The 57,247-nt window shown below is 64.4% G+C and carries 50 protein-coding genes and 4 tRNA genes (1 of these 54 running past the window's edge); 26 read left to right on the top strand and 28 right to left on the bottom strand.

The window, feature by feature from the left end:
* Window positions 1-189, top strand: partial view of a response regulator gene (locus tag IGS61_RS16615; protein ID WP_230540681.1) — the 3' end only. Its footprint begins 411 nt before the window's first position; the window shows 189 of its 600 coding nt (coding positions 412-600); the start codon falls outside the window, past its left edge; the stop codon is at window positions 187-189.
* Between the two features lie 416 nt (window positions 190-605).
* Here the strand turns inward: IGS61_RS16615 and IGS61_RS16610 are convergent, their stop codons facing one another.
* Window positions 606-827 carry a hypothetical protein gene (locus IGS61_RS16610; protein ID WP_230540680.1) on the bottom strand — a complete coding sequence of 74 codons (222 nt, stop codon included), beginning with the start codon at window positions 825-827 and terminating at the stop codon, window positions 606-608.
* Between the two features lie 217 nt (window positions 828-1,044).
* Between IGS61_RS16610 and IGS61_RS16605 the strand changes: the two genes are divergently transcribed.
* Both IGS61_RS16605 and IGS61_RS16600 read left to right on the top strand, forming a co-directional pair.
* Window positions 1,045-1,632 (top strand): chromate transporter, encoded by a 588-nt coding sequence (locus tag IGS61_RS16605; RefSeq protein ID WP_230540679.1) that lies wholly within the window; start codon window positions 1,045-1,047, stop codon window positions 1,630-1,632.
* Window positions 1,629-2,213: a chromate transporter gene (locus IGS61_RS16600; protein WP_230540678.1), complete on the top strand. Its 585-nt coding sequence runs from the start codon at window positions 1,629-1,631 to the stop codon at window positions 2,211-2,213. Before IGS61_RS16605 ends, IGS61_RS16600 begins: the two co-directional genes overlap by 4 nt.
* Before the next feature lie 2 nt (window positions 2,214-2,215).
* On the opposite strand, the gene urtE is transcribed toward IGS61_RS16600, so the two are convergent.
* From urtE to IGS61_RS16565, 7 genes are all read right to left on the bottom strand, one after another.
* Window positions 2,216-2,914 carry an urea ABC transporter ATP-binding subunit UrtE gene (gene urtE, locus IGS61_RS16595; RefSeq protein WP_230540677.1) on the bottom strand — a complete coding sequence of 233 codons (699 nt, stop codon included), beginning with the start codon at window positions 2,912-2,914 and terminating at the stop codon, window positions 2,216-2,218.
* A gap of 2 nt (window positions 2,915-2,916) precedes the next feature.
* On the bottom strand, window positions 2,917-3,747 hold the full coding sequence (gene urtD / locus IGS61_RS16590; protein WP_230540676.1) for an urea ABC transporter ATP-binding protein UrtD: 831 nt from the start codon (window positions 3,745-3,747) through the stop codon (window positions 2,917-2,919).
* A complete protein-coding gene (gene urtC, locus IGS61_RS16585) occupies window positions 3,744-4,865 on the bottom strand; it encodes an urea ABC transporter permease subunit UrtC (RefSeq protein ID WP_230540675.1) in 1,122 nt (373 codons plus the stop codon). The genes urtD and urtC overlap by 4 nt, the downstream gene beginning before the upstream one ends.
* A complete protein-coding gene (urtB, locus tag IGS61_RS16580) occupies window positions 4,862-6,448 on the bottom strand; it encodes an urea ABC transporter permease subunit UrtB (RefSeq protein ID WP_230540674.1) in 1,587 nt (528 codons plus the stop codon). The genes urtC and urtB overlap by 4 nt, the downstream gene beginning before the upstream one ends.
* A gap of 67 nt (window positions 6,449-6,515) precedes the next feature.
* Window positions 6,516-7,769 carry an urea ABC transporter substrate-binding protein gene (gene urtA / locus IGS61_RS16575; protein WP_230540673.1) on the bottom strand — a complete coding sequence of 418 codons (1,254 nt, stop codon included), beginning with the start codon at window positions 7,767-7,769 and terminating at the stop codon, window positions 6,516-6,518.
* Between the two features lie 200 nt (window positions 7,770-7,969).
* On the bottom strand, window positions 7,970-8,758 hold the full coding sequence (locus tag IGS61_RS16570) for a DUF4349 domain-containing protein (RefSeq protein ID WP_230540672.1): 789 nt from the start codon (window positions 8,756-8,758) through the stop codon (window positions 7,970-7,972).
* A gap of 16 nt (window positions 8,759-8,774) precedes the next feature.
* Complete coding sequence (locus tag IGS61_RS16565; protein WP_230540671.1) at window positions 8,775-9,374, bottom strand: transglutaminase-like domain-containing protein; 600 nt, start codon at window positions 9,372-9,374, stop codon at window positions 8,775-8,777.
* A 254-nt stretch (window positions 9,375-9,628) separates the two neighbouring features.
* Here IGS61_RS16565 and IGS61_RS16560 point away from each other — a divergent pair, with 254 nt between their 5' ends.
* From IGS61_RS16560 to IGS61_RS16540, 5 genes are read left to right on the top strand one after another with little or no spacing between them, the layout of a single operon-like run.
* Entirely contained in the window at window positions 9,629-10,210 is a 582-nt protein-coding gene (locus IGS61_RS16560; protein ID WP_230540670.1) for a DUF2760 domain-containing protein, read from the top strand.
* The gene (locus tag IGS61_RS16555) at window positions 10,207-12,075 is read left to right on the top strand and encodes an Hsp70 family protein (protein ID WP_230540669.1); all 1,869 of its coding nucleotides are present in this window, start codon (window positions 10,207-10,209) and stop codon (window positions 12,073-12,075) included. Before IGS61_RS16560 ends, IGS61_RS16555 begins: the two co-directional genes overlap by 4 nt.
* A 5-nt stretch (window positions 12,076-12,080) precedes the next feature.
* Complete coding sequence (locus IGS61_RS16550) at window positions 12,081-14,846, top strand: Hsp70 family protein (protein ID WP_230540668.1); 2,766 nt, start codon at window positions 12,081-12,083, stop codon at window positions 14,844-14,846.
* Between the two features lie 58 nt (window positions 14,847-14,904).
* Window positions 14,905-15,156, top strand: a complete 252-nt coding sequence (locus IGS61_RS16545) for an AbrB/MazE/SpoVT family DNA-binding domain-containing protein (RefSeq protein ID WP_230540667.1) — start codon at window positions 14,905-14,907, stop codon at window positions 15,154-15,156.
* Window positions 15,150-15,500: a type II toxin-antitoxin system ChpB family toxin gene (locus IGS61_RS16540; RefSeq protein WP_230540666.1), complete on the top strand. Its 351-nt coding sequence runs from the start codon at window positions 15,150-15,152 to the stop codon at window positions 15,498-15,500. Before IGS61_RS16545 ends, IGS61_RS16540 begins: the two co-directional genes overlap by 7 nt.
* Window positions 15,501-15,579: 79 nt before the next feature.
* On the opposite strand, the gene IGS61_RS16535 is transcribed toward IGS61_RS16540, so the two are convergent.
* The 3 genes from IGS61_RS16535 to IGS61_RS16525 form a co-directional block, all read right to left on the bottom strand.
* Window positions 15,580-17,121 (bottom strand): CHASE2 domain-containing protein, encoded by a 1,542-nt coding sequence (locus IGS61_RS16535; protein WP_230540665.1) that lies wholly within the window; start codon window positions 17,119-17,121, stop codon window positions 15,580-15,582.
* A 106-nt stretch (window positions 17,122-17,227) separates the two neighbouring features.
* Complete coding sequence (locus IGS61_RS16530; RefSeq protein ID WP_442908075.1) at window positions 17,228-18,556, bottom strand: serine hydrolase domain-containing protein; 1,329 nt, start codon at window positions 18,554-18,556, stop codon at window positions 17,228-17,230.
* A gap of 28 nt (window positions 18,557-18,584) precedes the next feature.
* A complete protein-coding gene (locus tag IGS61_RS16525) occupies window positions 18,585-20,081 on the bottom strand; it encodes an alginate export family protein (protein ID WP_230540664.1) in 1,497 nt (498 codons plus the stop codon).
* A gap of 208 nt (window positions 20,082-20,289) precedes the next feature.
* On the opposite strand from IGS61_RS16525, the gene IGS61_RS16520 reads away from it, so the two are divergent.
* Together IGS61_RS16520 and IGS61_RS16515 are read left to right on the top strand one after the other, a co-directional pair.
* Window positions 20,290-21,432: a sigma-54-dependent Fis family transcriptional regulator gene (locus IGS61_RS16520; RefSeq protein WP_230540663.1), complete on the top strand. Its 1,143-nt coding sequence runs from the start codon at window positions 20,290-20,292 to the stop codon at window positions 21,430-21,432.
* Between the two features lie 143 nt (window positions 21,433-21,575).
* A complete protein-coding gene (locus IGS61_RS16515; protein WP_230540662.1) occupies window positions 21,576-23,384 on the top strand; it encodes an NAD(P)/FAD-dependent oxidoreductase in 1,809 nt (602 codons plus the stop codon).
* A gap of 73 nt (window positions 23,385-23,457) precedes the next feature.
* Here the strand turns inward: IGS61_RS16515 and IGS61_RS16510 are convergent, their stop codons facing one another.
* Window positions 23,458-24,024, bottom strand: a complete 567-nt coding sequence (locus tag IGS61_RS16510) for a YceI family protein (RefSeq protein ID WP_152282492.1) — start codon at window positions 24,022-24,024, stop codon at window positions 23,458-23,460.
* A 332-nt stretch (window positions 24,025-24,356) separates the two neighbouring features.
* Between IGS61_RS16510 and IGS61_RS16505 the strand changes: the two genes are divergently transcribed.
* The 8 genes from IGS61_RS16505 to IGS61_RS16465 all read left to right on the top strand — a co-directional run bounded on the left by IGS61_RS16505 (window position 24,357) and on the right by IGS61_RS16465 (window position 33,235).
* A complete protein-coding gene (locus tag IGS61_RS16505) occupies window positions 24,357-24,893 on the top strand; it encodes an RNA polymerase sigma factor (protein WP_230540661.1) in 537 nt (178 codons plus the stop codon).
* An 8-nt stretch (window positions 24,894-24,901) separates the two neighbouring features.
* Complete coding sequence (locus IGS61_RS16500; RefSeq protein WP_230540660.1) at window positions 24,902-25,897, top strand: FecR family protein; 996 nt, start codon at window positions 24,902-24,904, stop codon at window positions 25,895-25,897.
* Between the two features lie 100 nt (window positions 25,898-25,997).
* On the top strand, window positions 25,998-28,919 hold the full coding sequence (locus IGS61_RS16495; protein WP_230540659.1) for a TonB-dependent receptor: 2,922 nt from the start codon (window positions 25,998-26,000) through the stop codon (window positions 28,917-28,919).
* A gap of 35 nt (window positions 28,920-28,954) precedes the next feature.
* Window positions 28,955-29,575, top strand: a complete 621-nt coding sequence (locus IGS61_RS16490; protein ID WP_230540658.1) for a biliverdin-producing heme oxygenase — start codon at window positions 28,955-28,957, stop codon at window positions 29,573-29,575.
* An 11-nt stretch (window positions 29,576-29,586) separates the two neighbouring features.
* Window positions 29,587-30,720: a TonB family protein gene (locus IGS61_RS28020; RefSeq protein WP_442908074.1), complete on the top strand. Its 1,134-nt coding sequence runs from the start codon at window positions 29,587-29,589 to the stop codon at window positions 30,718-30,720.
* 185 nt (window positions 30,721-30,905) lie between these two features.
* Complete coding sequence (locus IGS61_RS16475) at window positions 30,906-31,715, top strand: methionine ABC transporter ATP-binding protein (RefSeq protein WP_230540657.1); 810 nt, start codon at window positions 30,906-30,908, stop codon at window positions 31,713-31,715.
* Entirely contained in the window at window positions 31,708-32,382 is a 675-nt protein-coding gene (locus IGS61_RS16470) for a methionine ABC transporter permease (protein WP_046683994.1), read from the top strand. Before IGS61_RS16475 ends, IGS61_RS16470 begins: the two co-directional genes overlap by 8 nt.
* Window positions 32,383-32,407: 25 nt before the next feature.
* A complete protein-coding gene (locus IGS61_RS16465) occupies window positions 32,408-33,235 on the top strand; it encodes a MetQ/NlpA family ABC transporter substrate-binding protein (protein WP_230540656.1) in 828 nt (275 codons plus the stop codon).
* An 82-nt stretch (window positions 33,236-33,317) separates the two neighbouring features.
* Here IGS61_RS16465 and IGS61_RS16460 read toward each other — a convergent pair whose 3' ends face one another.
* Together IGS61_RS16460 and IGS61_RS16455 are read right to left on the bottom strand one after the other, a co-directional pair.
* Window positions 33,318-33,932 (bottom strand): OmpW/AlkL family protein, encoded by a 615-nt coding sequence (locus tag IGS61_RS16460; protein ID WP_230540655.1) that lies wholly within the window; start codon window positions 33,930-33,932, stop codon window positions 33,318-33,320.
* Window positions 33,933-34,081: 149 nt separating this feature from the next.
* On the bottom strand, window positions 34,082-34,978 hold the full coding sequence (locus IGS61_RS16455; protein ID WP_230540654.1) for a LysR family transcriptional regulator: 897 nt from the start codon (window positions 34,976-34,978) through the stop codon (window positions 34,082-34,084).
* A 251-nt stretch (window positions 34,979-35,229) separates the two neighbouring features.
* On the opposite strand from IGS61_RS16455, the gene fur reads away from it, so the two are divergent.
* The 7 genes from fur (at window position 35,230) to IGS61_RS16420 (ending at window position 39,934) form a co-directional block, all read left to right on the top strand.
* Window positions 35,230-35,667 (top strand): ferric iron uptake transcriptional regulator, encoded by a 438-nt coding sequence (fur, locus tag IGS61_RS16450; protein WP_076566678.1) that lies wholly within the window; start codon window positions 35,230-35,232, stop codon window positions 35,665-35,667.
* 69 nt (window positions 35,668-35,736) lie between these two features.
* Window positions 35,737-36,102, top strand: a complete 366-nt coding sequence (locus IGS61_RS16445) for a MerR family transcriptional regulator (protein WP_230540653.1) — start codon at window positions 35,737-35,739, stop codon at window positions 36,100-36,102.
* 59 nt (window positions 36,103-36,161) lie between these two features.
* Entirely contained in the window at window positions 36,162-36,752 is a 591-nt protein-coding gene (locus IGS61_RS16440) for an NAD(P)H-dependent oxidoreductase (RefSeq protein WP_230540652.1), read from the top strand.
* A 240-nt stretch (window positions 36,753-36,992) separates the two neighbouring features.
* Window positions 36,993-38,147 (top strand): SpoIIE family protein phosphatase, encoded by a 1,155-nt coding sequence (locus IGS61_RS16435; RefSeq protein WP_230540743.1) that lies wholly within the window; start codon window positions 36,993-36,995, stop codon window positions 38,145-38,147.
* Window positions 38,148-38,211: 64 nt separating this feature from the next.
* Window positions 38,212-38,769 (top strand): SiaB family protein kinase, encoded by a 558-nt coding sequence (locus tag IGS61_RS16430; protein ID WP_230540651.1) that lies wholly within the window; start codon window positions 38,212-38,214, stop codon window positions 38,767-38,769.
* 22 nt (window positions 38,770-38,791) lie between these two features.
* Window positions 38,792-39,190 (top strand): DUF1987 domain-containing protein, encoded by a 399-nt coding sequence (locus tag IGS61_RS16425; protein WP_230540650.1) that lies wholly within the window; start codon window positions 38,792-38,794, stop codon window positions 39,188-39,190.
* Between the two features lie 3 nt (window positions 39,191-39,193).
* On the top strand, window positions 39,194-39,934 hold the full coding sequence (locus IGS61_RS16420; RefSeq protein WP_230540649.1) for a GGDEF domain-containing protein: 741 nt from the start codon (window positions 39,194-39,196) through the stop codon (window positions 39,932-39,934).
* Between the two features lie 14 nt (window positions 39,935-39,948).
* Here IGS61_RS16420 and IGS61_RS16415 read toward each other — a convergent pair whose 3' ends face one another.
* The 9 genes from IGS61_RS16415 to IGS61_RS16375 form a co-directional block, all read right to left on the bottom strand.
* Window positions 39,949-40,662 carry a substrate-binding periplasmic protein gene (locus IGS61_RS16415; RefSeq protein ID WP_230540648.1) on the bottom strand — a complete coding sequence of 238 codons (714 nt, stop codon included), beginning with the start codon at window positions 40,660-40,662 and terminating at the stop codon, window positions 39,949-39,951.
* A gap of 173 nt (window positions 40,663-40,835) precedes the next feature.
* Window positions 40,836-40,931, bottom strand: a tRNA-Sec gene (locus IGS61_RS16410).
* Between the two features lie 12 nt (window positions 40,932-40,943).
* The gene (selB, locus tag IGS61_RS16405; protein ID WP_230540647.1) at window positions 40,944-42,899 is read right to left on the bottom strand and encodes a selenocysteine-specific translation elongation factor; all 1,956 of its coding nucleotides are present in this window, start codon (window positions 42,897-42,899) and stop codon (window positions 40,944-40,946) included.
* Window positions 42,896-44,317: an L-seryl-tRNA(Sec) selenium transferase gene (gene selA, locus IGS61_RS16400; protein WP_230540646.1), complete on the bottom strand. Its 1,422-nt coding sequence runs from the start codon at window positions 44,315-44,317 to the stop codon at window positions 42,896-42,898. Before selA ends, selB begins: the two co-directional genes overlap by 4 nt.
* Window positions 44,317-45,378 (bottom strand): formate dehydrogenase accessory protein FdhE, encoded by a 1,062-nt coding sequence (gene fdhE, locus IGS61_RS16395; RefSeq protein ID WP_230540645.1) that lies wholly within the window; start codon window positions 45,376-45,378, stop codon window positions 44,317-44,319. Before fdhE ends, selA begins: the two co-directional genes overlap by 1 nt.
* Before the next feature lie 100 nt (window positions 45,379-45,478).
* Window positions 45,479-46,150 (bottom strand): formate dehydrogenase subunit gamma, encoded by a 672-nt coding sequence (locus tag IGS61_RS16390; protein ID WP_230540644.1) that lies wholly within the window; start codon window positions 46,148-46,150, stop codon window positions 45,479-45,481.
* Complete coding sequence (fdxH, locus tag IGS61_RS16385; RefSeq protein ID WP_035820208.1) at window positions 46,140-47,060, bottom strand: formate dehydrogenase subunit beta; 921 nt, start codon at window positions 47,058-47,060, stop codon at window positions 46,140-46,142. Before fdxH ends, IGS61_RS16390 begins: the two co-directional genes overlap by 11 nt.
* A gap of 13 nt (window positions 47,061-47,073) precedes the next feature.
* A complete protein-coding gene (gene fdnG / locus IGS61_RS16380; protein ID WP_230540643.1) occupies window positions 47,074-50,145 on the bottom strand; it encodes a formate dehydrogenase-N subunit alpha in 3,072 nt (1,023 codons plus the stop codon).
* Between the two features lie 248 nt (window positions 50,146-50,393).
* Window positions 50,394-52,544 carry a TonB-dependent receptor gene (locus IGS61_RS16375; RefSeq protein ID WP_230540642.1) on the bottom strand — a complete coding sequence of 717 codons (2,151 nt, stop codon included), beginning with the start codon at window positions 52,542-52,544 and terminating at the stop codon, window positions 50,394-50,396.
* Between the two features lie 382 nt (window positions 52,545-52,926).
* On the opposite strand from IGS61_RS16375, the gene IGS61_RS16370 reads away from it, so the two are divergent.
* Window positions 52,927-54,627, top strand: coding sequence for a methyl-accepting chemotaxis protein (locus tag IGS61_RS16370; protein WP_230540641.1), 1,701 nt, complete (start codon window positions 52,927-52,929; stop codon window positions 54,625-54,627).
* Window positions 54,628-54,637: 10 nt separating this feature from the next.
* On the opposite strand, the gene IGS61_RS16365 is transcribed toward IGS61_RS16370, so the two are convergent.
* The 5 genes from IGS61_RS16365 to IGS61_RS16345 all read right to left on the bottom strand — a co-directional run bounded on the left by IGS61_RS16365 (window position 54,638) and on the right by IGS61_RS16345 (window position 57,246).
* Window positions 54,638-55,090 carry a hypothetical protein gene (locus IGS61_RS16365; RefSeq protein WP_230540640.1) on the bottom strand — a complete coding sequence of 151 codons (453 nt, stop codon included), beginning with the start codon at window positions 55,088-55,090 and terminating at the stop codon, window positions 54,638-54,640.
* Between the two features lie 33 nt (window positions 55,091-55,123).
* A complete protein-coding gene (locus tag IGS61_RS16360; protein ID WP_230540639.1) occupies window positions 55,124-56,611 on the bottom strand; it encodes a SulP family inorganic anion transporter in 1,488 nt (495 codons plus the stop codon).
* A 278-nt stretch (window positions 56,612-56,889) separates the two neighbouring features.
* Window positions 56,890-56,963, bottom strand: a tRNA-Cys gene (locus IGS61_RS16355).
* Window positions 56,964-57,005: 42 nt separating this feature from the next.
* Window positions 57,006-57,081: transfer RNA gene (locus tag IGS61_RS16350), tRNA-Gly, on the bottom strand.
* A gap of 89 nt (window positions 57,082-57,170) precedes the next feature.
* A tRNA-Gly gene (locus IGS61_RS16345) sits at window positions 57,171-57,246 on the bottom strand.
* Window position 57,247 lies beyond the last annotated feature (1 nt).

The following is a 57,247-nucleotide window of genomic DNA, read 5'->3' as shown; positions in this document are numbered from 1 at the left end:
ATCGACTACGACATCAACGATTTCTGGTGCAAGACCGACCTCACCACGCGCAAGTTGTTTACTACCGTGATCGCCTCGCTGCGCACCTACGCCACCTTGCGCGAAGCGCAGCAACAGCTTGCCGAACTGGCCGCCGCCCTGGCCCAGTGCGGCGATGCGCCACCGGCGCCAGCCGGCGGCACGCCCTGATCGGGCGCAGCTACTTTCAGTCATAAATCAAGAGTACTGGATGGGCATACAGGCTTGTACCCTGCCCCATTTTGGCCCATCTTGCCAACCCTTTGCATGGACTGAACGGCCCCAATTTCCTAAGTGGCGGATTGTTAAGCGCTTTTTCAGATATCCACACGGACTGTGGATATCTTTGTGGATAAGCGCCTATTGACAGCCTTCAAAGCCACAGCCCGTGCGGCTTTCAATAAACTGCTCAATCAAACAGCAAAAATAAAATCCATTAAAATCAAACACTTAGAAACTCACACATAATCACAAGAAAATTATTTCGCCAATTTCGCTAACTCATCATTTGTGCATAACTGAGCCATAGTGATCAATTCGACAATATCGGACTGCGGCCACCGGCAACACAGTTGCCGTGCGGATACTCAATGCACGGTCTGGCGGCGCTGCTCCGGGTGCAGCAGTACGCGCTCGATCAGTTCGGGGGCGATATTGTATGACTTCAGGTATTCCAGCGCGCACAAGGTACTGAAGGCCGCCTGCACGGCAATGCCCAGATCGACGATGTCGGACATCTTCTGGTCGACGCGGGCGTGCAGCACCGCGGGGTTGACGGGCATATGCAGCGTTTCTGTGGAATGAGGCATGATAAGCAACTCCTGCGTAGGGGACGGAGGGATGAAATGGCGTAGCGGTGCGAACCGCGCCAGCGGACAGGGACAGCGGTCATGTTGCCGCTCAAAGTATTGCCGATAAACTCACGATGTCAATGGCAGGGAAACATGAGCCACGGTTTTTTTCTTGCAGGCACAAGCAAAGCCGAAAGCGGTGGACAAGCGCGCTCGGCCACGGCGATAATCAGCCATGCCCTCGCCTTCGCCCCTTCCGCCCGACCCGTCCCGCCCGCAGCCCGCCTCGCTTGCCGACCTGTTCTTCTCGTTCACCTGGCTGGCCCTGCAGGGGTTCGGCGGCGTGCTGGCCGTGATCCAGCGCGAAATGGTCGAGCGCAAACGCTGGCTGACGCAAGAGGAATTCCTGGAAGACTGGGCCGTGGCGCAAATCATGCCGGGGCCGAATGTCGTCAACCTGTCGCTGATGGTGGGCGGACGCTATTTCGGTTTGAAAGGCGCGCTGACGGCGCTGGCCGGCATGCTGGCCGTGCCCCTCGTCATCGTCTTGCTGCTGGGCGTGCTGTACACGCGCTTTGGCGACAACCCGCAGATGGCGGGCGCCCTGCGCGGCATGGCGGCCGTGTCGGCCGGCATGATCGCCGCCACGGGCGTGAAACTGGCGACCGCGCTGGCCAGGCATCCGCTGCCCCTGTGGCTGACCTTGCCCATCGCCGTGCTGGGCGTGCTGATGGTGGCGATCTTCCGCTGGCCCCTGCTGTACATCCTGCTGGGCCTGGGCGGCATCGGCTGCCTGCTCACGTATCGAAAGCTGTCCGCATGAATCCGCCCTTGCAACTGGTGTTGAGCGCGGGCGACTGGCTGAACCTGTTCGGCCATTACCTGATGCTGTCGCTGATGTCGATCGGCGGCGCCATTTCCACCACGTCCGAAATGCACCGTTTCCTCGTCGAGCAGCACGGCTGGCTGACCCAGGCGCAATTCAATGAATCGATCGCCATCGCCCAGGCCGCACCCGGCCCGAACGTGCTGTTCGTCGCCCTGATGGGCTGGAACGTGGGCATGAACGCGGGCAGCTACACGGCCGCCTGGCTTGGCGTGTTCATCACGATGGTGGGCATCATGCTGCCCAGCACCACCCTCACCTACGTGGCGGCCCAGTGGGGCTACCGCAACCGCGACCTGCGCCCCGTGCGCGCCTTCAAGCAAGGCATGGCGCCCATCGTCGTCGCCCTCCTGATTTCCACGGGCATGATCCTGGGCGGCGCCAACCACGACATCCGCACGGACTGGCCCCTGTGGAGCCTGTCCATCGTGGCCGGCCTGATCATCTGGCGCACGAAGATCCATTTATTGTGGCTGCTGGCGGGCGGTGCGATCCTGGGCTGGCTGCAGCTCGTCTGACCTTACACGGCCAGGTGGCGCTTCACGTCCTCGCCATCCATCTGCGCCGCCTTGCCACTGGCCACCACCTGCCCCCGCGACAGCACAATGAAGTCGTCGGCCAGCTCGCGGGCGAAATCGAAATATTGCTCGCACAGCACGATGGCCATGTCGCCCCGCTGTTTCAATAGCGCAATAACACGGCCGATATCCTTGATGACGGAGGGCTGGATGCCCTCCGTCGGCTCGTCGAAGATGATCAGCTGCGGCTCGGCCAGCAGGGCGCGGGCGATAGCCAGTTGCTGCTGTTGCCCGCCAGACAAATCTCCGCCGCGCCGCTGCAGCATCTCCTTGAGCACTGGAAACAGCTCGTACACGTGGGGATCGATGCGCGCCGCCTGCCTGCCCCGTTTCACCGCCATGCCCATCAGCAAGTTTTCCTCGACCGTCAGGCGCGCAAAGATGTCGCGTCCCTGCGGCACGTAGGCGATGCCCAGCTTGGCCCGCGCATGCGGCGCCAGCTTCGTGATGTCGCGCCCCTGGAACAGCACCTTGCCCTGCGCCACGGGCAGCACGCCCATCAGGCATTTCAGCAAGGTCGTCTTGCCCACGCCATTACGCCCCAGCAAGGCCAGGCATTCGCCCTTGCGCGCCGACAAGTTGATGCCGCGCAAGGTGTGCGAGGAGCCATAGTATTGATTCAATTCTTGCACTTCCAGCATGGTTACCTTCCCAGATAGACTTCGATGACCCGCTCGTCGGCTTGCACCTCGTCCATGCGCCCCTGCGCCAGCACGGCACCTTCATGCAGCACGGTGACGATGCCTTGCCGGGCGATTTCCGTGACGAAACCCATGTCGTGCTCGACCACCATGATCGAATGTTTGCCGCGCAATTCATTGAGGAGTTCCGCCGTGCGCGCCGTTTCCGCGTCCGACATGCCGGCCACGGGCTCGTCCAGCAAAATCAGCTGCGGCTCCTGCATCAGCAGCATGCCGATTTCCAGCCACTGCTTTTGCCCGTGCGACAGCAAACCGGCCGGCCGCGCCTCGTGGCCATGGAGGCGGATCAAACGCAAGACCGCTTCGATCCTGCCCGCCTGTTCGGAAGACAGGCGCGCAAACAGGGTGGGCGCCACGCGCTTGTCCATCTTCATCGCCAGTTCCAGGTTGTCGAACACCGTGTGCTGCTCGAACACAGTGGGCCGCTGGAACTTGCGGCCGATGCCGGCGTGGGCGATCTGCGCTTCCGTCATCGTCGCCAGGTTCATGGTCTGGCCGAACCAGGCCGTGCCGGAGGTGGGACGCGTCTTGCCCGTGATGACATCCATCATCGTCGTCTTGCCCGCGCCGTTAGGGCCGATGATGCAGCGCAACTCACCCACGGAAATATCGAGGCTCAGCTTGTTGATGGCCATGAAGCCGTCAAACGACACGCTGATGTCTTCCAGATACAAAATGGCGCCATGCGTCGTATCGACGCCCTCGCCTTTTACGCGCGAGTAAGTGGGGCCAGCCTCGGTGCTGGCCATGCCGGGCAACATGCGGATGCTCATGCGGCCTCCTCTGCCACGGCGGCGACTTTTTTGCGTTTGATCTTGCGCAACACGCCCAGCATGCCTTGCTGCATGAACAGGGTGACGCCGATGAACAGCAAGCCCAGCGCGAACAGCCACAGTTCCGGCATGGCTGCCGTGAACCAGCTTTTCAGACCGTTCACGGTGAAGGCGCCCAGGATGGGACCGATTAAAGTCCCCCGCCCGCCTACCGCCACCCACACGACCATCTCGATGGAGTTCGCCGGCGACATCTCCGACGGATTGATGATGCCCACCTGCGGCACGTACAAGGCGCCGGCGATGCCGCACAGCACGGCCGACAAGGTCCACACAAACAGCTTGAACCACAACGGGTTGTAGCCGAGAAACATCAAGCGCGCCTCGCTGTCGCGCACGCCCTGCAGCACCCGTCCCAGTTTCGAGCGGACAATGGCGCGCGCCCCGATCAAGGCCGCCAGCAGGAAGGCCAGGGTCAGCAGGAACAGCACGGCCCGGGTGGCGGGCGCCGTGATGCTGTGGCCCAGTATCGTCTTGAAATCCGTGAAACCGTTGTTGCCGCCAAAGCCGGTGTCATTGCGGAAGAACAAGAGCATGAACGCATACGTCATCGCTTGCGTGATGATGGAAAAATACACGCCCTTGATGCGCGAGCGAAACGCGAAATAACCGAAGACGAAGGCCAGCACGCCCGGCACCAGCACGACGAGCGCCATGCAGTACCAGAAGTATTCCGTGAAGGCCCAGTACCACGGGTAGGTTTTCCAGTCGAGAAAGACCATGAAATCGGGCAAGCTGCTGTGGTACTGGCCCTGGTCGCCGATGGCGCGCATCAGGTACATGCCGTGCGCATACGCGCCCAGCGCAAAGAACACGCCGTGGCCCAGGGACAATATGCCCGTGTAGCCCCAGACAAGGTCCAGCGCCAGTGCGGCCAGCGCGTAGCACATGAACTTGCCCACCAGCGCCACCGTGTAGGCGGATACGTGCAAGGCATGCCCTTCGGCAAACGCCAGGTTAAAAATCGGCAACAACGCGGTCAGCACCGTGCAGGCGGCAATCGCCAGCCAGACAGGCCGCGTGAACAGGCCAGGCTTGGATTGATATGAGGTAATCATTCGACGCTGCGTCCCTTCATGGCAAACAGGCCCTGCGGCCGGCGCTGGATGAAAATGATGATGAATATCAAAATGGCGATCTTCGCCAGCACGGCGCCTGCCACCGGTTCGAGGAATTTGTTGACTTCGCCCAGTCCCAGCGCGGCGATCACGGTGCCGGCCAGCTGGCCCACGCCACCGAGCACCACCACCATGAAGGAATCGACGATATAGCTTTGGCCCAGGTCCGGCCCCACATTGCCCAGCTGCGACAGGGCCACGCCACCGAGCCCGGCGATGCCGGACCCGAGGCCGAACGTGAGCATGTCGACCTTGCCCGTGGCCACGCCCACGCAATCGGCCATGCGGCGGTTTTGCGTAACGGCCCGCACGAACAGTCCCAGCCGCGTCTTGTTCAGGATCAACCACACGGCCACGACGACGATGACGGCAAAGCCGATGATGGCCAGCCGGTTGTACGGCAGCACGAGGCCGCCCAGTACCGTCACGCCGCCCGACATCCAGGCCGGGTTGGCCACTTCCACGTTTTGCGCGCCGAAGATCGTGCGGACCAGCTGCATGAGGATCAGGCTGATGCCCCAGGTAGCCAGCAGGGTTTCCAACGGCCGCCCGTACAGCCAGCGGATCACCGTGCGTTCCAGCATCACGCCCACCAGGCCGGCAACAAAAAAGGCGGCCGGCAAGGCGGCCAGCAGATACGCATCCTGCAGGCCGGGCAAGTAATTGCGGAAGAACAGCTGGCACAGGTAGGTCGTGTAAGCGCCTATCATCAGCAATTCGCCGTGCGCCATATTGATGATGCCCATCAAGCCGAACGTGATGGCCAGCCCCAGCGCGGCCAGCAGCAGCACGCTGCCCAGGGAAATGCCGTAGAACACATTGCCGGCCAATTCCATGCGCGCCACTCTGCCCTTGATCTGGCGCATGGTCTCGATGGCGGCCAGCTGCACGGCTTCGTCCGGTTCACCGCCCTGCTCCAGCATGGCTTGCAGCACGGGCAGCAGGCGCGCATCGCTGCTGCCGGCCAGGTCCTGCACGGCGGCCTTGCGCGTGGCGGCGTCGGGCGCATGCAGGTTGGCGCTGGCGATCAGCACTTGCAATAGTTGTTGAATGTCAGCATCGCTTTCCCGTGCCAGCGCCGCGCGGATCAGGGGCAGCTGCGCGGGGTCGACGGCCTTTTGCAAGGCTTGCGCGGCCGCCAGGCGGGCGCTGCGCTCCGGCGCCAGCAGCTGCAAGCCCGACAAGGCGCCTGCCACAGCCGAGCGCAAGCGGTTGTTGACCATCACGCCGTCGATGCCTTCCGGCAGCGGCACGTTCCGGCCGCTTGCCGGGTCATATGCCTGCTCGCCCTCGACGATGTACACCTTGCCGTCGGGTGCGGCATACAAGGCGTCGTCCTGCAGCGCCTGCAGCACTTTGGCGGCCTCGGGCGTGGCCAGGGCGGCGATCTGCGTCACGGTGGCGACCCTGGCATCGGAATCGTCGCCGGCCAGCGGCTTGAGCAATTCTGGTGGGATGGCGGCCTGCGCCATGGACGACAGGCACAGGCAGGCGAAGACCAGCAGCGATGTGAATAGCCTCATTGATATCCCGGGAAAGCGTTGATGGTCGGCGCCACCGGACACCTGCCCGATGGCGCTGGCGTGGCTTTTACAGCTTCTGCTTACCCTCATTACCCTTGATAAACGGGCTCCACGGCTGGGCGCGTATCGGTTCCTTGGTTTTCCACACGACATTAAATTGCCCATCGGCCTTGATCTCGCCGATCATCACGGGCTTGTGCAGGTGGTGGTTCGTCGCATCCATGGTCAGGGTGAAGCCCGATGGCGCCTTGACGCTCTGGCCCGCCATGGCGGCGATCACCTTGTCCGTGTCCGTCGATTTGGCTTTTTCCACGGCTTGCGCCCACATGTGGATGCCGACATAGGTCGCTTCCATCGGGTCGTTCGTCACCACCGAAGCCGCGTTCGGCAACTTCTGCGCCACCGCATACGCTTTCCACTGCTTGATGAAGGCCGTATTCACGGGATTCTTGACGGATTCAAAATAATTCCAGGCCGCCAGATGGCCGAGCAGGGGCTTGGTATCGATGCCGCGCAGCTCTTCCTCGCCCACGGAAAACGCGACGACGGGCACGTCCGTGGCTTTCAAGCCCGCATTGCCCAGTTCCTTGTAGAACGGCACGTTCGAATCGCCATTGATGGTGGAAATGACGGCCGTCTTGCCGCCAGTGGAAAACTTCTTGATGTTGGCGACGATGGTTTGATAGTCGGCATGGCCGAACGGCGTGTAGACCTCGCTGATATCGCTATCCTTGACTCCCTTGCTTTTCAGAAAGGCGCGCAAGATCTTGTTGGTGGTGCGCGGATACACGTAATCCGTGCCCAGCAGCACGAAGCGCCTGGCCCCGCCCCCATCCTTGCTCATCAGGTATTCCACGGCGGGAATCGCCTGCTGGTTCGGTGCGGCGCCCGTATAAAACACATTCTTTTCCAGCTCCTCGCCCTCGTATTGCACCGGGTAAAACAGCAGGCTGTTGAGTTCCTTGAACACCGGCAACACCGACTTGCGCGACACGGACGTCCAGCAGCCGAACACGACGGCCACTTTATCCTGCGCCACCAGCTGTCTCGCTTTTTCCGCAAACAGAGGCCAGTTCGAGGCGGGATCGACGACGACGGCTTCCAGCTTCTTGCCCAGCACGCCGCCCTTGGCATTGATCTCGGCGATCGTCATCAGGGCCACGTCCTTCAGCGACGTTTCGGAAATGGCCATGGTGCCCGACAGCGAGTGCAAGATGCCCACCTTGATGGTATCGGCGGCCAGGGCTGCCTGCATGTAAGTGGACGTGGCCAGGGCCAGTGCGCCGGCGGCGGCCGCTTTCAGGATGATGCGTCGTGACATGGGGACTCCTGTGATGGGTTCGTGGGGGTCTAGCTGGGCTTGCGATGTTGTTAAAGCAGAATGCATGCCAGCGCCAAGAGGTGTCCGCCATGGTGCACGCGGCCCCCGCCGCACGAAAAAAAACCTGGCTGCACAAGGACTGTGCAGTCAGGTTTCAAATTGCCGTAAAACGGTGCGCCGGAGGTTTTAATGTTTGCGCATCAATCCTTGCGCGGCAAGCCTCGCAAGCGGCGCCAGCCCTTGCGGCCCAGCGGGAACAGCAGCACGAACGCGATCAGCCACGGCAGGATGTAGGCCATGGCCGTGATGGCGTTGGCCACGCCTTCCGACAGGTTTTCCGTGAAATTGCCCAGCGCGCGCTTGACGGGGCGCCAGAACGATTGCTTGCCTTCGGCGCTGATGGCCACGTTCAGCAAGTCCGTATCGATGCGCTGCATCAACAGGGCATTGGCCGCCGTCGCCTGCTCCAGCTCCACTTGCACGGTAGCCAGTTCCTTGCTCACCTTGATCAGGGCGTCGACGTTCGTGCCCGAGCGCTTTTCCAGGTCCTGCAGCTGCGCCTGGTATTGCCTGAGCATCTCCAGGCGCTTCTTGCTGTCGAGCACAGGGCGGCCCAGGTCTTCCACCTTGGTGCCCTGGCTGGTGACGTCGCCTTCGGCCGCGACCAGCGCGACGAGCTTCCTGATGCCGGCCGGCTTGGCCCGCATGCTGATGCGCGCATGCACGTAGCGGCCGCTGTCGACGCTGGAATCGAGCAGCAGACAGCCGTTTCCCGTATCGGCCTTGCAGGCGGCGACGACTTTTTCATACAGGGGCCGCACTTGCGCCTCGCTCGTATCGACGCTGACATTGTGTTCATAGGCAAGAAACTCGCTGCCCTTTTCCTTGCCGTCGAGACGCGCGGCGCTCGATTGCCCGCCGCTCTCGCCCTTGCCGCCGCAACCGGCCAGCAACATCAGGCCTAGCAGGCCAACATACACTTTTTTCATGATTTCTTTCTTGAGATTATTTTTTCAGCGGCAACAATTCGATATCGGGCAAGTGCGCGGCCACGTCCTGCACGGTCGCATGGCCGGTCAGGGATGCGATCACCTGGGGCAGCGGTGCCGGCCAGATTTCCGGCAGATCGCGCTCTTCCGGCGCCAGCACGGGAAACGCCAGTTGCTCCTGCGGCGGCGTAAAGGCGGCATTGACCCCGGACTTGTTGCCGCGCGCATCGATGCGGTACCAGCCAAATTCTTGCAGGTACACGGCATTCAAGCCGTGCAGGCAAAACGGCGGCCCGATTTCGCCGACGGCCAGGCGCTGGTAGCACAGGCCGGCGGGAATGCCGTTGGCGCGCAGCAGCGCGGCCAGCAGATGGCTCTTCGCATAACAGTAGCCCGTGCCATGCTGCAACACGTCGGAAGCGCGGCAGGTGACGGGATTGCGCTGGTAATCCCAGCTGTGGGCAATCTCGTCGCGCACGAAGCTAAAGCAGCGGGCCGCGATGGCGGCGTCGCCCACGGCACCTGCCGCCAGTTCGGCCGCCTTGGCGCGCACGGCCGGATGGTCGCTGTCGATGTAAGTGCTGCTGGCTAAATACAGGGAAAAGTCGGTAGACATGGCATCCAGGTCATGCAAAAAGATAATGCGCGATTCTAGTCGAAGCGGCACGAAATCGAACGTTTCCTTGCGCAGGAACAAAGAAAATCCACGCCACAGGCAGGCGGGAACGGGGGCGGCGGCTTTGGCGCCGGCCCCGTAGCTGGTATCATGCGGGCAAACGCAGCCGGCCCTGTTGGCCCCGCACATGGCACTACCTTGCGAAGCGGCCCCCGCCGCCGACGCCACCCTACAGATCAGAGAAACGAGTTCCTATGAGCACACCATCGTCCCACCCATCGTTCTGGCGCCGCGTCCCGCTGGCCTTCGGCGCCTTCTTCAGCACCCTGTCGGACGCCGCCTATGCGGCCCGGGTGGAAAAATTGTCCCTGCCCGAGGCCGCCCCCGTGGCACCCGTGGCCCCGGCTCCGGCGCCAGCCCCCGTGCCGGCCGCCGCGCCCGTCATATTGAAGGAAGCCACGCCCGACGCGGCCCTGCAATTGCTGGCCCTGCTGCAACGCGAAGCGCGCCTGATCGACTTCACCCAGGAAAACCTGGGCAGCCATGCCGATGCCGACATCGGCGCGGCCGCCCGCGTCGTGCATGAAGGCTGCGCCAAGGTTATGCGCGAATACTTCACCATCGAGGCCGTGCGCCAGGAAGCCGAGGGCAGCCGCATCGTGCTGCAGGAAGGCTTTGATTCCGCGCAAGTACGCCTGACGGGCAACGTCGTCGGTTCCGCGCCATTCACGGGCACCCTGAGCCACCGCGGCTGGCGCGCTTCGAGCGTGCGCCTGCCGAAACTGAGCGGGCAGCACGACGCGTCCATCCTCGCACCGGCCGAGGTGGAACTGTGAGCGATACCATCAACCCTACTCCGCGCTACGCCATCGGCATCGACCTGGGCACCACCCACAGCGCCCTGTCATATGTGAACCTGGTCGAAAGCGACGGCGAGCAATCCAGCCACGGCGTGCTGAAAGTGCCGCAACTGTCGGCACCGGGCACCGTCGAGGAATTGCCGCTGCTGCCCTCGTTCGTCTACCTGCCGCACGCCGATGAAGTGGCGGCGGGCGACCTGGCCCTGCCCTGGGTCACGGAGGAAGCCGAAGCGCCATTCGTCGTCGGCGAAATGGCCCGCAGCCGCGGCGCCACCACGCCGATCCGTTTAGTGTCCAGCGCGAAAAGCTGGCTGTGCCACCCGGGCGTGGACCGCCGCGCGGCCATCCTGCCGAACGACGCGCCGGCGGAAGTGCCGCGCATCTCGCCGATCACGGCCGCCACGCGCTACCTGACGCATTTGCGCCAGGCCTGGGACAACGCCCACCCGCAAGCGCCGTTCGCCGAGCAGGAAATCACGGTGACGATTCCCGCCTCGTTCGACCCTGCCGCGCGCGAGCTGACGATGGAAGCGGCGCAGGCGGCCGGCTACGCGTCACTGACCCTGCTGGAAGAGCCGCAAGCGGCCTTGTACAGCTGGATCCAGACCAGCGAAGGACGCTGGCGCAAGGAAGTCAAGCCGGGCGACATCATTTTAGTGGTCGACGTGGGCGGCGGCACCAGCGACTTTTCGCTGATCGCCGTACTGGAACGCGACGGCGTGCTGGAACCGCACCGCGTGGCGGTCGGAGAACACATCCTGCTTGGCGGCGACAATATGGACCTGGCCCTGGCCCACCTGGTGGCGCGCAAGCTGGCCGCCAACGGCACCCAGCTGGACGCCTGGCAGATGCGCGCACTCACTTACGGCTGCCGCAGCGCCAAGGAAAGCCTGCTGGCCGACAGCGGCCTCGATGTGGCACCGATCGTCGTGCCGAGCCGCGGCTCGAAGCTGATCGGCGGCTCCATCCGCACGGAGCTGACGCGCGCGGAAGTGTCCACTTTCATTCTCGACGGTTTCTTCCCGCAGGTGGAAGCGTCGAGCCGCCCCGCCGTGCGCACGCGCGCCGGCCTGACGCAACTGGGCTTGCCGTATGCGCAGGACGCGGCCATCACGCGCCACCTGGCCGCCTTCCTGGGCCGGCAAGTGGCGGCCACCAGCGAACTGGAAGGCTTCGCGGGCCGCCAGGCGGAAGGCGCCAGCTTTTTGCACCCGACGGCCGTGCTGTTCAACGGCGGCGTCTTCAAGTCCGACTTGCTGGTGCAGCGCATCATGGCCACCGTCAACGACTGGCTGTACATGGAAGGCGCGGAGCCGGCGCGCATGCTGGCCGGGGCCGACCTGGATCTGGCCGTGGCCCGTGGCGCCGCCTACTACAGCTACGTGCGGCGCGGCCATGGCGTGCGCATCCGCGGCGGCACGGCCAGTTCCTTTTATGTCGCCATCGAATCGGCCATGCCCGCCATCCCCGGCATGGAACCGCCGATCCAGGCCCTGTGCGTGGCACCGTTCGGCATGGAAGAAGGCAGCGAGCTGGAACTGCCGGGCCAGCAATTCGGCCTCGTCGTGGGCGAGCCCGTGCACTTCCGCTTCTTCGCCTCGTCCACGCGCCGCAACGACCAGATCGGCGACTTGCTCGACTTCTGGGGTCCCGATGAATTGCAGGAACTGAGCGAAATCCAGGCGACGCTGTCCGCCGAAGGCCGCTCGGCCGGCGACGTCGTGCAGGTGAAATTGCACGCACGCGTGACGGAAGCGGGCACCCTGGAGCTGCTGGCCGTTTCCCCTGACGGCGCCGAGCGCTGGAAAGTGGAATTCGACGTGCGCGGCACGCCGCAATAAGCGCCATGGGCAGCACTGCGGGCAAGCCGGCCTTCCTGGTCGGCATCGACCTGGGCACCACCAATACGGTGGTGGCGTATGCGGCGGCTGGCGATGCGCAGGCAGGAATAAACCTGTTCGCCATCGAGCAGCTGGTCGCTCCCGGCGAAGTGGGCGCACGCCCCCTGCTGCCGTCCTTGCGCTACCACCCCGCCGCCGGCGAACTGGCGGCGGGCGACTTGCAGCTGCCATGGCAGCAGCAGGACGCTGAGCATGCCGTGCTGGGCGCCTTCGCGCGCCAGCTCGGCGCGCAGGTGCCGGGCCGGCTCGTGTCCAGCGCGAAGAGCTGGCTGTCGCACGCGAACGTGGACCGCCAGGCGCCGATTTTGCCGTGGGGCGCCGATGCCGACGTGACCAAGGTCTCGCCCGTGGCGGCCAGCGCCAGCTATCTGGCCTACGTGCGCGCCGCGTGGAATCACCGCTTCCCCGACGCGCCCCTGGAAGAGCAGGAACTGGTGCTGACCATCCCCGCCTCGTTCGACGAGGGTGCGCGCGCACTCACCCTGGCAGCGGCGCGCATGGCGGGCTTGCCCACCTTGCGGCTGGTGGAAGAACCGCAAGCGGCCTTTTATGACTACCTGCACCGGCGGCGCGACACCTTGCGGCTTGACCTGGCGCAAACGCGCCGCATTTTGGTCTGCGACGTGGGCGGCGGTACCACCGATTTCAGCCTGATCGACGTCGCCTTCGACGACGATGGCGCACCCCAGCTCACGCGCAGCAGCGTGGGCAATCACCTGATCCTCGGCGGCGACAATATGGACCTGGCGCTGGCCCACCTGGTGGAAACGCGCATGGCCGCAGGCGTCGAGGGTGGCATGAAGCTGTCCGCCGCGCGCCTGTCGCAGCTGATGGAGCGCTGCCGCGCCGCCAAGGAATTGCTGCTGTCGCAGGACGCGCCAGAGAGCGCCACCGTCACCCTGCTGGGCGGGGGCTCGCGCCTGATAGGCGGCAGCCGTTCCGCCGACGTCACGCGCGAGGAAGTGGCGGCCATGGTGGTCGACGGCTTCTTCCCGAAGGTGGAACTGGCTGACACGGCGAAAAAGGGCCGCGCCGGCATCGTCGAATTCGGCCTGCCGTATGCGCAGGACGCGGCCATCACGCGCCACCTGGCCAGCTTCCTGCAGCAGCATCAAGGGACACTGCCCGATACCCTGCTGCTGAATGGCGGCGTGTTCCGCGCCGACGCGCTGGCGCGCCGCCTGGCCGCCACGCTGGAACACTGGCGCGGTCAGCCCCTCACCATCCTGCACAACGATAACCCCGACGTGGCCGTGGCGCGTGGCGCCGTCGCCTACGCGCTGGCCCGGCGCGGCCAGGCGCCGCGCATCGGCGGCGGTTCGCCGCGCAGCTATTTCCTCGTGCTGGGCGAGGCGGGCAAGGACGACCGCGCCGTCTGCATCCTGCCCCGCGGCAGCGCCAGCGGCGAGGAAATCCGCCTGACGGAGCGCCTGTTCGCGCTGCGCCTGGGCCGGCCCGTGCGCTTCCACCTGGCCTCGTCCATCGCGGAAACGGGCACGCCGCCGCAGCTGGGCGACATCGTCGACCTGGCCGCGGGCGAGTACCTGCGCCTGCCGCCGCTGGCCAGCGTGCTGCACGCCAGCGACGGCAATGACAGGCGCGAAATCACCGTGCAGCTGGCCACCGTGATGACGGAAGTGGGCACCCTGGAAGTGCACTGCGTGGCCGCAGCCGATGCAAGCCAGCGCTGGCTGCTGGAATTCCAGTTGCGGGGCGAAGAGGAAACGCAGGCCGAAACGTCCAGCGTGCCGCCACGCGTGAAGGAAGCGGTCGAGAAGATCGAGCGCATCTTCGGCGGCAAGGCGCAAAAGGTCGAAACCAAGGAAGTGCGCCAGTTGCGCCAGCACCTGGAACGGGGCCTGGGCGGGCGCGAGAGCTGGGAGACGCCGCTGCTGCGCCAGCTGTTCGATGCCCTCATGCTGCGTGCGCGCGGCCGGCGCCGTTCCGCCGAACATGAGCGGGTGTGGCTGAACCTGGCCGGCTACTGTTTGCGGCCCGGCTATGGCGATGCGCTCGACCCGTGGCGCATCGAGCAGCTGTGGGCCTTGTTCGACGTGGGTATCCAGCATCACAAGGATAACCAGGTGTGCGCCGAATGGTGGACGCTGTGGCGCCGCGTGGCCGGCGGTTTGAGCACGCAGCAGCAATTGCGCCTGCTCGACGATTTCGCCTTCAACCTGCAAGCCGACGCGTCCCAGCGCGGCAGCCGCCCCGTCACCCTCGTGAACGGCAGCGACGACGACATGCTGCGCCTGGGCGCCTCGCTCGAGCGCATCCCCGGCGCCTACAAGGCGGAAGTGGGCGCCTGGCTGATCAAGCGCCTGCAAAAGGCGGATAAAAAGGGCGAAGCGGCGGACACGAATACCCTGTGGGCGCTGGCCAGGGTCGGCGCCCGCCAGCCCTTTCACGGCAGCGCGCACGAAGTGGTCGACAGCGCCACCGTGGCCGAGTGGCTGCGCGTGCTACTGGCGCTGGACTGGAAAAAGACGGAACCGGCCGCGTTTGCCGCCGCCCACCTGACGCGCATGACGGGTGACCGCTCGCGCGACATCGCCGACGACCTGCGGGCCACCATCCTCGCCCGCCTGAAAGCCGTGGGCGCACCGCCCCTGTGGCAAACGATGGTCAGCGAAGTGACGCAGCTGGACGAAGCGGCTACCAAGCGCATGCTGGGCGAGGCGCTGCCGCCGGGCTTGAAGCTGATCGGGTGAACACCGTCCTTGATTATGCGATTACATGAATCTACAATGTAGATACATAGGAGGCCACATGGAACTATCCATCCAAAAATGGGGCAATAGCGCCGCGGTGCGCTTGCCGACAGAACTGCTGGGCATGCTGAAGGTGTCGCTGGGCGACAAACTGGCCGTGGACGTGCGTCCGGACGGCATATTCCTGAAAGCCAAGCGCCCCGCCTTTACGCTCGATGATCTGGTGGCGCAATGCGATGTCACGGCGCCAGAACCGGCCGACATGGCGGCATGGAGCCAGATCAAGCCGGCAGGCCGCGAAGCATGGTAAAGCGCGTCCAGTTCGGCCGTGGCGACATCGTGATGGTCAATCTGGAGCCAACGGAAGGCCGTGAGCAACGCGGTGCGGCCCGGCCAGCGCTGGTGCTGTCCACCAGCGTCTTCAACGCGCTTGGTGTCGTTCTGGTCGCTCCCATCACGCAAGGCGGCGATTTTGCCCGCCACGCGGGCTTTGCCGCGTCCTTGAGCGGCAGCGGCACGACGACGCAGGGCGTGGCGCTGGTCAACCAGATCCGCATGCTCGACCTTGAAGCGCGCGGCGCAAAGCGCATCGAAACCGCGCCCGAATTCGTGGTGGAAGACGCGCTGGCACGCCTGCGCGCCATTACCGATTAATCAGCGGTCACCGGGGCCAGATCACCCTCGCTGCGCGAGCCCCGATAGCGCGGCAAGCCATCGGCCCATTTCACCTGTTTCAGATCACGGCGACGATCAACAACAGCGCCGCCAGCGGCGCCTGCACCAGCACGATGCCGGGATGCGTGCGGCGCAGCCGGGCCCACACGGACAGGCCCGGCACTTCCGCGTGCGGGTGGTGGGCTTCGTCGCGCAGCGACATCGCGTGCAGGAACATGCCGGCGATCAGCGGGCCGGGATTGACCCACCAGCCCTGCTCCAGCAAGCCGCGCGACAGGTAGATGGCCAGCGCGCCGATGGCGACGGGCGATGCCCACACCAGCACCAGCATCAGGCGGATGCCATAGAATTCCGCCACGGTGCCCATGCGGTGCAGGCGGCTGAAATCATGGTCTTCCATGCGCTTGTCGATGGCCAGCTCGGCGCGGCCGTACAGGGTCCACAGGCCGCCGAACAGGCAGCCCAGCAGCACGCCGATGACGATGTCGGCCGCGAACACCACGTATTTATTCACGTCGGCCGTGCCGATGCCCAGCGAGGTGTGGGCGGCCGCGTGCAGGTGCAGGCCGGCCTGCTCGCCTTCGGCCGTCGTGTAGCGGTCGCGCACGTCATAGGTGCTGCCGATGTACACGACGTGCTTGCGCGGTGCCCCGGCAGCCACGCCGGCCTGCCCGTCGGTCAGCTGGACGCGCGTGCGCGTGGGGTTCACAAATTGCGGCGCCACGGCGGCCGGATGAAATGGCGCGGTGACGGCGTTCTGCTCGGCCGCCGCCTTGGCGTCGCCGCGGATGACGGGTTCGAACGCCCAGCGCGCCAGCTCCTTTTCGCTGTCCGTGCGCCGCGCCAGCTGGCACACGCGTCCGGCCAGCGCCAGCCCTTCCTTTTGCTGGGACAAGGCGGCCGGCATCGGTTGCTGCTGCTCCTGCTCATCGGCGCCATGCGCCAGCTCGAAGGCCACGGCCGCCAGCACGGGGCTTTTCAGTTCGATGCGCGTGACGGCGCCCATGCGCTCGCGGATCCGCGGGCTGGCGAAGTGGATGCCGGCCGCGCAGCGCGCGCGTATCCACGCCAGGTTCGCGTTGCGGTCCGATTGTTCGGGCAGGATCAGCACCAGTTGCCGGCCATCGGCGGCCAGCCGGTCGAGCAGGCTGTCCAGCGGCCGCTCGCCCGCCTTGTGCTGCTCATACACGGCCGGCGCCAGGTCCAGGTCGATGGCCAGCACCTGGCTGCCGCGCGCGGCGGCGCTGGCGATCACTTGCTCCAGGCGCGTGCGCTCCAGCGGTTCGCGCTCGTCGAACACCTGTTCGAACGCGGGCTGGTCGATTTCGATGATGCCGGGCCGGTAGGCGGCGCCCGGGTCCTTGCCCCGCTCCAGCAGCTGCCCCTGTGCCGCGCTGGCGCGCAGCATGGCCGCATCGAGCCATTCGAGCACGTGAAAACCTTCCAGCACCAGCATCAGCGCGGCGATCAGGCTCGCGCCGATCACGTGGTGCAGCAAGTGCGTGCCCGTCAGCTTGAAGGCCGAGCCCAGCTGGGCGACCGGCCACAGCAGGCGCCGCCAGAGCGGGGGACGCGGTTGTTCTGGCTGGCGGTTTTCCACGGTGTATGCTCCTTGCGTGCGGCGAATAAATTATCACCCGAGCAACAAGTGATGACGAAAGGACAGTGTATTGCAGTTGTGCCCGTTCCGCCGCACGGCTGACGCCCTACTTCGCCCTGGCCAGCAGCAGCTTGCCCAGCGCTTCGAAAGCCGGCGTGGTGGTGGGATCGTTGGCCGCATTGGCCGCCGTCGGCGTCGAGGCGAAGCGCACGATCACCATTTCCGCCTTCGGATCGATGTAGATGCGCTGTCCGTACACGCCGCGCGCCATGTAGGCGCCATGGTCGTTATGCGTGACCCACCACATGTCGCGGTAGCTCCAGCCCTTGAGCAAATCGTAGCCGCCTTTGGCGAACAGCTGCTTGTCTCCGCCACGGCGGATATCGTCGACGGCCGCCTTCGGTAGTATCTGCTGGCCGTTGTAGCGGCCATCATTGCGCAGCATCTCGCCGAAGCGGGCCAGGTCGCGCAAGCCCGCATTCAGGCCGCCGCCGGCAAACGGCGTGCCTGTCGAATCGACCGTCATGTAGGCGTCCTGCTCGGCGCCCAGCTTTTGCCAGACATGCTCGGACAGGTAGTCGTTGACGTTCTGCCCCGTGACGCGGGCGATGATCCAGCCCAGCACGTCGGAGTTGACCGTGCGGTAGCCGAACGCCTCGCCATGCCGGCCCTCGTGCCGCACCGTTTGCAGGTACTCGAAATAGCTGCGCGGGCCCGTGTAATCCTTGGGCTTGGGCAGCGGGCTGCCGGCCGCCGCGTGCTGCCACACTTCCGCTTTCGGGTCCGCGTAATCTTCGCTGAATTTCAGGCCCGTGGTCATGTCGAGCACCTGGCGCACGGTGGCGTCGCCAAACGCGGACTTGGCCAGTTCCGGCACATACTCAGCCACTTTCTTGTCCGCATCGAGCTTGCCTTCGGCCACCAGCGCCGCGCCGATGGTGCCCATGACGGACTTCGTCACGGACATGGCGCCGTGCTGGCCGCTTTCCTTGAGCACGCCGAGGTAACGTTCGTACACGATGCGGCCCCGGTGCAGCACCACGATGCCGTCCGTGTAGTTGGCACCCAGCGACTGCTCCCAGGTCATCGTTTCCTTCGCGCCCAGAGGCGTGAAGCGCAGGCCGTCGATATCGTTGCGCAGCGCGCGCTTCAAGGGCACGGGCGCTTTCAAGCCGCGCGCCACTGCCACCGTCGGCATCAGCTGGCGAAAGTGCGACACGCTCCAGCGCAGCTGCGGGAAATTGAAATAGCTGCCATCGTCGAAACGGATGATTTTATCGGCCGGCGGCGGCGCGCCCACCATCCATTGCAAGGCGGCCGGATCGCTGGCGGCGGCCGACAGCGGCGCCGTCGCCTCGGCCGCGTGGGCGCCGGCGGCCAGCGCCAGGCAGGCGGCGGCCAGGGCCAGGCGTTTCATGCTTGGGAAATCGTTCATGCGGTGCTCTCCTTGATAATCAGAATACTTAATAAACCCATACGACGTTCGCCAGCCAGCCCGTCCACGTTTTGGCCTGGCCATTCACCAGCTGGTTCACGCCCGACTGCGCGAACGAGGCGCTGAAACCCAGGGTCAGGTAGGTATTCGGGTTCACCACACGCACGTATTTGACGAAGACATCGTTGGCCAGCATCGGGCGCAGCACGCCGGCGATTACTACAGGCGCGTCGCCCGGCACGTCGAGGCGCGTGGCCTGGCCGAACTGCAGCGGGCTGCCCATCCGGTTGGCCCGCACCTGGGCCAGGTAGGCGGTCACGGTGTCCTTCGGCGTCGGGTGCAGCTCGATGGTGGCCTGCAGCGCATTCACGTTGGCATTGACGAAAACCCAGGTCGCCTTGCTGCCCGAAGCCCAGGCGCCCGGCGTGCCTTCGAAGAACAGCGGGTCGAAGCGCTCGTTGCGCGCCGTGCGCGGATCGTCGCCGGAAAAGCTCTGGTAACCAAGCGTGAACTTCGGCGTCCACGCCACGCCGGGCAGCGAAAAGCCCCCTTCCGTGCGCCAGCCCCAGGCCCGCATCGGCTCGCGCGCATTCCACTCGCGCGCGGCATCGACGCCGAACCAGCCTTTCGACAGCACGGTGGGCAGCACGGGAACGCGCGCGTAGCCATACACGAACTGCAAGTCCTTGCGGCCATCGGGCACGGCCAGCGGCGCGCCGATGCCGCCCGGCGCCGCCTGCGGATACGCGGCATGCGAACGGGGCACCTTGCCATACGCGATGCCGGCCTTGCGGTCGTTCGCTGGCGCGTAGCTGACATCGACGCCGACGACGCGCGTGCCGCTATCGTTGTCGGGGTTTTCATTCGGGTCGAGGTAAAAAGCCTGGGCGCTGAACGCGTCCTGGCTTATTTTGGCCACCACGGAATTCTGGAAGGCCTTGCGCGGCCCCAGTTTCAGCGCGCCACGGTCAAAGCCGTTCGAGCCGCCATTGGCGATCAGCATGCCCGTGCCGAGCGTGAAATTCTGCGCGCCGGCCGACAGGTCAAGGCGCGCATTCGTGCCGCCGAGCGGCATGCGGATGCCGGCGACGAATTCCTCGACCGAGATGCGGCCCGTGTCGCCCGCGCCGAAAGGATCGTGGCGCAAGGTGCCCGAGCCGACGGCCGACGCGCGCGCATACAGCTGCCTGCCGTCGCCCAGATTGCGCTTGAAGCCGAGCGCCGGCTTGACATAGAACTCGTACCAGTAGGGGTTGAATTCGAAGCCGGGGTTGCGCGCCGGCGTATTCGACAGCTTCCAGAACAGATTGCTCTCGCCGGCCACCTGCACGCCCGCTTCCACGGAACGCGTCATGTGCCAGCCGGCGCCGATGGCCGGTTCGACGGCAGCGCGCCGGGCCACCTCTTTTTCCATGCTGCTCTGGCCATCGGGATCGAGCTGACCGGCGGCGCCGCAGGCGGCGCTCCAGCCCAGCAGGGCCAGGACGAGTGAGCTGCGCACCGGGAACATCGCTTGCGTTGCCATAGGTATCCCTTGCGATAGCTGTCTTTAGATTTGAACGAATGTTATCAGAGATGCTCTTTTTTATTGTTGTAAAGCATCCTACTGTGCGGCGCCAGGCGCTGAGACGAACGTCTCACGCGCACGCCATGCTGCAGCGCAGGATGCGCCATCCCCGCCTTCATGCTACAAACAGTCAACCATACAAAATACCGAGACACCGGAGAGCGCCATGCCCTACGTCCGCCAGACCAGCCATATCGACCGCGTGCGCGACCTGATCGCCGGCCGCATCGTCCATCCGGGGGCCGACACGGCCCGGCTGGCGTCGTCGTACCGGCGTTCGCTGGACGATTACCGGCTCGATCCCGCCTCCACCACGGGGCCGCGCATCCTGACGGGCGCCGAGCTGCGCGCCATCCAGCAATCCGAGGAAAATTTTCTGCGCTCCACGGGCCAGTGCCTGCCGCGCCTGCACGCCATGGTGCGCGAAGCGGGCTACTGCGTCATCCTCGCCAACGCGCGCGGCGTGACCATCGACTACGCGGCCGACACGGACCAGCGCAAGGATTTCAAGAAGGCGGGCCTGTACCCCGGTTCGTGCTGGTCGGAAGAGGAAGAAGGCACGTGCGGCATCGCCTCCGTGCTGCTCGACCAGGAAGCCATCACCGTGCACAAGACCGACCATTTCCGCGCCGCCTTCACGGGCCTGACCTGCAGCGCCGCACCGATCTTTTCGCCGCACGGCGACTTGATCGGCGTGCTCGATGCCTCGGCATTGCGTTCGCCCGACGCGCGCGACAGTCAGCGCCTGGTGAAACAGCTGGTGCGCCAGGGCGCAACGCTGATCGAGGACGGCTTTTTCCTCACGTCCTACAGCCACTGCTGCATCCTGCTGGCGCACCGCAACCGCCATTTCGTCGAAGTGCAGCCGGAAATGCTGCTCGCCATCGATGAACATGGCGACATCGTCGCCGCCAACCGCTGCGCGTGCGAGGTCATCCCCGGGCTGGGCGCCCTGCCGCGCCCCGTCGCCGAGGTGCTGGAAGTGCGCGCCGAACGGCTGTTCGATGCGCGCGCGGGACACAATCTGCTGTCCCTGCGTCTGGCGGGCGGAAGCACCTGGCTGCACGCGCGCATACGCGCGCCGCTGCGCCAGGCCAGCGTGCGTGCGCACATCAAGAGCGCCGTCCCCGTGACGCAAGACGCGCCGGCCTGCACGCCGCAGGAGCTGGCCGAGCGCACGCGCATCGTCAACGCCATGAACGCCGCCAAATGGCGCCCGCTGCAGGCGGCGGCCATGCTGGGCGTCTCGCGCGCCACCCTGTACCGGCGCCTCAAGCAGCTGCACATCGTGCCGCCGCACCGCCAGTAGCCCATCCGAAAAGCTGAGATTTCCGTCTCATTCGCCACCATGCTGCACTGCGGGATGCGGCGCCAGAACGCCAGTGTTACAACATCGTCAGCGGCAACACAGCCGCATCCCATCATAAAGTCAGCAGACTTGGAGGAGACACGATGCAAACCGAAATCAACCCGCACGACCTGGCCGTGGCCGGCATCCTGGAGCAGCTCGAAGGTGCCCTGCGCGCCGGCGACGGCACGGCCGCCGCGCAGCTGTTCGAACAGGATGGCTACTGGCGCGACCTGGTGCTGTTTACCTGGAACCTGAAAACCCTGGAGGGCCGCGAACAGATCGCCGCCATGCTGGCCGCCCAGCTGGGCGCCGTGCAGCCCGTCTCCATCCGCATCGCCGGCGGCGAACATGCGGTGGAAGCGGGCGGCGTGCTGCAATGCTGGATCACGGTGGAAACGGGCGTGGGACGCGGCACGGGCTTCATCCGCATCCGCGACGGCAGGATCTGGACCCTGCTCACCACCATGAGCGAATTGAAGGGCTTTGAGGAAGCCAGGGGTGGCCGCCGTCCCATGGGCGCCGAACATGGCGCGCGCACGAACCGCAGCAGCTGGCTGGAACACCGCGAGCAGGAAGCAAAGGAGCTCGGTTACGCACGCCAGCCCTACTGCGTCATCATCGGCGGCGGCCAGGGCGGCATCGCGCTCGGCGCGCGGCTGCGCCAGCTCAATGTCCCCACCATCATCATCGAAAAAAATGCGCGCCCCGGCGACAGCTGGCGCAAGCGCTACAAGTCGCTGTGCCTGCACGACCCCGTCTGGTACGACCACATGCCGTATATCCCCTTTCCCGACAACTGGCCCGTCTTCACGCCGAAGGACAAGGTCGGCGACTGGCTGGAAATGTACACCAAGGTGATGGAACTGAACTACTGGGGTTCGACGTCGTGCGAATCGGCCAGCTTCGACGAGGCCACGGGCGAGTGGACGGTGCAGGTGCTGCGCGACGGCCAGCCCGTCACCCTGAAGCCGCAGCAGCTGGTGCTGGCCACGGGCATGTCGGGCAAGGCGAACATGCCGAAGTTCAAAGGCATGGACGTGTTCCAGGGCGAGCAGCAGCACTCGTCGCAGCATCCGGGGCCGGACGCGTATGCCGGCAAGAAGGTGGTGGTCATCGGCGCGAACAATTCCGCGCACGATATCTGCGCCGCCCTGTGGGAAGCGGGCGTGGACGTGACCATGGTGCAGCGCTCGTCGACGCACATCGTCAAGTCCGATTCCTTGATGGACCTGGCCTTGGGCGACCTGTATTCGGAACGGGCGCTGGCGGCCGGCATGACCACAAACAAGGCCGACCTGACGTTCGCCTCGATCCCCTATAAAATCCTGGCCGACTTCCAGAAACCCGTCTTCCAGGCCATCCGCGAGCGCGATGCGGATTTTTATGCGCGCCTGGAAGAACGGGGCTTCATGCTCGATTTCGGCGACGACGATTCCGGCCTGTTCATGAAATACCTGCGCCGCGGCTCCGGCTACTACATCGACGTGGGTGCCTCCGAGCTGGTCGCCGACGGCAAGATCAAGCTGAAAAGCGGCGTCGGCGTGCAGGAGCTGAAAAGCCATTCCATCGTGCTGTCCGACGGCACGGAACTGCCGGCCGACCTGGTGGTGTACGCCACCGGCTACGGCTCCATGAATGGCTGGGCGGCTGACCTGATCTCGCCCGAAGTGGCAAATAAAGTGGGCAAGGTGTGGGGACTCGGCTCCGCCACGACGAAGGACCCGGGCCCGTGGGAGGGCGAACAGCGCAATATGTGGAAACCCACGCAGCAGCAAGCGCTGTGGTTCCACGGCGGTAACCTGCACCAGTCGCGCCACTATTCGCAATACCTGTCGCTGCAGCTGAAGGCGCGCATGGAAGGCTTGAACACGCCCGTGTACGGGCAGCAGGAGGTGCATCACCTGGCGTGATGGCAGAGGCAAGCAGATAAAAAAATGGCGGCGGACCGAAGTCCGCCGCCATTTTGCATCCTGCAGCCAACGATTACTGTTTGATCGCTTCGATGGCAAACGTCAAAGTGACATCATCGCTGACGGCTGGCGCATATTTGCCGGCGTTGAATTCCGAGCGCTTGATCTTGGCCGTGGCGTTGGCGCCGCAAGCGTCTTTTTTCAGCATCGGGTGCGGTGCGCAGGTAAACGAGGTGACGGTCAGGGTCACTGGCTTGGTCACGCCTTTCAGGGTCAGGTTACCTTCCACGGAGGCCAGCTTGTCACCGTCGAAATTGAACTTGGTCGACTTGTAGGTGGCGACCGGGTACTTGGCCGTGTCGAGGAAGTCTTCACCCTGGATGTGCGAGTTGAACAGGGTCGAACCCGTATCGACGGATTTGGTGTCGATCAACACTTCGACGGCGCCCGTCTTGGCGGCGCGGTCCAGCGTGACCTTGCCGGTGGTGTTATTGAAACGGCTTTGCTGCGTCGAGAAGCCCATGTGGGTGTACTCGAAACGGGGGAAAGTGTGGCTGCCATCGATGACATAGACTTCAGGAGCGGCAACGGCGGACAGCGAGAAGCCGGCGGCGGCGATAAAAGCGAGCAGTTTTTTCATTGTAGGTTCCTGGCAGAAAGTGGAGGATGTCAAAACCGCAAGCAGCTGCAGGCGAATGACGGCTGCGGCTGATTGTCTGGCTTCAGTTGCAACAGATTATGCATGGCATGAAGATCGATGTAAAACGGAAAATATACCTAGTTAGCATCGATAAAATCGATAATACAGGGTAATCATGTCCGCGACAGCGCCTTCTGCTGCCGATTATTGTCTGCATTGCCAAAAATATCCAGCGTTATCCGGCACCTCAAAAAACACCAGATGAGAATGATTCTTGTTATTATTTGATGAGCTTGCTATCATGGCGCGCTTTGATCACGGGGACATGCGCGGTGCTTGAACGCTATTACCAGGAATTGCTGCGCCTGATTTCGCGCTCCACCGGATGCCGCGACAAGGCACAGGACGTGGTGCAGGAAGCCTACGCCCGCCTCCTGGCACGCAAGCCGCTCGGCGACGCGCCTACCCTGCAAGGAGGCGCCCGCGCCCTGCATGGCGATACGCCGCCCGACAGCGGCCAGCGCGCCCTGCTGTACGTCACGGCGAAAAACATCGCCATCGATGAACAGCGCTTGCGCCAGAGACGGCCCCATGACGCGCTCGACGAGCCGCACCTGCAACTGCGCGCGCCGCGTGCCGATGAACCCGAGCAACGGCTGCACGACCGGCAAACCATGGAACGCCTGCTGGCCATCATCGAGGCCTTGCCGCCGCGCTGCCGCCAGGCTTTCGCGCTGTACAAGTTCGATGGCCTGAGCCAGATCGAGATCGCCGCCCAGATGGGTATCTCCGTCAACATGGTGGAAAAACACATCATCAACGGCATGCTCGCCTGTAAAAAAGGCTTGCCCGAGCGGGATACGCTATGAAACAGCACATGACATCACAAGACACGACGGCCGACGACATCGACTTCCTGGCGGCGCAATGGCTGCTGCGCCACGACGCAGGCCTGGCCGCGCACGAACTGGCGGCATGGCGGCAATGGCTGGCAGCGGACACGCGCCACCAGCAGGCCTGGGAGGCGCTGGCCCGCACCGATGCGCTGCTGGCCAGTCTGCCGGCGCAGCGCGTGGCGGCCTTCAGCCAGCCCGCCCCGGCGGCGGGCACGCCGTCATCGCTGCTGCAGCGGCTGCGCCAGGCGGCCTCCTTCCCGCCGCGCGGCGCGCTGGCCGGCGGCTGCCTGCTGCTGTGCGGTCTGCTGGCCTGGCCGCTGGCCAGCCATCTGCAGCGCCCCGGCTTCCAGCACGACTACAGCACGGCGCGCGGCCAGTTCGCCACGCAAGTCCTGCCCGACGGCAGCCGCATCGAACTCGATAGCGGCAGCGCCGTCGACGTGGCCCTGTACCGCGACCGGCGCAGCGTGCGCCTGCTGCGCGGCCAGGCCATGTTCCATGTCCACGCCGACCCTGCGCGTCCGTTCCAGGTCATCGCGGGAGCGGCCACGGCGACGGTACTGGGCACGCATTTTTCAGTGCGCCACGTGGGCGCCACGACACAGGTCAGCGTGGCGCAAGGCACGGTGCGCGTGGAAAGCGAAGCCGGCGCGCATGCCGAAGTGCTGCGGGCGGGCGACACGGTCACCGTCACGCCGCAGGGCATGCAAGCGCTGGCCAGGGTCAGCGCGCAAGCGGTGGGCAACTGGCGTGCCGGGCGCCTCGATTTCGAGGACGCCACCCTGGCCGAGGCGCTGGCCGAATTCGAGCGCTATGGCGATTCGGGCCTCGTGCTAGACGACCCGGCCCTGGCCGGCCTGCGCCTGAACGGCAGCTTCGACGCCAAGCTGCCGGCGCAATTTGCCGCCGCCCTGCCGCTGGCCTTGCCCGTGCGCCTGCTGCGCCAGGACGGCAAGCTGCATATCGTCGCCCGCTGATGCGTCCCCATGTCGCGAAATAAAATGCATCCGCACGTCAGGGTAAATGATACTCATTCGTTTTAACTATGAAGGATCACCACACCACCATAGGAAAAACATGCATATGACTCCACCGCGCCCTCCCTTGCACGCCCGCCTGTCCCCCCTCTTCCTCGCCATCGGCCTGGCCTTCGCCACGCCCGCCGTGCATGCTGCCGCCGCGCCGGCGGCGCAGGTGGAATGGCACATCCCCGCACAGCCACTGAACCGCGCGCTGAACGAACTGGCGCGCCAGGCCGGCATGGTGCTGCTGGCCGACGCGCGCCTGACGCAGGGACGGCAAAGCGCGCCGCTGCAAGGCCGGCATTCGCTGCCCGAGGCGCTGCGCCAGCTGCTGGCCGGCAGCGGCCTGCAGGCGCAGCTGCAAGGCAGCACGACCATCATCATCAGCGCGCCTGCGCCTGTCTCTGCCGGCGCGGTGCAGATCGGCACCCTGCGCGTGACTGGCCAGGGCGGCAGCGGCACGTTCGAGGCGGACGACACGGATCCGGCCGACCTGCCCTACGTCACGTCCGCATCGTCCGCCTACATCGGGCGCGAGCAGATCGAACGCTTCCGCGGCACGTCGCCGGCCGATATCTTCAAGGGCGTGGCCGGCGTGCAGGTGGGCGACAGCCGCAACAGCGGCGCCGTCGACGTCAACGTGCGCGGCATGCAGGGCCAGGGCCGCGTGCCCGTGCTGATCGACGGCAGCCTGCAATCGTCCACCGTCTACCGCGGTTACGCGGGCATCGCCGACCGCAGCTACATCGACCCTGACCTGATCAGCGCCATCCGCATCGACAAGGGCCCGAACCTGTCGGCGCAAGGCGCGGGCGCCATCGGCGGCATGGTCAGCATGCAGACCCTGCGACCGGAAGACATCCTGCGACCGGGCCAGCGCACGGGCGTGCGCCTGCGCGGCGGCATCCAGGACAACAGCGTCTCGGCGCCCGCCGATTTCGGCAGTACGCCGCGCACGCGGCGCAACAAGCTGGGCGACCCGCGCAGCGGTTTTGGCAGCATCGCCGTGGCCACGCGCCAGGACGACTACGACCTGGTGGCCGCCATCAGCCAGCGCAGCATCGGCAATTATTTTGCCGGCACGCGCGGCTTCGAACGCTATCAAATGCTCAACGAATGGGGCGACGACAATGGCGTGACGCAGTTCTTCAAGAAAGGCGACGAAGTGCTGAACACGGCCAACCGCACCACTTCGGCCCTGCTGAAGGCCAACCTGCGCCTGCCGCACGCCCAGAAACTGGAGCTGGGCTACCGCTATTTCGACAGCAGCTATGGCGAAATCATGCCCTCGCAAATCTACCGCAACAGCACCGGCAGCATCCCGCAATGGGACCCCAGCCAGGTGCGCACCAACGCGCTGACGGCGCGCTACGAGTGGAAGCCGGAAGGCCAGAACCTGATCGACCTGAAGGCCAACCTGTGGCTGACGGACATGCAGAGCAAGTCGCGCAACGGCGACATCTTCAGCAATCCGCTGGAAGGCAAGACCAATCCAGGCGACCACGAATGCAAGGAATGCGTGGAAGTACTGTACCTGGCGAAGAACCAGGCGCGCAGGGTCGGCGCCGACCTGACGAATACCTCGCGCTTCGCCACCGGCATGGGCCCACTCAAGCTCGATTACGGCCTGTCCTTGCAAAATGAAGATATCGGCCCGGCCGACAGCGTGCGCATCCTCGACGACGACCTGAACGCCAATCACACCCTGCGCAACGGCAAACGCCACGAGCAAAGCGCATTCGCCTCGCTGCAGTGGCAGGCACGCGACTGGCTGAGTGTCGAGGCCGGCGGGCGCTTCCAGCGCTTCGATACGCGCGACCGCAACCGCCGCGCGGAACAGCAATACCAGCCACAAGGCTGGCAATGGGTCACCATGTGGGACAAGGACGGCGATCAGCTCGGCGCAGCGAAGTGGTACCAGGATGCGCAGGGCCGGTTCACGCCCGCCACCAATCCCGCGCTGGTGGGCGGCATGGTGGAAAACTACGGCGCCGAGCCGGCGCCGCTGGACGTCTCGCAGGTCGCCGACTGGAGCGGCAATGATTATGTCTTCCGCGACGCCATCCCCGGCCTGTTCAGCTACAGCAAGCCGATCCGCCGCAAGGACCACGGTTTTGCGCCCACGTTTGCGCTGACGGCGCGCCTGTCCGACAGCGTCAGCCTGTTCCTGCGCGATGCGCGCGGCCTGCGCATGCCCAGCCTGTATGAGTCGACAATGGGCTTCTCGGCCACGTATTCGTCGCCCTTGAATGCCGAGCGCAGCCACAACCGCGAGATCGGCGTGAGCCTGGTCAAGGATGGCGTATGGAGCGCCGCCGACAAGCTGCGCCTGCGCGTGGCGTATTTCGACAACGTCACCCACGGCTACATCACGCGCCGTCCGATTCCCGACTTGCCGGCCTACGCGCAGAATTTCTCGATGGCGAATACGGACAAATACAGCGTCTCGGGCATCGAACTGCAGTCGTCCTATGACCGGGGGAGCGTGTTTGCCGACTTTTCCGGCACCTGGAACCGCAAGACCCTGATCTGCGACGCGGCCACGGCGGCCTATTTGCGCAAGGCCAGCAAGTGGCCATCGGATATCTGGAACACGCCCGACTGCTCGCCCATCGGCTTTAGCAGCTCCTACGTGAGCAACCATATCCAGCCCAAGCTGAGCGCCAACCTGACCCTGGGCACGCGCTGGCTGCAGGAAAAACTCACTGTCGGCACGCGCCTGACGCACGTCGGCCATCCGCTGGCGCGCCAGGACGACAAGGCCGTGTGGCAGTCGTGGACGGGCACCTCGCCGCAGGTGCTGACGCAGGCGTACACCCTGGCCGACCTGTTCGCCAGCTACAAGATCACGCCCAACGCCACCGTCGACGTGGCAGTGGACAACCTGACGGACCGCTACTACCTCGATCCGCTGACCCTGAGCCTGATGCCGGGACCGGGCCGCACGGCGCGCGTCACGCTGGGCCTTCGTTTCTGATTTGATTCATCCTTATAATAGAGAGCAGATATTCCATGCATGCAGCAAGCGACACCACCAGCACCTTGAACGCCGTTCCGATTAACGCGGCCCCGACCCGCAGCCAGCGCCTGAAAGCCGACACCATGGCCACCCACGAATTGCTGGACCAGCGCATCATGGCCAGCGCGCCGTTTTCCAGCCGCGACAATTACGCGCGCTTCCTGCAGGCGCAGTACGCGTTCCTGCGCGACGTCGACGCGCTGTACGACAACGCGCAGCTGGCCGCCCTGCTGCCGGACCTGGAACAGCGCCGCCGCTACGCCAGCATCGCGGCCGACCTGCGCGACCTGGGCACCGCCCTGCCGGCCGATGCGGCCACGCCGCCGTTCGACGCGCAGCTGGACCTGGCCACGGCGCTGGGCTGGCTGTACGTGAGCGAAGGCTCGAAGCTGGGCGCGGCCATCCTGTATAAACTGGCCGGCAAGATCGGCCTCGATGAACACCACGGCGCGCGCCACCTGGCCGGCCACCCGGACGGGCGCGCGCGCCACTGGCGCGAGTTTACGTCGGTGCTCGATACGGCCGCCCTCGATGACGCCGGCGAAGCGCGCGTGATCGACGGCGCGCGCGCCGCCTTTTTGCGCATGCACGGCCATGTAGAGGCTTGCGCCTGATGGAGGAACCAGTGACCCGGGCAAGCGCGGAAGCGCACACGGCACGGCTGCGCCGCTGGGCCTGGACGGCGGCCGGCATGCTGATGGTGGCACTGGGCGTGATCGGCGCCCTGCTGCCCGTCATGCCGACGACGATCTTCCTGATCCTGGCGCTGGCCTGCTTCAGCCGCGCCTCGCCGCGCCTGGAACACTGGCTGCTGCACCATCCGCGCTTTGGCGCGCCGCTGCGCCAGTGGCGCGAACACCGCGCCGTGTCGCGCCGCGGCAAGATCCTCGCTTGCCTGGGCATGGCCATCGGCTTTGTCGCCATGTGCCTCGGCCATCCGCCGTGGTGGGTCATCGTCCTCGTGGCAACGCTGGAAATTGCCGTCATCATTTACCTGCTGCGCCGCCCGGAGGGGCCGGCGCCGGCGCCAGAAAAGACGCCGCCGCCGGACTGGCACAAGCCGCTGACCATCGCCACGGTCTTCGCCATGCATGGCGCCCTGCTGGGATGGGCCGTGTACCACCGCGCGCCAGCGGCGCCCGTGCTGGCCATCGCGCCCGACTCCACCCAGCCGGCCATGCTGCTGTTCCTGCCTGCCGCCGCCCCGCCCCGCCCTTTGGAGCAGAATCTTGCTGAACAGGTCAGCGCGGCCGCCGCGCCATCGCGCGCCATTGCCAAAAAGGCAGTGCCGGCAATCAAACAATTCGTGCTGCCGCAGCCGGATGCCGCGCCCATGCCGCCGCAAGCCGAGGCCATCGCGGCCGTCGCCGACGTGCGTCCTGCCCCCGTGACACCGGCGCCGGTGGCCACGGCGTCCGTCGCGGCGGCGCCGCCCTCGCCTGCCCTGCCGCCCGCGCCACAGGAGCTGCGCAGCGGCGTATCGAGCTGGGAAGGCAAGGTTTTGGCGCGCATGGAGCGCTTCCGCCGCTATCCGACGGCGTCGCGCGCGAAGCAGGAACAGGGCGTAGTGTATCTGCGCTGCCGCATCGACCGCGATGGCCAGGTGCTGGCGGCCGCCATCGAGCGCAGTTCCGGTTCCCCGGCGCTGGATCAGGCCGCGCTCGACACTTTGCAACGGGCGGCGCCACTGCCGCGCATTCCCAAGGAACGGCCGGACCCGCTGGAATTATCGATTCCCGTCGAATTTTCCATCGGCTGAACACGAAAAAACCGCGTTTACTCTCGCCAAACACCCATATAGACATTATTTGCATATTCAAAGCAAGATTCTGTCGTAGGAGTAATAACACGATCGGAGGTATACTACGCAACCGACGTAGCAGGCTGGGCGATTTGGCCCCTGCAAACAAGCCTGTCACGGTCCAATAAAAAAGGAAACACTGCATGACCACACCACACCGTACGCCGGTGATTCGCATCGATGGCGCGAACAAGACCTTCGCGCTGCCCAAGGGCGAACAATTCCACGCGGTCAAATCGGTCACGCTGGAAGTCTATCCCGGTGATATTTTCGGCCTGATCGGCAAGAGCGGCGCCGGCAAATCGACCTTGCTGCGCCTGATTAACCTGCTCGAGCGCCCCGACAGCGGCACCATTACCGTGGCCGGACGCGAACTGACGCGCCTGGGCAAGAGCGAACTGCGCGACGCGCGCCAGAACATCGGCATGATTTTCCAGCAATTCAATCTGCTGCAAAACGCCAGCGTGTTCGACAACGTCGCCTTCCCCCTGAAAATCCATGGCACGACCAAGGGCGAGCAGATCGCCGCCCGCGTCGAGGAATGCCTGGCGCTCGTCGGCCTGTCCGACAAGCTGCACAGCTATCCGGCGCAATTGTCCGGCGGGCAGAAGCAGCGCGTGGCGATTGCCCGCGCCCTGGCCAGCCACCCGGACGTGCTGCTGTGCGACGAGCCGACGTCCGCGCTGGACGCGGAAACGACGCGCGCCCTGCTCGACACCTTGCGCGACATCAATGCGCGCCTCGGCGTGACCATCGTCATCGTCAGCCATGAGCTGTCGGTGCTCGGTGCCATCTGCAACCGGGTCGCCGTCGTGGAAAACGGCGCCATCGCCGAACAATTTGACCTGAGCGACACAGCCACCCCGCGCAAGACGGCGCTGGGACGCGAGCTGGCTTACTACGGCACCGAGGCGTTTGAAGCCACCGCATGGAAGGATGCATCACATGTTTGAAGAATCGATCAATAACGTCATCAACCTGCTGCCGGAAATCTGGGTGGCGCTGGGCCAGACCATGACCATGCTGGGCATCGGCTTGACGGCCGCCATCCTGATCGGCGGCCCGCTGGGCATTTTGCTGTTCCTCGTCTCGGAAGGCCAGTCGCTGGAAAACCGTCCGCTGTCGACGATCCTCGGCTGGCTGGTGAATACCGTGCGCAGCTTCCCCTTCATCATCCTGCTGGTCGCCCTGACGCCGTTTACGCGCATCATCGCCGGCACCTCGATCGGCCCGCTGGCCGCCAGCGTGCCGCTGTCGTTCGCCGCCATTCCCTACCTGGCGCGCCTGGTGGAACAGAACCTGCGCGAAGTGCCGCGCGGCGTGATCGAGGCGGCGCACGCCATGGGCGCCTCGGAAATGCAGATCATCTTCCGCGTGCTGCTGGTGGAAGCGCGCTCCGGCCTGGTGCTGGCCCTGACCGTGCTGTCGATCAGCTTCCTGTCGTATTCGGCCGTGGCCGGCGTGGTGGGCGGCGGCGGCATCGGCGACCTGGCCATCCGCTACGGCTACTACCGCTTCGAGACGGACATCATGGTCGCCACCGTCGCCATCCTGATCGTGCTGGTGCAAACCATCCAGTTCGCCGGCACGCGCATCGCCAAGCGCCTCGACAAACGTTAATTTATATTCAGAAACAAGGACCTACATGAACCACATTCGCCGCACCCTGCTGCTGGCCGCCGCCAGCCTGACCCTCGCCACCGCCGCCCACGCCAGGGACCCGAAGGAAATCGTCATCGGCACCAGCTCCGGCCCGTATTCGGACCAGCTGAAGCTGGGCATCAAGCCCATCCTGGAAAAACAGGGCTACAAGGTCAAGATCGTCGAATTCAACGACTACGTGCAGCCGAACTACGCGCTGGCCGAAGGCTCGCTGGACGCCAACGTGTTCCAGCACATCGTGTATCTGACCAAGTTCGCCACCGATAACAAGCTGCCATTGAGCGCATTGATCACCGTGCCGACCATGCCGATCGGCCTGTACGGCGGCAAGCAGAAAACCCTGGCGGAAGTCAAGAACGGCGCCACCATCACCATGCCGAACGACCCGACCAACCAGGCGCGCGCGCTGGTGATGCTGGCCAAGATGGGCTGGATCAAGCTGAAACCGAACGTCGATCCGCTGCGCGCGTCCGAGCGCGACGTGCTGGAAAATCCAAAAAAACTGAAACTGGTGCCGCTGGAAGCGGCGCAGCTGCCACGTTCGCTGGCGGACGCCGACTACGCCTTTGTGAACGGTAACTTCGCGCTGGCCGCCGGCATGAAGCTGACGTCGGCCCTTAGCGTGGAAAAGATCTCGGACAGCTACATCAACCTGGTCGCCATCCGCACGGCCGACAAGGCCAAGCCATGGGTGAAGGACCTGGAAGCGGCCTACCGCTCGCGCGCCTTCCTCGACGCGACGAACAAATACCTGGCCGGCTACGAAAAGACGGACTACCAGCTGGCGCTGGAAAAGACGCTGAAAAAATAAACGGCGTGCACCAAACGTAAAAAGGACGGCCAAGGCCGTCCTTTTTTATTGTCCGCGCCGTGCGGACGCTGTCATGCCATGCTTAGAAGCGGTAGCCGACGCCGACGCCGATCAGGATAGGATCGATCTTGACTTCGCTGATCTTGGCGCCAGCAGCAGTCAGCACGTCGCTGCGGATCTGCACTTTCTTGATGTCGAAGTTCAAGGACCAGTTTTTGTCCAGCTTGTAGTCGACACCGGCTTGCAGCGCGAAGCCCCAGCTGTCGTGTTCCAGACGCAGGCCAGGAATTTTGACATCCGAGATATTCGTGTAGTTCACGCCAGCACCCACGTAAGGGCTGAACTGTTTTTCAGGCATGAAGTGGTATTGCAGCGACAGGGTCGGCGGCAGGTGCTTGAAGGTACCGGCCTTGCCGCCATCGAGCTTGACGTCATGCTTTTGCGGGTAGGTCAGGATCAGCTCGGCAGCGATGTTGGGGGTAAAGAAATACGAAATATCGATTTCAGGAATCGTCTTGCTGCTGACCGTCAAGCGGTCGGATGCGCCGGTACCACCAACAGGGGTAGACTTATCGGCCGGATCGATATGCACGGCACGCGCACGCACCAGCCATGGGCTTTCCTGCGCCATTGCATTGCCGGCGAATGCGCCGATGGCGGCCAAAACGATTGCTGCTGCAGTTGCGGACTTCTTCATTCTAGTTCCCTCTTTTTGTCGTTAAGTAACGCTGCGAAGTCTAAGAGTGCAGTGCAACAAAAACTTTGATCCACATCAAATAGTGCTAGATGGCATCAAAAGAGGGATTTTTTTCTTTGCCCAGGTCAAGAAAATGCGGCATTGCAAAATCAAGCCGCCTCGGCAAACAGGCCGGCGACCCAGTCGGCAAACACGCGCACGCGCGGCGACAATTGCCGGTGATGGGGATACAGCACGGACACGGGCAAGGGGTCGGGCCGCAGGTGCGCCAGTACTTCCACCAGTTCGCCGGCCGCCAGCGCCCGTTCCAGGTGGTAGCGGGGCGCCTGGATCAAGCCCAGGCCCGCGCGGCAGCAGGCGTGATACGCGTCCGCATTATTGACGGACACGGTGCCCGGCAAGGCCACGCTGTGGCGCTGGCCGTCCACCTTGAAATCGAAGGGCCAGACCTTGCCCGTCCGGGCGGAAAAGAAATTCACGGCGCGGTGGCCCGCCAGCTGCGCCAGATTCTCGGGCGTGCCGTGCGCGGCCAGGTAGGCGGGGCTGGCGCACGTCATTTGCTCCAGCAGCGCGACCCGGCGCGCCACCATGGACGAGTCGCCGGGCTCTCCCACGCGCAGCACGCAATCGACGCCTTCGCGCACCAGGTCGACGAGGCGGTCGCCCATGCCGATTTCCAGTTCGATCAGCGGGTAGCGGGCGCAGAACCGGTCCAGCACGGGCATGACGAAATGCATGGCCAGGGTCGCGTGCAGGTCGATGCGCAGCTTGCCGGCCGGCTGCTGCGCCGCCGAACTGAACACGGCTTCCGTTTCTTCCAGGTCGGCCAGCAGGCGCGCGCAGCGCTGGTAATACGCCTCGCCATCGGGCGTGGGCGTCACTTGCCGCGTGGTCCGCTGCAGCAGGCGCACGCGCAACCGCGCTTCGAGCTGCTTGATCGCATGCGTGACGGTCGCCTTCGGATAGCCAAGGTCATGCGCCGCCTGCGTGAAACTGCGCAGCTCGACGATGCGCGTAAAGATGCGCATCGCATCGAATCGGTCCATGGCCCCTCCATTGTTATTGCCTGCTGGACAGTGTATCGATCCCGGCGCCATTTTTCCATCGTTAACGACAACGCAGGCAGAAGTTGTCCGCCACGCAATCGCCACTTGCGCCGATGTCACTGGATTGCCGCCGGCCCGCGCAGCATACTAACTCCTGCACGCACATGAGAATGGTAATGATTATCATTTGCGATATAATGCAGGTTCACGCTTAAGCGCTCGCTCAGGCGATAATAAAAGGAATGGGAGACATGGATATATTGAGGGAACTGCGTGAATCGGGCTTGAAAGTGACCATCCCCCGCTTACGGATTCTGCAGCTGTTTCAAGAAGGCGGCATCAAGCACCTGAGTGCGGACGACGTGTATAAACTCTTGCTGGCTGAAAAGATCGACGTGGGCCTGGCCACCATCTACCGCGTGCTGATGCAGTTTGCCGAAGCGGGCATTCTGTTTCGCCGGCACTTCGAATCGGGCCATGCCGTCTTCGAGCTGAACGAAGGCCAGCACCACGACCACCTGGTCTGCACGGGCTGCGGCAAGGTCGATGAATTCGTCGACGAAGGCATCGAGCTGCGCCAGAACGAGATCGCCGCCGAGCGGGGTTTCGTGCTGCACGAGCACGCGCTGTCGCTGTACGGCACCTGCGCCGAGTGCACGGCGAAGAAAATCCCGCCGCGCCGGGCCTGAAGGTGCCTGGGCCGCCTGGGCGCTGCTGCCTTGCGGTAAGATTCGCTCACGCTTGAGAAAGGATCACCCATGTACATCGGAGAAATCGCCCGCCTGGCGGGCACCTCGCCCAAGGCCCTGCGCCACTATGAGGCGCTGGGCTTGCTGGGCGACGTGCGCCGCTCCGGCGCCTACCGCGTCTACACGCAGCAGGACCTGGCGCAAGTCAAACTGATACGCCAGGCGCAGGCGCTGGGCTTCCGCCTGGCCGAACTGCTGCCCCTGCTGGCCGGCGACGAGACCGACTGGGCCGCCCTGTCGCAGCACATCAGCGCCAAGCGCGCGCAAGTGCGGCAGGATATCGCCCGCCTGCGCCAGCTCGATGCGCAATTGGCCGACATCGACGCGGAAATCCGCGACTGCCTGGCGCGCCAGCACCTTCAAGCGGCCGCTTGACTCTGCCACTAAGGGCAGGCTTTAGCATGCAAGCTCTTCTTTAACGGAAAGCCTGCAGCATGAGCAAAATTACACCGAAGCGCATTTTAATTCTCCTCGGCCATCCGTCCAGCGACAGCTTTTGCGCCGCCCTGGCCGAGGCCTACGCCGCCACCGCCCGCAGCGCAGGCCACAGCGTGCGCGAGCTGCGCCTGGGCCAGCTGGACTTCGACCAGAACCTGCATGAAGGCTACCGCCAGGTGCAGCCGCTGGAGCCGGACTTGCTGGCCGCGCAGGAAGCCATCAGCTGGGCAGAACACCTGGTGTTCGCCTACCCGATCTGGTGGGGCGGCGCGCCGGCCCTGCTGAAAGGTTTCGTCGACCGCATCTTCCTGCCCGGCTTTGCCTTCAAATATCGCCCCGGCAAGGCTTTCCCGGCGCAGCTGCTGAAGGGCCGCACGGCGCAGCTGCTGGTGGCGATGGATACGCCGCCCTGGTACTTCCGCTGGGTCTACCACATGCCCGGCATCCACCAGCTGCGCAAGACGACCCTGGAATTTTGCGGCGTCAAGCCCGTCAAGGTGGCCAGTTTCGGCCCCATGATCGATTCCACCGAAGCGCAGCGCACGCGCTGGCTGGAACAGGCGCAGGCGCTGGCGCGGCGCCTGTAGGTCCGGCAATGGATTGCCTTGCAGCCATCTTGCATACGGTTTTGACAAGCCGGTAATCAAGCCGTCATATTCAGCGGCTACCATGATGGTATTGCCTGTTTGTCAGTCGCCTTGCTCTCGCGACAACAAGGGTCCGATCGTCATGTAAAGGTAGCCGCTGTGGAGTTCAACGCTTCTCGATTGCATCTTCCCCGTTATCGCACGTCCGTGGCGTCTGACCTGTGCATTCCCACGGAATCCGTGCAGGCCGACGCCAGCAATTTCGCCGTGCTGGAACTGTTCACGGAGCGGCGCGACATGATGAGCTTGCCCGTCACGGAACAGCAAAAGCCCATCGGCTTGATCAGCCGCAATATCTTCATGTCGCAGATGTCCAAGCCCTTCTATCACGAGGTGTACGGCAAGAAGAGCTGCATTGCCTTCATGGACAAGGAACCGCTGATCGTCGACGGCGCCATGAGCATCGAAGACCTCACCTTCCGCGCCGTGGAAGCGGGCGAGAAGGCGCTGGCCGACGGCTTCATCATCACCGAGGATGGCGCGCTGGCCGGCGTGGGCTTCGGCTTGCAGCTGATGAACGTGGTCGCCACCATGCAGGCGGAAAAGAACCGGCAGATCATGCACAGCATCGATTACGCCAGCGTGATCCAGCGCGCCCGGCTGCGCACCTCCGATGCGGAATTGCGCGCCACCCTGCCCGACGCGTACCTGGAATGGCAGCCGCGCGACGTCGTCGGCGGCGATTTTTACTTCTTCGAGCGCCACGCGGGCGGCTGGTTTGCCGCCATCGCCGACTGCACCGGCCACGGCGTGCCGGGCGCCTTCATGACCCTGATCGCCTCGTCGGCCCTGAGCCAGGCACTGCGCGAACTGGGGCCGCGCGATCCGGCCGCCCTGATCGGCGCCGTCAGCCGCGCCATCAAGACCTTGCTGGGGCAGGATGGCGCCAGCAGCGGCCACGCCGGCCATGCCGGCTCGAACGACGGCATGGATTGCGCCTTCCTCGCCTACGACACGGCCAGCGCCAGCCTGCGTTTCGCGGGGGCGAAACTGGCGCTGTACGTGGTGGCGCCCGGCGAAGAGGCCGTGCGCGCCATCGATGGCGCGCGCATGGGCGTGGGCTACGTCGACACGCCGGCCGGCTACTGCTGGCACAACGAGACGCTGGCCATCCCCGCCGGCAGCCTGCTGTTCCTCACCACCGACGGCTTGCTCGACCAGATCGGCGGCGCACGCGACATCGCCTACGGCAAGCGGCGCATGCGCGAGCAGCTGCTGGCGCGGCGCGACGCTCCCGCCGGCGACGTGGCGGCCGCGCTGCTGCGGGACAGCGCGGCATGGCAGGGAAAACAGCCGCGCCGCGACGACCTGACCTTTTTCTGTTTTCGCCTGTAGTCGGGCGCCATCGAGCCACCTTATCAACAAGAAACCGGGTCACCGGCTAGCCAGGAGCACGCACGTGCTGTACGAAGAATTCAACGAGTTTTGGGACGTGGCGCGCAAGCGCAACATCATCTTTTTTTACGTGGGCTATTTCTCGCAGCACGTGGTCAGCGCCATTTCCGAGACCATCAAGGCGCGCCTCGATACGGCCGGCGCGGCCGGGCCCACGCGGCGGCGCATTTTTTCCTCGTTCATTGAGATGTCGCAAAACATCATGCATTATTCGGCCGACAGCCTGACGCCCGATGCGCAGCTGGACCAGCAGATGCGGCGCGGCTCGTTCTGCATCGGCACGCGCGGCGACAGCTTTTTTCTGCTGTGCGCCAACCCCGTCTCGACGGACAACGTGGCGCAGATCCGCGCCCGCCTGGAACCGCTGCACACCATGACGATGGACGAAATCCGCCTCGCCTACAAGAAGGCCCTGCGCGAGGAAGCGCCGTCCGACAGCAAGGGCGCGGGCCTGGGGTTCCTCACCATGGCACGCGACGCCAGCGAACCGCTGGAATTCGAATTCGTCCAGGATCCACAGGAGCCTGGCCACACCATCTTCTGCATCAAAGCCATCATTTGAAAGAGCCGACTCAGGAAAGCATATGCAATTACCGTCACCACTGTTCATCGCCGCGACCCCGAGTTCGCCCGAAATCGACTTCCGTTTCGAGCAGCACACCCTGTCGATCAAGGGCGAGTCGTACCCGGAAAACGCGGCCGCCTTCTATGGCCCGCTGATCGCCGCGGTGCGCGCCTACCTGGCTGGCTGCAACGAAGCGGCCATCACCGTCAACGTCTCGCTGGCCTACTTCAACAGCTCCAGCACGAAGATGCTGTTTACCCTGTTCGACACCCTGAACCAGGCGGCCGCGGACGGCAACCAGGTGCGCCTGAACTGGTATCACGACGAGGATGACGACACCATCCTGGAATTCGGCCAGGAGCTGCAGCAGGACTTCACGGCGCTCGACTTCCACGACCATCCCGTGCAGGGCAGCTAGGACATGCACGCCGCCCTCTCCGAGTCCGGACTGGAACCCGACCTGTTCACCGTGGAAGCGGCCGCGCTGGCTGCCGCGCGCCGCATGCACGCCGACCTTCACGCCAGCGGCGAGGCGCAGCGCCGCGTGCTCGGTGAGCTGATCGTTCACTACGAGCGGCTGATGCGCGAAACGCGCCGGCTGATCGGCCGCAGCGACCGCGCCGAACGCGACATGCATCTGCTGAACCGGCAGTTGCAGACGCTGGCCGGCCAGCTCGAATACCGCGCCACGCACGATCCGCTGACGGGCGCCCTGAACCGCGGCGCCGTGATCGACCACGCGTCGCGCTGCCTGGCGCAGGGCGACATGGCCCTGATCGTGCTCGACATCGACCTGTTCAAGCAGGTCAACGACGACTTCGGCCACCCGGCCGGCGACGGCGTGATCCAGGCCGTGGTGGACTGTTTAAAAGGGTTGTTGGGACAGGAAACGGCCATCGGCCGGGTCGGCGGCGAAGAGTTTTCCGTGGTCTGGCCCACCTCCTCGCGCGACGACGCGGCGCAAGTGGCGCAGCGCATCTGCGAGACGGTCGGCCGCCAGCGCCATGCGGCGCCCATCACGCGCGCCATCACCGTCAGCGTGGGCCTGAGCTGGAACCGCGCCGGCACGGCCTTCGAGACGGCCTACAGCCATGCCGACCAGGCCCTGTACCAGGCCAAGCGCGAAGGACGCAACTGCGTGCGCCAGTGGCTGGAGAGCTGAATCAGCGCAATGAATCAGCGAATATGCTCGCGCGCCATGCTGCCATCGCGGCGCATGGCGGCTGCCGCGCGCTGCATGGCCGCCACCTGCGCCTCGGGCACCTTGAGGTTGCAGGCCAGGTAAGTCTGCACGCGGTTAAAAGTCAGCAGCGGCACCACCTTGCCCTCCCACTCCTTGCCGACGAAAGGCTTGCTGCCCACCGCCAGGCCGACAGCCCACAGGTCGATGCGCCCCAGCAGCAGCTTTTGCGGATTGAGCCACTCCTGCGTGACGGGCGCCACGTTCATGCCGTGCTGGCGCAGGTAGTCGTCGCGCGCGTCGCCCAGCACCGTGCCGATCACCAGGCCGCGCGCATCGGCCAGGGTGCGCAGCGCCAGATGCCGCTCGGCCAGGCCATACAGTATCCATTCCGCTTCATTCAAGGGGCCGATCCAGCGAAACTGCGCTTCGCGCTCTTGCGTGCGCGTGGTGGAAAAGATGCAGGTATCAGGCTCGCGCAACGCCTGCGCATACGCGCGTTTCCACGGCAGCAGTTCCATCGTATAGCCGATGCCGGCGCGCGCCATGATCTCGCGCACCTTCAGCGTTTCACGTCCCACGACGACATTGCCTTCCATCATGCTCGATGGCGGCAAATGCTCGCCGACGATGCGCAGGCCGGCCGCCACGGCCAGCACCGGCATCAGCAGCGCCACTGCCAGCAGCCATGCCATGCTTGCTTGTTTCATGCTTGCCTTCTTCTACCACAGGGAATACGCGCCCCTGCCACCTGCAGGATGGTAACATCGGCCCCCACCGGCCATCGCCAAAGGTTGCCAAATAAACCATTATTTTTCCGTAACGTGGCTCAGGGCCAACGCTGGGAACGAACATGCGAGGGGAAAATGGCGAGAAAAATAACTGGCGGAAAACAGTAGGAGTCGAACCTACGGGAGAACGTCTGACGCCCTCCACCGGGTTTGAAGCCCGGCCACATCACCGGATGAGTGTGCTTTCCGCGGTGCCAGAGCTAACTGTTGGGCAAGGCGGCGCTGTAGGACCACAATGCTTGCGGGCGCAACAAATGCCCATTGCCAACACGGCGAGTATAACCGACGCGGTCGAAGAACTCCAGAACCTGGATCGCCCGCTTGCGCCCCAGGCCGCTCGCATCGCGGAACACGGCCGCGCTGACGGCGCCGGAACCGGGCGCAAGGCTTGCTTCCTCTTCGGCTTTTTGCGCCAGGTCCCGCACCAGCTGCGCCAGCCCGGCCAGCGCGGCCGGGTGATAAAACAGGTCGTGCACCACCTGGCTGATCTGGCCCGCTTTCGCCAGTTTACGCAACAGCCTGCGCGTCTCGTCCTCGGCCAGGCCGAAGTCGCGTGCCAGGTCGCGCGTCCAGGGCGGATCGAAGCGCCCCTGTTCCAGCGCCGCCAGCAGCGGCTCGGCCACCGCCTGTTCCTGCGGCGTCAGTTCCACGCTGTGCGTCGGCAGATGCAGGCTGGCGCCGCGCGCCTGCACGCTGCCCTGCGCCAGCAAGCCATCGACCAGATGGCTCCACAGCGCGTCTTCCATCTCCGCGTCGACGATGCGCTTCAGGCGCCACAGCTCGGGGCCCGCCTCGTCCGGCGCACGGGCGTGGAACGCTGCCAGGGCCGCCAGCAATCGCTCTTCCAGCGCCAGCAAGGCCGCCGGCGCCAGCAGCAGGGCGTCGTCGCCGCGCAGGGCGATGCGCCGCGTCTCGGGCGGCAAGGTGATGGCTGCCGCCGGCAGCAGCGACAGGCGCACCAGCAGCGACTCGCGCAAGCCCAGCGGGCTTTGCGCCAGCAGGGCGCCGATGTCGCCGTGCGCGACAAACGCCGCCAGCGCATCGAGCCACGCCAGCCTGGCCGGGCTGCGCCGCTTGCGCGCGGGGCCAAAGGGATCGAGCACCATGCCGCCGCCCACCGTCTGCGTCGCTTGCGCATTGCGCACGACGAAGCGGTCGCCCGGCACGCCGTGCATGGGCGCCTCGAACACCAGCTGTACCCTGCCCGTCTGCCCCGGCGACAGGGTCTCGCCATCGAGCATGACGGCGCGCGCCAGCTGGTGCGCCGCGCCCAGGTGCACGTGCAGCGGCGACCAGGCTTTCAGCTGCACGCCCGCGTCGGGCAGCAGGGTCAGTTCCACGTCGAGGCGCTCGGAGCACTGCGCCAGCGCGGGCGCGACGATCCAGTTGCCCCGCTCGATGCCTTCGCGGTCGATGCCGGCCAGGTTCAGCGCCAGGCGCTGGCCCGCCATGCCCGTCTCGGCCGCGCGGTTTTGCGCATGGATGCTGCGCACGCGCGCCGGCGCGCCGCCGGGCGCCAGTTGCAGGCTGTCCCCCACCGTGGCCATGCCGGCCAACGCCGTGCCGGTGACGATGGTGCCCTGCCCCGGCAAGGTGAACACGCGGTCCACGCCCAGGCGGAACAAGCGCCGCTCGTCGCGTTGCGGCAGGCTGCGCGCCACCTGCGTCAGGTGCGCCAGCAGGGCGGCCACACCGGGATCGCTGTCGCGATTGGCGGCCGTCGGAAAGATCGGGCTGCCCGCCAGCGGCGTGCCGGCCAGCAGCGCCTCGATGTCCGCTTCCACCTGCGCCACGCGGGCGCTATCGGCGCGGTCGACCTTGGTCAGCGCCACGGCGCCCCGCGTCACGCCCAGCAGCTGCAGAATCGCCAGGTGCTCGTGCGTCTGCGGCATGACGCCGTCGTCGGCCGCCACCACGAGCAGGGCGAAGTCGATGCCCGTCACGCCGGACGCCATGGTGCGGATGAATTTTTCGTGTCCCGGCACGTCGATCACGCCCAGCACCGTGCCGTCCGCCAGCGGCAGATAGGCGTAGCCGAGTTCTATCGAGATGCCGCGCGCCTGCTCTTCCTTCAGGCGGTCCGTGTGCACGCCCGTCAGCGCGCGCGTGAGTGTCGTCTTGCCATGGTCGATATGGCCTGCCGTGCCGACGATCATGCCGTCAACCCGGCCAGCTGCGCGATGAAGGCCGTTTCGTGCGCCGCTTCCAGGCAGCGCAGGTCCAGCCACAGCGTATCCTGGCCGATACGGCCGATCACGGGCCGCGGCAAGGCGCGCAGGCGCTGTTCCAGCGCTCCCAATGGATTGCTCAGGCGCGCGCCAGGGGCGCTGCGGATGGCCAGGCCAAAGCTGGGCAGCTGGTCGACGGGCAAGGCGCCGCTGCCGATCTGGCTTTTCATGGCTTCAGCCGTGACGGCGTACGATTTTCCCAGCACCTGCTGCAACTGCGGCAGCAGTTGCTCGGCCTGCGCGCGCATGGCGGCGGCCGGGCGCGTCAACAGGCGCAAGGTGGTCAAACGGTCGGCCAGCAAGTCGGGCGCGCGGTACAGCTGCAGCACGGGAGCCAATGCGGCCAATGTCAGCTTGCCGACCCTCAGCGCGCGTTTCAATGGGTTGCGCTTGATCCTGGCGATCAGGTCGGCGCGGCCGACGATGACGCCGCACTGCGGACCACCGAGCAATTTGTCGCCGCTGAAGGTCACCAGGTCGGCGCCGGCCGCGATGGTTTCGCGCACCGTCGTTTCATGCGGCAGCCCGTATTGCGCCAGATCAACGAGGGTGCCGCTGCCCAGGTCCACGGCCGTCGGCACGCCATGCTGTGCCGCCAGCGGCACCAGTTCGTCCAGCTCCACGCTTTTCGTGAAACCCGTAATCGCGTAATTGCTGCAATGGACCTTCATCAGCAGGCTTGTGTGCTCGTTGATCCCGTTCGCGTAATCGGCCAGGTGCGTGCGGTTGGTGCTGCCCACTTCGCGCAGCACGGCGCCCGCGCGCGTCATCACGTCGGGGATGCGGAAGGCGCCGCCGATTTCCACCAGCTCGCCGCGCGAGACGACGACCTCTTTATTCTGTGCCAGAGTGTTCAGCATCAGCAGCACGGCGGCCGCGTTGTTGTTGACGATGGTGGCCGCTTCGGCCCCCGTCAGTTCGCGCAGCAGTTCCTCGACCAGGTCGTCGCGGTCGCCCCGCTTGCCCGTTTCCAGGTCGAATTCCAGGTTCATCGGCCACTGCAGCGCTTCCACCACGGCTTGCACGGCGGCGTCGGGCAGCAGCGCGCGGCCCAGATTCGTGTGCAGCACGGTGCCCGTCAGGTTGAACACGGCGCGCAGCTGCGGGCGCGACTGCGCCTGCAGACGCTCGCCCATTTGCGCGACGATGGCGACAATCGATGCGCCCTCCTCGCCGAAGTTACCAAAACCCGCCCCGGCCAGCATGGCCGTGCGCAATTCGGCCAGCACGGCGCGCGCGCAGTCCAGGGTCTGCACGCGGCCGTATTCGGCGATCAGGGCCAGGCAATCCCCGTCGCCCAGGATGCGGTCCACCGACGGCAGGCGCACGGTCTGCTCTGTCTTCATCAGGCTGCGCCCTGGGGTTCGCTCTTCCCCAGCCACAGCAGCGGATTGCCGCTGGCGCGCTGGTAGCCCGCTTCGCCCACCAGCAGGTCGAGCATCAGGCTGGCCAGGTCGTCGGCCAGGGGCTCGACGTTGTAATCGTGTTCCTGGTTGAAGACTTTTCGATAGGTATGGCAATCGTCGCAGGTTTCCGCGCGCGCCACCTTCTTCGGATCGTTGGCCTTGTTCGGCAATTTCTCGTCCTTGGCCGTCACCGGGTCGAACGGCGCGGCATCGGCCGCATCGAGGCCCTGGTAGGCGATCTTGCCATTCTGTTCGCAGGTCGAACATTTTACGCGCACCATATGCCATTCACTTTCGCAAATGCCGCAGTGCAGGTAGCGGTAGCCCTGCGACTGGCCGCCGATGCGGATCACGCTGGCGACGGGGTGCGAACCGCAGACGGGGCACAGGGTGCCCGTTTCCAGGTCCGGCACGCGCGCGGCGCGCAGTTCGCTGGCCGACACCGACCATAAAATTTGCAGCGCGGCCGCGACGAACGGCGCGTGCATGGGATTGAGGTTGTCGCCGTTTTCATCGAGCACGGCATCGGCGCAGGCGTCCAGCGCGGCCGCGTCGAGCGCGCGCAGCTGTGCCAGCACTTGCGTCAGGCCGCCGGACAGGGCCGGCTGGCGTGCGGCCGTGGCGGCCAGTTCATCGAGCAGGCTGGCAAAGATGTCGCGCCAGACGGGCGGACGGGCGCCGCTGACGGGCAGCACGGGCATGCGGTGCTGGACCGCGCGGCGCAGCGCGTCGGGATCGGCGGCCGGCACGGCGCCGGGCGCCAGTTTGGCTACCACGGCGGCCTGCGCATCGGCCAGCGCGGCCATCAGCACCAGGTAGCCCTGCATGCCCGCGTCGACGGGGATGCCCTTGATATTGCCTTGCGCCAATTCGCGCAAGCGCAAGGCGCGCGCCGTAAACAGGCTGTCAGGCTGCGGCAGCAGCAGGCGCGGAATCGCGTTGTGGTCCAGGCCTTCGATTTCGCCTGGCTGAAGAATGCGTTGTACCAATGGAGTTCCCATCAAGAAAGGGGATGTAAAAGTATTTTAATCGATAAAGAGAAAGGGGCCGATCCTGTGGGACCGGCCCCGGCTCTTGCAGCAGGGTATCGCTTACGGCAGCTTAATCCTTGCTGTTGCGTATCACCGCCTCAAACCACTTCGGATGGTGCTTGCGCGCCCAGCCATAGGTGACGGTGCCGCGCACCATGGCGCCGATCGAGCCCTTGACCCAGATCGCCGCGTAGATGTGCACGATGATGGCGCAGATGATGGCAAAAGCACAACCCGCATGCAGCAAAGCGGCAAAGCGCACCACGTCGATCGGGAAATAGAACGCGAAATACGCGCGCCAGATCACGATGCCCGACAGCAGCAAGCCGATCATGCTGACCAGCAACACGAAGAACAGGATCTTCTGGCCGGCATTGTATTTGCCGATCTTCGGAAGCTTTTCCTCGCGGTTGTGCAGCACGTCGTCCATCTGTTTCAGCCACTGCTTGTCGCCGTCCTCGAACTTGTTGTGGTGCCAGAAGCGCAGCACCAGGATCGCGAACGAGACGAACATCACCAGGCCGGCAAACGGATGCAAAATGCGCGTCCATTGCCCGCCGCCGAACAGGTTCGCCAGCCACGCCATCGAGGGATGGAACATGGCCAGCCCGGACAGGGCCAGCATGACGAAGGTGATGGCCGTGACCCAGTGATTCGTGCGCTCATTGGGGTTGTAGCGCTCGATCAAGGGATTGCCATCCTTGTCGCGCAGCTTGCCATCGTGAAGTTCACTATGCTTCATGCTGTTCCTCCCGGATGCGCTTGGCCTCTTCCAGCGCCTCGTGCTCTTCGTCCTTGCTCACTTCGTTCGGACCGACACGCGTGTAGTGGAACAGGCCTGCCAGGGCCGTGGCCGCCATGCCGGCGACGGCCAGCGGCTTGGACCAGCCCTTCCAGAAGCCCACCATCGGACTGATGCGCGGGCGTTCCGGCAAGTTCGAATACAGCTTCGGCTTGTCGGCATGGTGCAGCACGTACATCACGTGCGTGCCGCCCACGCCCAGCGGATCGTACAGGCCCGCGTTTTCAAAGCCGCGCGACTTCAGGTCAACGATGCGCTCTTCCGCATGCACCTTCATGTCTTCCTTGGTGCCGAAGACGATGGCGCCCGTCGGGCACGTCTTCACGCAGGCCGGTTCCTGGCCCACGGCGACGCGGTCCGAGCACAAGGTGCACTTGTAGGCGCGGTCGTCCTTTTTCGAGATGCGGGGCACGTCGAAAGGACAGCCGGCCACGCAGTAGCCGCAGCCGATGCAGTTTTCCTGGTGGAAATCCACGATGCCGTTCGTGTACTGCACGATGGCGCCCGGCGCCGGACAGGCCTTCAGGCAGCCCGGGTCCTCGCAGTGCATGCAGCCATCCTTGCGGATCAGCCACTCGAGGTTGCCGTCGTTGTTTTCGTGTTCGGCAAAACGCATCACCGTCCACGATTGCGGCGTCAGGTCCGTCGGATTGTCATAGGTGCCATGGTTTTCGCCGACTTCGTCACGCAAGTCGTTCCATTCCATGCACGCCGTCTGGCAAGCCTTGCAGCCGATGCATTTCGACACATCGATCAGCTTGGCCACGGTGCCCGTCACCGGGCTGCGCGCCTGGGGCGGCGTCACCGTGGTCGCCGACAGGCGCCGGATATCTAAGGATTGCAGTGCCATTATTGATCTCCCATCATGCTTTTTCCACCTTCACCAGGAAGGACTTGAATTCCGGCGTTTGCGAATTCGCATCCCCCACGCCCGGCGTCAGGGTATTGATCAGATACCCCGGCTTGGCCACGCCCGTAAAGCCCCAGTGCAGCGGCAGGCCCACGGTATGCACCGGTTTGCCTTCGATCATCAAGGCCTTGATGCGCTTGGTGACGACGGCCTTGGCGATGATGTGCCCGCGCTTGGAACTGACGCGCACTTCACCACCGGCAACGACGCCGATGCTCTTGGCCAGCTCTTCGCCGATTTCGACGAATTGCTGCGGCTGGATGATGGCATTCAGGTGCGCATGCTTGGTCCAGTAATGGAAATGCTCGGTCAAACGGTAGCTGGTGGCCACGTGCGGGTATTCCTCATGCGTGCCGAATTGCTTGCGGTCATCGGCAAACACGCGCGCGGCCGGATTGCTGGTCGCTTGCGGGTTTTTCGGGTGCATGGGGTTATAGCCCAGCGGATTTTCGAACGGCTCGTAATGCTCGGGGAACGGCCCTTCGGCCATGGCCCCGCGCGCAAAGAAGCGCGCCACGCCCTCGCCCAGCATGATGAACGGCCCCATGCCGTTTTCCGGCGGTTCGTCGGCCTTGAAGTCGGGAATATCGGCCCCGCTCCAGTTGGTGCCATTCCATTCGATCAACTTGCGGGTCGGATCGAAAGCCTTGCCCTTCAGGTCGCACGAAGCGCGGTTGTACAGCACGCGGCGGTTGGCCGGCCATGCCCAGGCCCAGCCCAGGGTCTGGCCGATGCCGGTCGGGTCGCTGTTGTCGCGCCGTCCCATCTGGTTGCCCGCCTGCGTCCAGCTGCCGGCGAAGATCCAGCAACCGCTGGTGGTGGTGCCGTCGTCGCGCAATTGCGCAAACGAAGCGAGCTGTTCGCCCTTTTTCACCAGCAGCTTGGTCGGATCTTTCGGATCGTACAAGTCGGCCAGCGCCTTGCCGTTGAATTCGCGGGCGATTTCTTCCGGCTGCGGGTTATGCGGCTGCGCATAATTCCACGTCAGGTTGACGATAGGATCGGGGAACTTGCCGCCCTCTTTCTTGTACATGTTGCGCATGCGCAAGAACAGGCCCGACATGATCTCCAGGTCGCTGCGCGCCTGGCCCGGCGGTTCGGCCGCCTGCCAGTGCCACTGCAGCACGCGCGAAGAGCTCACCAGCGAACCGCGTTCTTCGGCGAAGCAGCTGGTCGGCAAGCGGAACACTTCCGTCATGATCTTGGTGGGATCGACTTCGTGGTATTGGCCGTGCGCCTTCCAGAATTCGCCCGTTTCCACGGCCAGCGGATCCATGATGACGAGGAACTTCAGCTTCGACAGCGCTTCCGTGACCTTCTGCTTGTTCGGCGCGGACGCCAGCACATTGAAGCCCTGGCAGATATAACCCGTCATCTTGCCTTGGTGCATGTTCTCGATGGCTTGCATCAAGTCATACGGCTTGTCGAGTTTTGGCAGGTAGTCGTAGGCGTAGTTATTTTCCGCCGTGGCAAAGTCGCCCCACCACGTCTTCATGAAGCTGACGTGGAATTTGCGGTAATTGCTCCAGTAGCTGAGCTGGTTCGGCCGCAGCGGCTTGGTGGCGCGCGCGGCGATGTAGCCATCGAAATCCTGCTCCGCTTCGTTCGGCAAGGTCATGTAGCCTGGCAACAGGTTCGACATCAGGCCCAGGTCGGTCAAGCCCTGGATGTTCGAGTGGCCGCGCAAGGCGTTCATGCCGCCGCCGGCGATACCCATGTTACCCAAAAGCAACTGCACCATGGCGCCCGTGCGGATGGTTTGCGCGCCCGTCGAGTGGTGCGTCCAGCCCAGCGCGTACAGGATGGTGCCGGCGCGTCCCGGCACGGCGGTCGATGCCAGGGCTTCGGCCACCTTGTGGAACTTGTCGGCCGACACGCCGCACGTACGTTCGACCATCTCGGTCGTGTAGCGCGCGTAGTGCTTCTTCATCATCTGGTAGACGCAGCGCGGGTGTTCCAGGGTCGGGTCGACCTTGGCGTAGCCGTCGTCGCCGATCTCGTAATCCCAGGTGGCCTTGTTGGTGTACTTGCCTTTTTCCTTGTCGAAACCCGAGAACAGGCCGTCCTCGAACGCATAGTCTTCGCGCACGATGAAAGGCATGTCCGTGTAGTTGCGCACGTACTCATGCTGGATCTTGTCGTTCGTCAGCAGATAATTGATGATCGCGCCGAGGAAGACGATGTCCGTGCCGGTACGCGTGGCGCAGTAGTAATCTGCCACGGATGCGGTACGGGTAAAACGCGGATCGACAACGATCAGCTTGGCCTTGTTATGCGCCTTCGCTTCCGTTACCCATTTGAATCCGCAAGGATGTGCTTCTGCTGCATTGCCGCCCATGACCAGGATCACGTCGGCATTCTTGATATCGACCCAATGATTCGTCATCGCGCCACGGCCAAACGTCGGGGCAAGACCTGCCACCGTCGGTCCGTGTCATACACGCGCCTGATTATCAAAGGTCAGCATCCCCATGCTGCGCACTGTCTTGTGGGTCAGATACCCGACCTCGTTGCTGCCGGCGGACGCGGCCAGCATGCCGGTGGAGAGCCAGCGGTTGACGGTCTTGCCGTCGGCATTCTTTTCGATCAGGTTGGCATCGCGGTCATCCTTCATCAGGCGCGCGATCTTGTCGAGCGCCACATCCCAGGAGATCGGTTGCCATTCCGTGCCGCCCGGCGCGCGGTATTCGGGCACTTTCAGGCGGTTCGGGCTGTGGATGAAGTCGACCAGGCTGGCGCCTTTCGGGCACAGGGTGCCGCGGTTGACCGGGTGATCGGCATCGCCTTCCACGTGGATGATGCTGGAGACGGCGTTTTTCGCGCCATCGCCCAGGCCATACAGCAAAACGCCGCAGCCAACGGAACAGTAAGGACAGGTATTGCGGGTCTCGGTCGTGCGAGCCAGCTTGTATTGCCGTACCTCTGCCAACGCCTGCCCCGGCGCAAAACCGAGCAAGGCGAGGCTGGAGCCAGCAATCGTGGCGCCAGTTACCCGAAGGAACTGGCGCCTGGATATCTGAACCATATCAGACCTCTATGATGTGAGTAAATAAAAAGTCATACGGCGTCATGACAGTGTCATATCCATAAGATATAAGCACCATGCCTGTGCCGTATGAGGCGTATTTTACCCCTCAAAGGCAATCAAGGCTCAGTCCGCCGGAAAAAATTACCCCTCGTCAACATTAATTTATCCATACCGAATATTTCCTCTAAATGGACAGGCATGAAAAAACCCGCTCGCGAGCGGGTTTTGTTGGGGAACGGCAAAAATTACAGGCTGTAGCGCAAAGTCAATGCCACGTTGCGCGGCGCTCCCGGCAAGCTCAGGTTCGGACTGGAACCGTGGCCGGAAACGATGTAGCGCGTGTCGCAGATATTGTTGATGTTCAGCTGCACTTCATAGCGGCCCGTGCGGTACGCGGCCATGGCGTCGGCCGTCACGTAGCCGGGCAAGACCACCGTGTTGCCCGCATTGGCGAAACGGCTGCCGACGGCATTCGCGCCGCCGCCCACCGTGTAGCCGTGGCCCAGGTCTTTCGTCAGCCACAGGTTGGCCGTGTTGCGCGCCGTCAAAGTGGCGCGCTTGCCCTTGATGGCGACGGAACTGGCCGTCGTCGTGCCCGGCGCATTCACGCTGCGGTCGACGGCGATGGAATCGGTGATGGTGGCATCCAGGTAAGCGTAGCCGGCCATCATTTTCCAGCCATCGTGCAAGTCCGCGTTGAAGGTCAGTTCCAGGCCATCCGTGCGCTGCGTGCCGACGGGCACGATGCGGTTGGTGATCGGGTCGCTGGTCTTGATATTGTCGCGCTCCAGGCGGAACAGCGACACGGTGGCGTTGGCGCGGCCGCCCCACAGATCGTACTTGGCGCCCACCTCCGTGTTGCGCGTGGTTTCCGGCGCCAGGTCGGCATTATTCGCGGCCAGGGCGAAGTTCTCGCCGCTGGGCTGGAACGAGCGGCTCCACGACGCGTAGTACGACTGCGCAGCGCCCGGTTGCCAGACGAGGCCGGCGCGGGGGCTGTAGGCCGAATCCGTGCGCGACAGGTCCGCCGTCGTCACGCCTAGCGCATTGGCCAGGCGCGACTGCTGCTTGTAGCGGTCGTAGCGCAGGCCGGCCAGCGCCTTCCACTCGTCGCTGAAACTGATGGCGTCCTGCACGTAGGCGGCGGCCGTGTCGTAGGTGCCGAAGGTATCGCTGCGCGCGCCCAGTTTGCTGCGGTTGACCACAGGCAGGACGGGGTTGAAGATCGACACGTTCGTCGCCACCACGGTCGAGGCCCAGCTCGACGCATCCTTGTTCTGCTTGCCGAACTCGGCGCCGTACAGCACTTCGTGGCGCAGGCTGCCCGTGACCAGCTTTTGCGTCAGTTCCGTCTGGTTGAACCAGCCGCTCTCGTCACGGTTGAGCTTGGCGTGACCGAGGTTCATCGTGCCTGTGACTTCGTTGACGTTGCCGGAAATATTCGTGTTGTTGCGGTCCAGGTGATAGTCGTAGTAGCGGAAGGCATTGCGCAGCGACAAACTATCGCTGAATTTGTGCGTCAGGGTAGCGGCCGTGGACACCACGCGCGACTGGCTGAAATCCGCATCGCGGGCATTCGCGGCGCCATAATAGGTGCGCGCATCGACGGCGACGGGACGGCCGTGCCAGGACGGGATGCCGAAGTCCGTCAGGCGGCGGTCTTCCAGGTAATCGCCCTGCAGCAGCAGTTTCGTAGCGTTTGAGAGGCGGATGGCCACGGAGGGCGCGATCGCCGTACGGTTGATGAATTGCTGGTCGCGGTAGCTGTCGGACAATTCGCGCGCGCCCGTGACGCGCCAGTCCACCGTCTCGCCGACACGGCCCACGTCGACCTCGCCGCGGCGCCCTTTTGTATTCGTCAGGCTCAGCGCCACGTCCGCGATATCGATACCCGGTTTTTTGGTGATGCGGTTCACCAGGCCGCCCGAGGAACCGCGGCCGTACAGCACGGCGGCCGGTCCCTTGATCACTTCCAGGCGCTCCACATTCGACAGGTCGCGGAAATACAGCGCATCGTCGCGGAAGCCGTCGACGAACTGGTCGCCGATGGCCGTGAAACCGCGGATGAACACCTGGTCGCGCTGGCCGTCGCCCGTGGACAGGCCCACTCCGGGAATGTTCTTCATGATGTCCTGGATCGACACGGCATGCTGGTCGCGGATCACGGCGGCCGGCACCACGTTGATCGTCTGCGGCACGTCGCGCAGGGCCATTTCCGTCTTGGTGCCGCTGGCGGAGGTGGCGGCGACATAGCCGGCGTTGTCCTTCGAGGCCGTCACAGTGACGGCGGGCAAACTTTCCTGAGCACAGGCTGCCAATGGCGTGGCGCCCAAGGTCAGGGCGCCCAGTACGGCGAGAGTGATCGGTTTACATCCTGGCTTGCGCTGTTGCTGCATACAATTCCCTGGTCGATGATTTAATACGAATGATTCTCATTAGTATTTTATCAGCCTGCATGGCGAAAAGTAAGGCAAAATGTAAGTGATAGTACTTATAGACTAGGTACTTGACGTAAAAAAGCAACAATGAATTAATATCAATAAGTAATTAAAATTGCCGTAAAAAACTATTTCCGCGCGTCAATGCTATACTTCCGGTTTGCTGGTTAGCGGCATCCCAGGCCGCCACACCCCTTGTTTTACCTCCAACGCCGTGCACAGCGCGGCGCGCCGCACAGCAATCCTGCGGCACCCGAAGACCCCGATCCCCTGCGCCTTGCGGCGCCTGTCCGCCCCTGCTGGCGGCGGCGATCATGACTATTAAACTGTTAGGAATTACATGAAAAACCTGAACATCGGCAGCCGCCTTGGCGTCGGCTTTGCTGTCGTATTGCTGTTGCTTGCCGCCTTGACCGTCACCGCCCTCGTGCGCATGCAAACGGCCAGCGACCTGACCTATCGCCTCATCAATACCAGCATCAAGAACCAGCGCATGGTGGCCGAATGGTCGAAGATCATTGAACTCAACAGCGTGCGCGGTGTCGCCTCGTTCGAAATCACGGATCCTGTCGTGCGCGCCAAGATCGAGGAAGACTTGAAAGTCGATGCGGACCGTTCCAGCAAGCTGCAGGACGACATCGTCGCCTCGCTGCTCAACCCGGCCGTGATCGAGCAATTCAAGGTCGTGCGCAAGGTGCGTACCGACTACGTGACGACGCGCGCACGCGCCTTCAAGATGAAGGCAGACGGCGACGTGGCCGGCGCCAAGATCGTGTTCGAGAAGGAAGTCGCACCGATCACCGTGGCCTACCTGGCCGAAGTGAAGCGCTTTGCCGGCATGCAGATCAAGGCGGCCGACGGCGTCGGCGCCAGCATCATCGAGGCTTACAGCGGCACGCGCATCTTCCTGATCACCATGGGCGTGCTGGCCGTGCTGATGGGCATCGGTTTTGCGTGGTGGATCACGCGCTCGATCACCGGCCCCATCCGCGACGCCGTGAAAGTGGCGGAAACCGTGGCAGCAGGCGACCTGAGCAGCACCATCACGGTGCAGGGCCGCGATGAAACGGCGCAGCTGATGCACGCCCTGAAAACCATGAACGACAGCCTCGTCGGCATCGTCGGCCAGGTGCGCAGCGGCACCGACACCATCGCCACGGCGTCCGCGGAAATCGCCGCCGGCAACCAGGACCTGTCCTCGCGCACGGAACAGCAAGCCAGTTCGCTGGAAGAAACGGCCTCGTCGATGGAAGAATTGACCAGTACCGTGAAGCAGAATGCGGACAATGCGCGCCAGGCGAATAAACTGGCCGGCGACGCGGCCGGCATCGCCAGCCGCGGCGGCGCCGTGGTGGCCGAAGTGGTCGCCACCATGGGCGAGATCAATACCTCGTCGAAGAAAATCGTCGATATTATCTCTGTCATCGACGGCATCGCCTTCCAGACCAACATCCTGGCCCTGAACGCGGCCGTGGAAGCGGCGCGCGCCGGCGAACAGGGCCGTGGCTTTGCCGTCGTGGCAACCGAGGTGCGCAACCTGGCACAACGCTCGGCAGCGGCAGCGAAAGAGATCAAGGGCTTGATCGACGATTCCGTGCAAAAAGTCGACGTGGGCACGGATCTGGTCGACAAGGCCGGCAAGACGATGGAAGAAATCGTGCAAAGCATCGGCTTCGTCACGTCCATCATGAGCGAAATCAGCAACGCCAGCGAAGAGCAGAGCGCGGGCATCGAGCAAGTCAACCAGGCCATTTCGGAAATGGACCAGGTAACCCAGCAAAATGCGGCGCTGGTGGAAGAAGCGTCGGCAGCGGCCGAAGCGATGCAGGAACAGGCGAGCGAACTGGCGCAAGTGGTCAGCGTCTTCCGCCTGGACGCCAACGCGGCGGCGACCGACCGTTTCAGCGTGAAAGCGGCGCAGCGCAGCGCGCCGGCAACCCCGGCCCCGGCCGCCCGCAAGGCCCCTGCCCTGCGCCTGCCCGTGACGCGCGCCAGCAGCAAGGCAACGGCACCGGCCGAAGGCGATTGGGAAGAGTTTTAAATCTGCTGCATCAAGCCGCGCGGGCTTGCTCTTTGGCGATCAGTGCCGCCAGTTCGCGCGGCACGGATTGTCCCAGGAATGCCAGCGCCAGCGCTTCCGGATCGATGGCGGCGTCCGCCGGCATGCCATGCTCGAAGCCGCCCACCATGATGCGGCAGAAATGCGGCGATTCGGCCCGCGTTTCCACATACCAACAACCCGCATGACCTTGCACAAAGTATTCGCCGATAAAGTAGCCGAGCATGGTTTTCACCCATTGCCAGCTTTCGTCGCGGATGACGATGGTGCGCATGGCCGCATCGATGTACGGCAGGTATTCGGCCGCGTTGCTCAGCACTTCGTGCGCGGGCTGGATGCCCAGGCGCTCGACAAAATTGACCAGCGACGCGCCCAGCGCATCATAATAGGCATCAAAAGCCGTCTGGCTTTGCTGCAATAATTGTTCTTGTTCCTTCGACAGCATTCACACTCCACAGACATTCAGCAATCCCGTATTTTACGCCACGCTCACATCCACCCCGGCCCGCTGCAGCAAGGCCTGGTTGCGGACAGACAGATGCGTCACCTGCAGGTGCTTGCCCGCCTTGTCATAGCGCTCATACAAGGCTTCGATGGCGGCGATGGCCGAGTGGTCGGCCATGTGCAGATGCCGGCAATCGAGGATGACGCGGGCAGGATCGGCGGCCGGCTGGAACAGTTCCAGAAAATGCGTGACCGAGGCGAAAAACAGGGTGCCGTGCGGCAAGTACACGCGCATGCCAGGGCTGCTGTCATCGATGTCGGCACGCATGTCACGCGCATGCTGCCAGGCAAAATTCAAGGCGGCAATCACGATGCCGCACAGCACTGCCGTCGCCAGGTCCGTGAACACGGTGATCACCGTCACGGCAACGATCACCAGCGCATCCTGCAACGGCACCTTGCCCAGCACGCGCAGGGACCCCCAGGCAAACGTCTGCTGCGCCACGACGAACATCACGCCGACCAGCGCGGCCAGCGGAATGCGCTCGATCAGCGGCGACAGGAACAGGATGAACAATAGAATCATCACGCCGGCCGTCACGCCCGACAGGCGCGAGCGCCCGCCCGAGCTCAGGTTGATCATCGTCTGGCCGATCATGGCGCAGCCGCCCATGCCGCCAAACAGGCCCGAGACGACGTTCGATGCACCGAGGGCGACGCATTCGCGGTTGGGCTGGCCCCGCGTTTCCGTTATTTCATCCGTGAGATTAAAAGTGAGCAAGGTTTCCAGCAAGCCCACCATGGCCATCAGCGCCGCATACGGCAAGATGATGTGCAAGGTGGCCATGTCCAGCGGCACCGTGGGCCAGTGCAGGGCCGGCAAGCCGCCGGCGATATGCGCGAGGTCGCCCAGCGTGCGCGTGGGCAGGTGCAGAAAATGGCTGAGCACGCCCACGCCGAGGATGGCCACCAGCGCGGGCGGCACGGCGCGCGTGATGCGCGGCAGCACGTAGACGATGGCCATGGTGAGCAGCACCAGCGCGCTCATCACGAGCAAGGGCGTGCCTTGCAGCCAGGTTTCGCCGTGCGGCGTGGCCTGGCGAAAGTGTTCCAGCTGGGCCATGGCGATGACGACGGCCAGGCCATTCACGAAGCCCAGCATCACCGGGTGGGGCACCATGCGGATCAGCTTACCCAGGCGCAAGAGGCCGAACAGCGCCATGATGATGCCGCTCAGCACCACGGTCGCCAGCAGATACTGCACGCCATGCTGGGCCACCAAAGCCACGATGACGACGGCCATGGAACCGGCAGCGCCCGAAATCATGCCCGGGCGCCCGCCAAAGATGGCCGTCAATGCGCAAATGATGAAGGCGCCATACAGGCCCATCAGGGGATTGAGCTGCGCCACCAGGGCAAAGGCGATGCATTCGGGCACCAGGGCGAACGAGGTGGTCAAGCCCGCCAGGACGTTTTTTTGTATATTCGAGAACCACTCTACCCGAAAAGTTGCGTTGATCATTGATGCGTATCCAAAGTCGGAACAGGGAAATGCGGGCCAGACGGAAAATAATCAGGCGCAGCCATGCCAGCGGGCGTCACGGAAAAGGGGCGCCGAGCTTGAACGGAGCAGGAAAGTCGTCAGTGACTACATTGGTATGGCGGAAAGGGAAAGTATCATCAAGGCGCCAGGCGGCGCCGCTGAGCTTGCTGGCATTATACAAGATGCACAGCGGACAAAGTCTGGCGAAAGCGCAGACAAAAAAATAGCCCACTCGAAAGTGGGCTATTTTTTTCATCTGGAGGCGAGGACGGGAATCGAACCCGTCTAAACGGCTTTGCAGGCCGCTGCATAACCTCTTTGCTACCTCGCCAGAGGAACTGCTTGGATGCGCCTTGCGGCCCACCTTGAAAACTGGAGCGGGAGAAGAGTCTCGAACTCTCGACCTCAACCTTGGCAAGGTTGCGCTCTACCAACTGAGCTACTCCCGCATTGGAGCTTGTTTACCGCTTAATCACGCCGCATGACTGCTTTGCGGCGGATAAAAAAAGGAAGCCAGCTTAGCTTCCCTTTAGAATTCTGGAGCGGGAGAAGAGTCTCGAACTCTCGACCTCAACCTTGGCAAGGTTGCGCTCTACCAACTGAGCTACTCCCGCA

Source organism: Janthinobacterium sp. FW305-129 (assembly GCF_020858115.1).
Lineage (GTDB): Bacteria > Pseudomonadota > Gammaproteobacteria > Burkholderiales > Burkholderiaceae_D > Janthinobacterium.
This window is presented reverse-complemented; position numbering and strand designations above follow the sequence as displayed.

Excerpts from the sequence above, each read along its gene's own strand:
- IGS61_RS16610 (WP_230540680.1), bottom strand. The coding sequence starts at position 827 with ATGCCTCATTCCACAGAAACGCTGCATATGCCCGTCAACCCCGCGGTG.
- IGS61_RS16605 (WP_230540679.1), top strand. The coding sequence starts at position 1,045 with ATGCCCTCGCCTTCGCCCCTTCCGCCCGACCCGTCCCGCCCGCAGCCC.
- IGS61_RS16600 (WP_230540678.1), top strand. The coding sequence starts at position 1,629 with ATGAATCCGCCCTTGCAACTGGTGTTGAGCGCGGGCGACTGGCTGAAC.
- urtE (WP_230540677.1), bottom strand. The coding sequence starts at position 2,914 with ATGCTGGAAGTGCAAGAATTGAATCAATACTATGGCTCCTCGCACACC.
- urtD (WP_230540676.1), bottom strand. The coding sequence starts at position 3,747 with ATGAGCATCCGCATGTTGCCCGGCATGGCCAGCACCGAGGCTGGCCCC.
- urtC (WP_230540675.1), bottom strand. The coding sequence starts at position 4,865 with ATGATTACCTCATATCAATCCAAGCCTGGCCTGTTCACGCGGCCTGTC.
- urtB (WP_230540674.1), bottom strand. The coding sequence starts at position 6,448 with ATGAGGCTATTCACATCGCTGCTGGTCTTCGCCTGCCTGTGCCTGTCG.
- urtA (WP_230540673.1), bottom strand. The coding sequence starts at position 7,769 with ATGTCACGACGCATCATCCTGAAAGCGGCCGCCGCCGGCGCACTGGCC.
- IGS61_RS16570 (WP_230540672.1), bottom strand. The coding sequence starts at position 8,758 with ATGAAAAAAGTGTATGTTGGCCTGCTAGGCCTGATGTTGCTGGCCGGT.
- IGS61_RS16565 (WP_230540671.1), bottom strand. The coding sequence starts at position 9,374 with ATGTCTACCGACTTTTCCCTGTATTTAGCCAGCAGCACTTACATCGAC.
- IGS61_RS16560 (WP_230540670.1), top strand. The coding sequence starts at position 9,629 with ATGAGCACACCATCGTCCCACCCATCGTTCTGGCGCCGCGTCCCGCTG.
- IGS61_RS16550 (WP_230540668.1), top strand. The coding sequence starts at position 12,081 with ATGGGCAGCACTGCGGGCAAGCCGGCCTTCCTGGTCGGCATCGACCTG.
- IGS61_RS16545 (WP_230540667.1), top strand. The coding sequence starts at position 14,905 with ATGGAACTATCCATCCAAAAATGGGGCAATAGCGCCGCGGTGCGCTTG.
- IGS61_RS16540 (WP_230540666.1), top strand. The coding sequence starts at position 15,150 with ATGGTAAAGCGCGTCCAGTTCGGCCGTGGCGACATCGTGATGGTCAAT.
- IGS61_RS16530 (WP_442908075.1), bottom strand. The coding sequence starts at position 18,556 with ATGAACGATTTCCCAAGCATGAAACGCCTGGCCCTGGCCGCCGCCTGC.
- IGS61_RS16525 (WP_230540664.1), bottom strand. The coding sequence starts at position 20,081 with ATGGCAACGCAAGCGATGTTCCCGGTGCGCAGCTCACTCGTCCTGGCC.
- IGS61_RS16520 (WP_230540663.1), top strand. The coding sequence starts at position 20,290 with ATGCCCTACGTCCGCCAGACCAGCCATATCGACCGCGTGCGCGACCTG.
- IGS61_RS16515 (WP_230540662.1), top strand. The coding sequence starts at position 21,576 with ATGCAAACCGAAATCAACCCGCACGACCTGGCCGTGGCCGGCATCCTG.
- IGS61_RS16510 (WP_152282492.1), bottom strand. The coding sequence starts at position 24,024 with ATGAAAAAACTGCTCGCTTTTATCGCCGCCGCCGGCTTCTCGCTGTCC.
- IGS61_RS16500 (WP_230540660.1), top strand. The coding sequence starts at position 24,902 with ATGACATCACAAGACACGACGGCCGACGACATCGACTTCCTGGCGGCG.
- IGS61_RS16495 (WP_230540659.1), top strand. The coding sequence starts at position 25,998 with ATGCATATGACTCCACCGCGCCCTCCCTTGCACGCCCGCCTGTCCCCC.
- IGS61_RS16490 (WP_230540658.1), top strand. The coding sequence starts at position 28,955 with ATGCATGCAGCAAGCGACACCACCAGCACCTTGAACGCCGTTCCGATT.
- IGS61_RS16475 (WP_230540657.1), top strand. The coding sequence starts at position 30,906 with ATGACCACACCACACCGTACGCCGGTGATTCGCATCGATGGCGCGAAC.
- IGS61_RS16470 (WP_046683994.1), top strand. The coding sequence starts at position 31,708 with ATGTTTGAAGAATCGATCAATAACGTCATCAACCTGCTGCCGGAAATC.
- IGS61_RS16465 (WP_230540656.1), top strand. The coding sequence starts at position 32,408 with ATGAACCACATTCGCCGCACCCTGCTGCTGGCCGCCGCCAGCCTGACC.
- IGS61_RS16460 (WP_230540655.1), bottom strand. The coding sequence starts at position 33,932 with ATGAAGAAGTCCGCAACTGCAGCAGCAATCGTTTTGGCCGCCATCGGC.
- IGS61_RS16455 (WP_230540654.1), bottom strand. The coding sequence starts at position 34,978 with ATGGACCGATTCGATGCGATGCGCATCTTTACGCGCATCGTCGAGCTG.
- fur (WP_076566678.1), top strand. The coding sequence starts at position 35,230 with ATGGATATATTGAGGGAACTGCGTGAATCGGGCTTGAAAGTGACCATC.
- IGS61_RS16445 (WP_230540653.1), top strand. The coding sequence starts at position 35,737 with ATGTACATCGGAGAAATCGCCCGCCTGGCGGGCACCTCGCCCAAGGCC.
- IGS61_RS16440 (WP_230540652.1), top strand. The coding sequence starts at position 36,162 with ATGAGCAAAATTACACCGAAGCGCATTTTAATTCTCCTCGGCCATCCG.
- IGS61_RS16425 (WP_230540650.1), top strand. The coding sequence starts at position 38,792 with ATGCAATTACCGTCACCACTGTTCATCGCCGCGACCCCGAGTTCGCCC.
- IGS61_RS16420 (WP_230540649.1), top strand. The coding sequence starts at position 39,194 with ATGCACGCCGCCCTCTCCGAGTCCGGACTGGAACCCGACCTGTTCACC.
- IGS61_RS16415 (WP_230540648.1), bottom strand. The coding sequence starts at position 40,662 with ATGAAACAAGCAAGCATGGCATGGCTGCTGGCAGTGGCGCTGCTGATG.
- selB (WP_230540647.1), bottom strand. The coding sequence starts at position 42,899 with ATGATCGTCGGCACGGCAGGCCATATCGACCATGGCAAGACGACACTC.
- selA (WP_230540646.1), bottom strand. The coding sequence starts at position 44,317 with ATGAAGACAGAGCAGACCGTGCGCCTGCCGTCGGTGGACCGCATCCTG.
- fdhE (WP_230540645.1), bottom strand. The coding sequence starts at position 45,378 with ATGGGAACTCCATTGGTACAACGCATTCTTCAGCCAGGCGAAATCGAA.
- IGS61_RS16390 (WP_230540644.1), bottom strand. The coding sequence starts at position 46,150 with ATGAAGCATAGTGAACTTCACGATGGCAAGCTGCGCGACAAGGATGGC.
- fdxH (WP_035820208.1), bottom strand. The coding sequence starts at position 47,060 with ATGGCACTGCAATCCTTAGATATCCGGCGCCTGTCGGCGACCACGGTG.
- IGS61_RS16375 (WP_230540642.1), bottom strand. The coding sequence starts at position 52,544 with ATGCAGCAACAGCGCAAGCCAGGATGTAAACCGATCACTCTCGCCGTA.
- IGS61_RS16370 (WP_230540641.1), top strand. The coding sequence starts at position 52,927 with ATGAAAAACCTGAACATCGGCAGCCGCCTTGGCGTCGGCTTTGCTGTC.
- IGS61_RS16365 (WP_230540640.1), bottom strand. The coding sequence starts at position 55,090 with ATGCTGTCGAAGGAACAAGAACAATTATTGCAGCAAAGCCAGACGGCT.
- IGS61_RS16360 (WP_230540639.1), bottom strand. The coding sequence starts at position 56,611 with ATGATCAACGCAACTTTTCGGGTAGAGTGGTTCTCGAATATACAAAAA.